This window comes from Aurantibacter sp. UH7 (assembly GCF_056839165.1).
The window spans coordinates 1,211,102-1,268,772 of sequence record NZ_CM166388.1 but is presented as its reverse complement, the minus strand read 5'-3'; the positions used below and the strand labels follow the sequence as shown (position 1 = coordinate 1,268,772).

58 protein-coding genes (1 of these 58 cut by a window edge) are annotated in these 57,671 nt (G+C 33.5%); 36 read left to right on the top strand and 22 right to left on the bottom strand.

The genetic code is table 11. The annotated features are described in order from the left end of the window. Positions 1-27 precede the first annotated feature (27 nt). Positions 28-363, top strand: a complete 336-nt coding sequence (locus UH7x_RS05525) for a hypothetical protein (protein ID WP_482362723.1) — start codon at positions 28-30, stop codon at positions 361-363. Between the two features lie 311 nt (positions 364-674). Beyond that, positions 675-2,042, top strand: a complete 1,368-nt coding sequence (locus tag UH7x_RS05520; protein ID WP_482362722.1) for a sigma-54-dependent transcriptional regulator — start codon at positions 675-677, stop codon at positions 2,040-2,042. On the opposite strand, the gene UH7x_RS05515 is transcribed toward UH7x_RS05520, so the two are convergent. After that, entirely contained in the window at positions 2,017-4,497 is a 2,481-nt protein-coding gene (locus UH7x_RS05515) for a hybrid sensor histidine kinase/response regulator (RefSeq protein WP_482362721.1), read from the bottom strand. The two genes, UH7x_RS05520 and UH7x_RS05515, sit on opposite strands and share 26 nt — an antisense overlap. Positions 4,498-4,802: 305 nt before the next feature. Between UH7x_RS05515 and UH7x_RS05510 the strand changes: the two genes are divergently transcribed. The 3 genes from UH7x_RS05510 to UH7x_RS05500 all read left to right on the top strand — a co-directional run bounded on the left by UH7x_RS05510 (position 4,803) and on the right by UH7x_RS05500 (position 11,511). After that, positions 4,803-6,974 carry a TonB-dependent receptor gene (locus UH7x_RS05510; protein ID WP_482362720.1) on the top strand — a complete coding sequence of 724 codons (2,172 nt, stop codon included), beginning with the start codon at positions 4,803-4,805 and terminating at the stop codon, positions 6,972-6,974. Positions 6,975-7,086: 112 nt separating this feature from the next. Further along, positions 7,087-10,506: a HEAT repeat domain-containing protein gene (locus UH7x_RS05505; protein ID WP_482362719.1), complete on the top strand. Its 3,420-nt coding sequence runs from the start codon at positions 7,087-7,089 to the stop codon at positions 10,504-10,506. A gap of 21 nt (positions 10,507-10,527) precedes the next feature. Further along, positions 10,528-11,511, top strand: a complete 984-nt coding sequence (locus tag UH7x_RS05500) for a Gfo/Idh/MocA family protein (protein WP_482362718.1) — start codon at positions 10,528-10,530, stop codon at positions 11,509-11,511. Here the strand turns inward: UH7x_RS05500 and UH7x_RS05495 are convergent. Then, entirely contained in the window at positions 11,508-11,945 is a 438-nt protein-coding gene (locus UH7x_RS05495) for a Rieske (2Fe-2S) protein (protein ID WP_482362717.1), read from the bottom strand. The two genes, UH7x_RS05500 and UH7x_RS05495, sit on opposite strands and share 4 nt — an antisense overlap. Positions 11,946-12,128: 183 nt before the next feature. Here UH7x_RS05495 and greA point away from each other — a divergent pair, with 183 nt between their 5' ends. Then, on the top strand, positions 12,129-12,605 hold the full coding sequence (gene greA, locus UH7x_RS05490; protein ID WP_482362716.1) for a transcription elongation factor GreA: 477 nt from the start codon (positions 12,129-12,131) through the stop codon (positions 12,603-12,605). A gap of 10 nt (positions 12,606-12,615) precedes the next feature. After that, a complete protein-coding gene (locus UH7x_RS05485) occupies positions 12,616-13,008 on the top strand; it encodes an HIT family protein (protein WP_482362715.1) in 393 nt (130 codons plus the stop codon). Here the strand turns inward: UH7x_RS05485 and UH7x_RS05480 are convergent. Next, positions 12,995-13,351: a hypothetical protein gene (locus tag UH7x_RS05480; protein ID WP_482362714.1), complete on the bottom strand. Its 357-nt coding sequence runs from the start codon at positions 13,349-13,351 to the stop codon at positions 12,995-12,997. The two genes, UH7x_RS05485 and UH7x_RS05480, sit on opposite strands and share 14 nt — an antisense overlap. Before the next feature lie 8 nt (positions 13,352-13,359). Beyond that, positions 13,360-14,511, bottom strand: a complete 1,152-nt coding sequence (locus UH7x_RS05475) for a sensor histidine kinase (protein WP_482362713.1) — start codon at positions 14,509-14,511, stop codon at positions 13,360-13,362. A 440-nt stretch (positions 14,512-14,951) separates the two neighbouring features. Here UH7x_RS05475 and UH7x_RS05470 point away from each other — a divergent pair, with 440 nt between their 5' ends. Together UH7x_RS05470 and aat are read left to right on the top strand one after the other, a co-directional pair. Further along, a complete protein-coding gene (locus tag UH7x_RS05470) occupies positions 14,952-15,332 on the top strand; it encodes a DUF3127 domain-containing protein (RefSeq protein WP_482362712.1) in 381 nt (126 codons plus the stop codon). A gap of 121 nt (positions 15,333-15,453) precedes the next feature. Further along, positions 15,454-16,116, top strand: coding sequence for a leucyl/phenylalanyl-tRNA--protein transferase (gene aat, locus UH7x_RS05465; RefSeq protein WP_482362711.1), 663 nt, complete (start codon positions 15,454-15,456; stop codon positions 16,114-16,116). A gap of 4 nt (positions 16,117-16,120) precedes the next feature. Here the strand turns inward: aat and UH7x_RS05460 are convergent, their stop codons facing one another. After that, on the bottom strand, positions 16,121-17,008 hold the full coding sequence (locus UH7x_RS05460) for a MerR family transcriptional regulator (RefSeq protein ID WP_482362710.1): 888 nt from the start codon (positions 17,006-17,008) through the stop codon (positions 16,121-16,123). A gap of 279 nt (positions 17,009-17,287) precedes the next feature. Between UH7x_RS05460 and UH7x_RS05455 the strand changes: the two genes are divergently transcribed. Genes UH7x_RS05455 through UH7x_RS05440 form a run of 4 tightly spaced genes read left to right on the top strand, consistent with a single transcriptional unit; the run spans position 17,288 to position 20,788 of the window. Then, entirely contained in the window at positions 17,288-18,754 is a 1,467-nt protein-coding gene (locus tag UH7x_RS05455; RefSeq protein WP_482362709.1) for a phytoene desaturase family protein, read from the top strand. Further along, positions 18,751-19,587, top strand: a complete 837-nt coding sequence (locus UH7x_RS05450) for a phytoene/squalene synthase family protein (protein ID WP_482362708.1) — start codon at positions 18,751-18,753, stop codon at positions 19,585-19,587. Before UH7x_RS05455 ends, UH7x_RS05450 begins: the two co-directional genes overlap by 4 nt. Before the next feature lie 54 nt (positions 19,588-19,641). Further along, complete coding sequence (locus UH7x_RS05445) at positions 19,642-20,097, top strand: sterol desaturase family protein (protein ID WP_482362707.1); 456 nt, start codon at positions 19,642-19,644, stop codon at positions 20,095-20,097. Between the two features lies 1 nt (position 20,098). Continuing rightward, entirely contained in the window at positions 20,099-20,788 is a 690-nt protein-coding gene (locus tag UH7x_RS05440; RefSeq protein ID WP_482362706.1) for a lycopene cyclase domain-containing protein, read from the top strand. Here UH7x_RS05440 and UH7x_RS05435 read toward each other — a convergent pair. The 3 genes from UH7x_RS05435 to UH7x_RS05425 are packed head-to-tail and all read right to left on the bottom strand — an operon-like array spanning position 20,777 to position 22,591. Further along, positions 20,777-21,448, bottom strand: a complete 672-nt coding sequence (locus UH7x_RS05435) for a DNA alkylation repair protein (protein ID WP_482362705.1) — start codon at positions 21,446-21,448, stop codon at positions 20,777-20,779. The two genes, UH7x_RS05440 and UH7x_RS05435, sit on opposite strands and share 12 nt — an antisense overlap. 2 nt (positions 21,449-21,450) lie before the next feature. After that, positions 21,451-22,041 (bottom strand): hypothetical protein, encoded by a 591-nt coding sequence (locus tag UH7x_RS05430; RefSeq protein WP_482362704.1) that lies wholly within the window; start codon positions 22,039-22,041, stop codon positions 21,451-21,453. Further along, positions 22,028-22,591 carry a DNA-3-methyladenine glycosylase I gene (locus tag UH7x_RS05425; protein ID WP_482362703.1) on the bottom strand — a complete coding sequence of 188 codons (564 nt, stop codon included), beginning with the start codon at positions 22,589-22,591 and terminating at the stop codon, positions 22,028-22,030. The genes UH7x_RS05430 and UH7x_RS05425 overlap by 14 nt, the downstream gene beginning before the upstream one ends. A gap of 231 nt (positions 22,592-22,822) precedes the next feature. On the opposite strand from UH7x_RS05425, the gene UH7x_RS05420 reads away from it, so the two are divergent. From UH7x_RS05420 to UH7x_RS05400, 5 genes are all read left to right on the top strand, one after another. After that, a complete protein-coding gene (locus UH7x_RS05420) occupies positions 22,823-23,497 on the top strand; it encodes a TetR/AcrR family transcriptional regulator (RefSeq protein ID WP_482362702.1) in 675 nt (224 codons plus the stop codon). Positions 23,498-23,501: 4 nt separating this feature from the next. Beyond that, entirely contained in the window at positions 23,502-25,169 is a 1,668-nt protein-coding gene (locus UH7x_RS05415; protein WP_482362701.1) for a peptidase domain-containing ABC transporter, read from the top strand. A gap of 6 nt (positions 25,170-25,175) precedes the next feature. Then, complete coding sequence (locus UH7x_RS05410; protein WP_482362700.1) at positions 25,176-26,528, top strand: HlyD family secretion protein; 1,353 nt, start codon at positions 25,176-25,178, stop codon at positions 26,526-26,528. Between the two features lies 1 nt (position 26,529). After that, a complete protein-coding gene (locus tag UH7x_RS05405; RefSeq protein WP_482362699.1) occupies positions 26,530-27,933 on the top strand; it encodes a TolC family protein in 1,404 nt (467 codons plus the stop codon). Between the two features lie 86 nt (positions 27,934-28,019). Then, positions 28,020-28,646, top strand: coding sequence for a thioredoxin family protein (locus tag UH7x_RS05400; protein ID WP_482362698.1), 627 nt, complete (start codon positions 28,020-28,022; stop codon positions 28,644-28,646). Here UH7x_RS05400 and UH7x_RS05395 read toward each other — a convergent pair. The 5 genes from UH7x_RS05395 to UH7x_RS05375 all read right to left on the bottom strand — a co-directional run bounded on the left by UH7x_RS05395 (position 28,643) and on the right by UH7x_RS05375 (position 32,292). Further along, positions 28,643-29,326, bottom strand: coding sequence for an energy transducer TonB (locus UH7x_RS05395; protein ID WP_482362697.1), 684 nt, complete (start codon positions 29,324-29,326; stop codon positions 28,643-28,645). The genes UH7x_RS05400 and UH7x_RS05395 overlap by 4 nt on opposite strands. Positions 29,327-29,446: 120 nt before the next feature. After that, positions 29,447-30,151 carry a tRNA pseudouridine(55) synthase TruB gene (gene truB, locus UH7x_RS05390; RefSeq protein WP_482362696.1) on the bottom strand — a complete coding sequence of 235 codons (705 nt, stop codon included), beginning with the start codon at positions 30,149-30,151 and terminating at the stop codon, positions 29,447-29,449. Between the two features lie 90 nt (positions 30,152-30,241). Continuing rightward, positions 30,242-31,036 carry an undecaprenyl-diphosphate phosphatase gene (locus UH7x_RS05385; protein WP_482362695.1) on the bottom strand — a complete coding sequence of 265 codons (795 nt, stop codon included), beginning with the start codon at positions 31,034-31,036 and terminating at the stop codon, positions 30,242-30,244. A gap of 2 nt (positions 31,037-31,038) precedes the next feature. Further along, positions 31,039-31,305 (bottom strand): DUF3098 domain-containing protein, encoded by a 267-nt coding sequence (locus UH7x_RS05380; protein WP_482362694.1) that lies wholly within the window; start codon positions 31,303-31,305, stop codon positions 31,039-31,041. A 108-nt stretch (positions 31,306-31,413) separates the two neighbouring features. Continuing rightward, the gene (locus UH7x_RS05375; protein WP_482362693.1) at positions 31,414-32,292 is read right to left on the bottom strand and encodes a cell division protein FtsX; all 879 of its coding nucleotides are present in this window, start codon (positions 32,290-32,292) and stop codon (positions 31,414-31,416) included. A 125-nt stretch (positions 32,293-32,417) separates the two neighbouring features. Between UH7x_RS05375 and UH7x_RS05370 the strand changes: the two genes are divergently transcribed. From UH7x_RS05370 to UH7x_RS05355, 4 genes are all read left to right on the top strand, one after another. After that, positions 32,418-33,272, top strand: coding sequence for a UbiA family prenyltransferase (locus UH7x_RS05370; protein WP_482363582.1), 855 nt, complete (start codon positions 32,418-32,420; stop codon positions 33,270-33,272). A 73-nt stretch (positions 33,273-33,345) separates the two neighbouring features. Then, on the top strand, positions 33,346-36,378 hold the full coding sequence (locus UH7x_RS05365; RefSeq protein WP_482362692.1) for a leucine--tRNA ligase: 3,033 nt from the start codon (positions 33,346-33,348) through the stop codon (positions 36,376-36,378). A gap of 11 nt (positions 36,379-36,389) precedes the next feature. Next, a complete protein-coding gene (locus UH7x_RS05360; protein ID WP_482362691.1) occupies positions 36,390-36,644 on the top strand; it encodes a SemiSWEET family sugar transporter in 255 nt (84 codons plus the stop codon). Positions 36,645-36,729: 85 nt separating this feature from the next. Next, positions 36,730-37,434, top strand: coding sequence for a zinc metallopeptidase (locus UH7x_RS05355; RefSeq protein WP_482362690.1), 705 nt, complete (start codon positions 36,730-36,732; stop codon positions 37,432-37,434). A gap of 76 nt (positions 37,435-37,510) precedes the next feature. On the opposite strand, the gene UH7x_RS05350 is transcribed toward UH7x_RS05355, so the two are convergent. Then, positions 37,511-37,981: an Lrp/AsnC ligand binding domain-containing protein gene (locus UH7x_RS05350; protein ID WP_348148087.1), complete on the bottom strand. Its 471-nt coding sequence runs from the start codon at positions 37,979-37,981 to the stop codon at positions 37,511-37,513. Between the two features lie 150 nt (positions 37,982-38,131). Beyond that, the gene (locus tag UH7x_RS05345) at positions 38,132-39,505 is read right to left on the bottom strand and encodes a saccharopine dehydrogenase family protein (RefSeq protein WP_482363581.1); all 1,374 of its coding nucleotides are present in this window, start codon (positions 39,503-39,505) and stop codon (positions 38,132-38,134) included. A 78-nt stretch (positions 39,506-39,583) separates the two neighbouring features. On the opposite strand from UH7x_RS05345, the gene UH7x_RS05340 reads away from it, so the two are divergent. Together UH7x_RS05340 and pckA are read left to right on the top strand one after the other, a co-directional pair. Further along, positions 39,584-39,970, top strand: coding sequence for a DUF423 domain-containing protein (locus UH7x_RS05340; RefSeq protein ID WP_482362689.1), 387 nt, complete (start codon positions 39,584-39,586; stop codon positions 39,968-39,970). Positions 39,971-40,055: 85 nt separating this feature from the next. After that, positions 40,056-41,654, top strand: a complete 1,599-nt coding sequence (gene pckA, locus UH7x_RS05335) for a phosphoenolpyruvate carboxykinase (ATP) (protein ID WP_482362688.1) — start codon at positions 40,056-40,058, stop codon at positions 41,652-41,654. Positions 41,655-41,755: 101 nt separating this feature from the next. Here pckA and UH7x_RS05330 read toward each other — a convergent pair whose 3' ends face one another. From UH7x_RS05330 to UH7x_RS05320, 3 genes are read right to left on the bottom strand one after another with little or no spacing between them, the layout of a single operon-like run. Further along, entirely contained in the window at positions 41,756-42,502 is a 747-nt protein-coding gene (locus UH7x_RS05330) for a uroporphyrinogen-III synthase (RefSeq protein ID WP_482362687.1), read from the bottom strand. 3 nt (positions 42,503-42,505) lie between these two features. After that, positions 42,506-43,162: a DUF4271 domain-containing protein gene (locus UH7x_RS05325; RefSeq protein WP_482362686.1), complete on the bottom strand. Its 657-nt coding sequence runs from the start codon at positions 43,160-43,162 to the stop codon at positions 42,506-42,508. Next, positions 43,162-44,826 (bottom strand): ArnT family glycosyltransferase, encoded by a 1,665-nt coding sequence (locus UH7x_RS05320; protein ID WP_482362685.1) that lies wholly within the window; start codon positions 44,824-44,826, stop codon positions 43,162-43,164. The genes UH7x_RS05325 and UH7x_RS05320 overlap by 1 nt, the downstream gene beginning before the upstream one ends. A 140-nt stretch (positions 44,827-44,966) precedes the next feature. Here UH7x_RS05320 and UH7x_RS05315 point away from each other — a divergent pair, with 140 nt between their 5' ends. From UH7x_RS05315 to UH7x_RS05305, 3 genes are read left to right on the top strand one after another with little or no spacing between them, the layout of a single operon-like run. After that, complete coding sequence (locus UH7x_RS05315; protein WP_482362684.1) at positions 44,967-45,695, top strand: polyprenol monophosphomannose synthase; 729 nt, start codon at positions 44,967-44,969, stop codon at positions 45,693-45,695. Between the two features lie 9 nt (positions 45,696-45,704). Beyond that, positions 45,705-47,039, top strand: coding sequence for a dihydroorotase (locus tag UH7x_RS05310; protein ID WP_482362683.1), 1,335 nt, complete (start codon positions 45,705-45,707; stop codon positions 47,037-47,039). A gap of 1 nt (position 47,040) precedes the next feature. Beyond that, positions 47,041-47,445: a DUF4296 domain-containing protein gene (locus UH7x_RS05305; protein WP_482362682.1), complete on the top strand. Its 405-nt coding sequence runs from the start codon at positions 47,041-47,043 to the stop codon at positions 47,443-47,445. Between the two features lie 3 nt (positions 47,446-47,448). Here the strand turns inward: UH7x_RS05305 and UH7x_RS05300 are convergent, their stop codons facing one another. Further along, positions 47,449-48,453 (bottom strand): NAD-dependent epimerase/dehydratase family protein, encoded by a 1,005-nt coding sequence (locus UH7x_RS05300; RefSeq protein ID WP_482362681.1) that lies wholly within the window; start codon positions 48,451-48,453, stop codon positions 47,449-47,451. A 100-nt stretch (positions 48,454-48,553) separates the two neighbouring features. Here UH7x_RS05300 and tyrS point away from each other — a divergent pair, with 100 nt between their 5' ends. Together tyrS and UH7x_RS05290 are read left to right on the top strand one after the other, a co-directional pair. After that, positions 48,554-49,852: a tyrosine--tRNA ligase gene (tyrS, locus tag UH7x_RS05295; protein ID WP_482362680.1), complete on the top strand. Its 1,299-nt coding sequence runs from the start codon at positions 48,554-48,556 to the stop codon at positions 49,850-49,852. Positions 49,853-49,975: 123 nt separating this feature from the next. Then, positions 49,976-50,503 (top strand): hypothetical protein, encoded by a 528-nt coding sequence (locus tag UH7x_RS05290; protein ID WP_482362679.1) that lies wholly within the window; start codon positions 49,976-49,978, stop codon positions 50,501-50,503. Between the two features lie 5 nt (positions 50,504-50,508). Here the strand turns inward: UH7x_RS05290 and UH7x_RS05285 are convergent, their stop codons facing one another. The 3 genes from UH7x_RS05285 to UH7x_RS05275 all read right to left on the bottom strand — a co-directional run bounded on the left by UH7x_RS05285 (position 50,509) and on the right by UH7x_RS05275 (position 52,391). Then, a complete protein-coding gene (locus tag UH7x_RS05285) occupies positions 50,509-51,492 on the bottom strand; it encodes a LuxE/PaaK family acyltransferase (protein WP_482362678.1) in 984 nt (327 codons plus the stop codon). Between the two features lie 96 nt (positions 51,493-51,588). Continuing rightward, positions 51,589-51,912, bottom strand: coding sequence for a T9SS type A sorting domain-containing protein (locus UH7x_RS05280; protein ID WP_482362677.1), 324 nt, complete (start codon positions 51,910-51,912; stop codon positions 51,589-51,591). 170 nt (positions 51,913-52,082) lie between these two features. Then, a complete protein-coding gene (locus tag UH7x_RS05275; protein WP_482362676.1) occupies positions 52,083-52,391 on the bottom strand; it encodes a T9SS type A sorting domain-containing protein in 309 nt (102 codons plus the stop codon). 330 nt (positions 52,392-52,721) lie between these two features. Here UH7x_RS05275 and UH7x_RS05270 point away from each other — a divergent pair, with 330 nt between their 5' ends. From UH7x_RS05270 to UH7x_RS05240, 7 genes are all read left to right on the top strand, one after another. Further along, positions 52,722-53,408, top strand: coding sequence for a response regulator transcription factor (locus tag UH7x_RS05270; protein WP_482362675.1), 687 nt, complete (start codon positions 52,722-52,724; stop codon positions 53,406-53,408). 324 nt (positions 53,409-53,732) lie between these two features. Next, positions 53,733-54,677 carry a sensor histidine kinase gene (locus UH7x_RS05265; RefSeq protein ID WP_482363580.1) on the top strand — a complete coding sequence of 315 codons (945 nt, stop codon included), beginning with the start codon at positions 53,733-53,735 and terminating at the stop codon, positions 54,675-54,677. Positions 54,678-54,759: 82 nt separating this feature from the next. Further along, entirely contained in the window at positions 54,760-55,437 is a 678-nt protein-coding gene (gene trmB, locus UH7x_RS05260; RefSeq protein WP_482362674.1) for a tRNA (guanosine(46)-N7)-methyltransferase TrmB, read from the top strand. After that, positions 55,437-56,063: a LysE family translocator gene (locus tag UH7x_RS05255; RefSeq protein ID WP_482362673.1), complete on the top strand. Its 627-nt coding sequence runs from the start codon at positions 55,437-55,439 to the stop codon at positions 56,061-56,063. The genes trmB and UH7x_RS05255 overlap by 1 nt, the downstream gene beginning before the upstream one ends. Positions 56,064-56,066: 3 nt before the next feature. Further along, a complete protein-coding gene (locus UH7x_RS05250; protein WP_482362672.1) occupies positions 56,067-56,420 on the top strand; it encodes an MGMT family protein in 354 nt (117 codons plus the stop codon). A 120-nt stretch (positions 56,421-56,540) separates the two neighbouring features. Further along, on the top strand, positions 56,541-56,930 hold the full coding sequence (locus tag UH7x_RS05245; protein WP_482362671.1) for a hypothetical protein: 390 nt from the start codon (positions 56,541-56,543) through the stop codon (positions 56,928-56,930). Between the two features lie 90 nt (positions 56,931-57,020). Continuing rightward, on the top strand, positions 57,021-57,671 hold the 5' portion of the coding sequence (locus UH7x_RS05240) for an Mrp/NBP35 family ATP-binding protein (RefSeq protein WP_482362670.1). It continues 489 nt past the right edge of the window; only the first 651 of its 1,140 coding nucleotides appear in the window; it begins with the start codon at positions 57,021-57,023; its stop codon lies beyond the right edge, outside the window.

The following is a 57,671-nucleotide window of genomic DNA, read 5'->3' as shown; positions in this document are numbered from 1 at the left end:
AGAGTATAATTATAAAATTAAAGAATCATGAAAAAAATAATTTTTGTTTTAGCATTGAGTATGGGAACTATGACAGCTTTCGCTCAAGACGAAGTAACTGAGCAAGCAACAGAAACTGCTGTTGAGGCTACTGAGGCTATTGATGAATCAGATGTAGTTGCTACACAAGACAATTTCTCTGAAATCGCTGCTGAAGAATTACCAGAAGCTGTTACTGAGGCTGTATCAAAAAACTACCCTACTGCTAGCATAGATAAGGCTTATATAAATGAGTCTAAGCAATACAAATTAGAAGTATCTCTAGAAGATGGTACTGCTGGTACTTTGTATGCTGATGATAATGGAAACTGGATTGAAATGTAATAACTTGAGTTATTTGTTTTGTATCAAGTTGGTTTGGTCAGAAAGGGGTTGCAACAGCAACCCCTTTCTATATTTAATAGTGTTATCATTTTTGCCATAAACATCTTATGGAATCATATGTTCTAAGAAAAGGATAAATTGAAATTAATTTTACTTTGTATTTCAACATTTCTGCTTATTTAAGGTCTTCATAATGAGTATTTAAGCCTTTTTTGTTTTTAATCGATTATTACTACTTTTTAGTATTATTTTAAGTACATGACAGCTTTCTTGGGTTATATTTACGTACATAAGTAAACCTAAGAAGTTTTATGCCAAACATCTTGATAATTGAAGACGACACTGCCTTCTGCCAAATGCTTCAAAAGTTTTTGACTAGAAAAGGGTATGATGTGGATACTAGTTACACCGCACCCGATGCTAAATCGAAAATTGAAGAAACTAATTTTGATGTTATTCTTACTGATTTACGACTTCCCGATTATGATGGAATTCAGTTATTAACTGAAATAAAAGCTAAAAACAATAGGGCACAGGTTGTTTTAATGACTGGTTATGCTGAGGTAGGAACTGCTGTAAAGGCTATGAAACAAGGAGCTTACGATTATATATCTAAACCCTTTACCCCAGATGATATTTTAAAAGTTGTAGAATCGGCATTAAAAGTTAATATACAGGAACAAGATTCTTTAAATACTACCTCTAACAAAGCTGTTGAATCTGAGGTTAAAAGGAAGATTACTTCTAATAATGGTGCTGTGGTTTCAGGAGTTAGTGAAGCTTCTAAAACTTTAGAAGAATATATTAAGCTAGTAGCTCCAACTAATATGTCCGTGCTAATTACTGGTGAAAGTGGTACTGGAAAAGAAGTTACAGCAAAAGCTATACATGATAATAGTGCACGAAGTAATTTTAAATTTATAGCTGTAGATTGTGGTGCTATACCTAAAGAATTGGCGGCTAGTGAATTTTTTGGACATATAAAGGGTAGTTTTACAGGAGCTATTTCCGATAAGATTGGAAATTTTGAAGCTGCTAATGGAGGGACTCTTTTCTTAGATGAAGTAGGAAACCTTTCTTATGATAATCAAGTGCATTTACTTAGAGCTTTACAAGAGCGAAAAATAAAAAAAGTAGGTAGTACTAATGAAGTTGCTGTAGATGTAAGAATAATTACAGCCACTAATGAAGATTTAAATGATGCAGTTGATAATGGAACTTTTCGTGAAGATTTATACCATAGATTAAATGAATTTTCAATTCAAATCCCTTCTTTAGAAGAACGTTTTGAAGACCTCATGTTGTTTGCCGATCGTTTTTTAGGGGAAGCAAATGAAAATTTAAATAAAAATGTTCATGGCTTTTCAACCGAAGTGTGGGATGCTTTTCAAAATTATCAGTGGCCTGGAAATTTAAGAGAACTCAAAAACGTTGTAAAACGAGCGGTATTATTAACTACTGGAGATGAAATTTTGCTAAGTGCTTTGCCTAAAGAAGTCGTGAATCCTGCTGCTAAAGATTCCGTCGTTGAAAATTTCTCGAAAGCTGAGTTTGAAAAGGACCGGATATTAAAGGCATTGAAAAAAACAAATTTTAATAAATCAAAAGCTGCTAAGTTATTGCAGGTTACTCGTAAAACTCTATATAATAAAATTAACCACTATAAGCTTGATCTTTAAACAAGCGTCGTTTTAACGCTTTAGCAAGAATGCCAACATTTTCTTTTAAAGTCTTCAAATCTTTCTGAAGTGTATAACTATTAGTCGATGATTCCTTTAAAAGCTCAAGTCTTTCTAAAATAGGAATAACAGAATTTACTTTTAACTGTCTAAACATTGGTAGCATACGATGTGCTACATGGTTTATTTGTTTTTGATCTAAGCTATTTATAGTTTCTTCTAACAGGCGCATATTGGTTTCTGTGTCCATTAAAAAGGTGACCAAAACTTCATTAATTGCATCTTCGTTTTCTCCTAAAAAAGAGTATATGAAATCTAGACTATAGGGTTCTTTAATAGTGCTATCGGAATTAGCAGTTGATTCTATTGGCTTTTTATCTTCTGATGATTGGGTCTCAATACCCATTAATTTTAGAACCGTAATTAATTCTTGTTTAGAAAATGGTTTTTTAATTACTTCTGCAAAACCAATTGAAGTATAAGCATCCTTTTCTAAATCTCTACGACCTGTCATGGCAATGATAGGTTGTTTACTGTAGTGTTTGTAATCACCAGATTTTAATTTGTGAAGTACCTCAAAACCGGTAATTTGAGGCATTTGAATATCTGTTAATACTATGTCATAAGCTAAATGAGAATCTTTCTCAATTTGTAAAAAGTTAGTAAAAGTATGGGCTGTTATTTTCATGCTTTCGGCCAATTCCTTTAGCATGTGAAGTAACGCAGTGTCATCATCAATAATTAGCATACGTAACTTCGGAGCTAAGTATGGTGTCTCTCTAGTAGACTTTTTGAGCTCATTCGTTAATTCTAAAGGCAGTTCCAATTTAAATGTACTTCCTTTATTAACGGTACTTTCTAGACCTAATGACCCTTCTAGTAATTCAGCTAATTTTTTCGATATTGTTAAGCCTAGTCCATGCCCACCATATTTTTTATCGGTATTGGACTCCGCTTGAGAAAACTCCTTGAATATTAATTCTTGTTTTTCTTTAGGGATGCCAATTCCTGTATCAGTCACTTCAATTTGTAAGGTCTTGTTTTTTCCTTTTTTCGAAACTGTTTTGGCATTAATCTCAATAAAACCTTCTTCGGTAAACTTGTACGCATTTCCAATTAAATTTGTTAGAATCTGACGTATCCTAAAAGGATCACCTAAATATGTTTTTTGTAGATTTTCATCAAGAATTAAATTTAATTTTAAATTTTTATTCTTATATATTTCTTGAAGGTTTTCAGCTGTTTCTTGAATTAAATGAGCTGCTATAAAAGGTACTTTTTCAATATTGAGCTTTCCAGCTTCTAGTTTGGAAAAATCTAAAAGATCATTGACTAGGTTGTCTACATATGCCGATGCAGATTTTACATTTTTGATGTACTCACTTTGCTTAGAAGTTAAGTCGGTATTATCCATTAAATCTGCATAGCCACTTATAGTATTTAAGGGCGTACGTAAATCATGACTTACAGTAGATATTAATTGTTCTCTACTACGTAAAAGAGATTCGGAATACTTTTTCTCTTTTTCTAATTGACGCTGGTAGGTTTGTATTTTCCAAAAATCCCTATTAATTAAAAACGAAAATATTCCTACTATAATAAATGCAAGAATAGCGGCCATTCCTGCCCAACGTATACTACGTCGTAAAGCTGCTTTTTTTGCGAGACTTTCTGAATAGGAATCTATTATGATGTCCTGTTCGAAATTCGAAATAATTTCTTGCAATTGCTGGGTAATTTCTTGATCGTTTCTAGTTATCTGTATTTCTTTTTGTGCTAACGAGCGTTGTGTCTTAGTACTTTCTTTAAGCGCTTTCTCTAGAATAAGTTTAGACTCCTTTAGGATAGAATCTATATATGCTGCATTTTCACTACCATCGGTATTTGTAGGCGAGTTTTTACTTAATAGTGCAGCATATTCTCGAAGCGATTTTTGCAAATTAGGAGAAAACTGATCAAATTTTGAAAATAGATTTTCAGCAGAAAATTTTCCATAAGATTCTTCAATCTTATCTATTTCTTTTAAGGCGGTTTCAATGGAATTATTACCATTGTTTTTTGAACTCAATATTATTAGCTCATTGTTGTTTGCTACTTTTTGTTCTAGTAGCGTAATAACACTATCAAGCTTAAGTTTTTGTTCTTCGTTATTGGTAAACGATTTTAAAGTGTCTATTTCGCTGTATATGGAATCAATTTTTTGCGCATAGGCATCAAAATTCTCAGTAGATTTTGTTTGTAAAGCTAACTTGGATAGACTTTCTGCTTCGTAAAGTTTAGTTACCAATACTCCCGTTTTTAAGAGCTTATGGTCGTTTTTACTTACGGTATCTTCAGCTAAGAAAACTTGAACTTCGGAATAAATAAAGTACCCGGCAACGATTGCTAGTACCCCTAGTACGAGATAACTAAAAACAATCTTTGGATTAAACTTATTATTTATTTCATTACTCATACGTTGCTTACTTCTCTAAGTCTTAAAGATATACGAATATAAGGGTGCGAGAGTTTATATGCATGTTAAAATTATTATACAATTTGTTTATGAAAACTAAATATTGCGACTTACATTTGCCGCATCTCAAAGGGGTGCTGTAAAAAGCTGAGATTATACCCAATGAACCTGGGCAGGTAATGCTGCCAAGGAATGCGTAGTTTATCGCGCTGTTTGGAATTTTTTTATCGTTCTTAATTGAACAAACAATCATTATTAATTTAGAATAATAGCCCCTTTTATTCGTCACTATAAATGTAGTACGAATGAAAACTATTGTCACAACGTTAGCCTTAGTTGGCTTAACAATGGCCTCACAGGCCCAAGAACAACCTGCCGATTCTTTAGTAGGAAAAAAAATTGCACTAGACGAAGTCTTTGTCTCCGCAATTAGAGCCACTTCAGAATCTCCGGTAACTTTTACCAATTTTACAAAAGAGCAAATCGCTCCGCGAAACTTAGGGCAAGATATCCCTATTTTAATGAACTTTTTGCCTTCTGTAGTTACCACCTCAGATGCTGGTGCTGGAGTAGGTTATACCGGTATTCGAGTTAGAGGTAGTGATGCCACTCGGGTAAATGTCACTATTAATGGGATTCCTTATAATGATTCTGAGTCGCATGGTACATTTTGGGTAAATATGCCCGATTTTGCGTCATCAACTGAAAACTTGCAATTACAACGAGGGGTTGGTACATCAACAAATGGAGCGGGGGCCTTTGGTGCTAGTCTAAACATTTTAACAGATGCAACTTCTGAAGATGCTTTTGGACAGATTTCATCATCAATAGGTAGTTTCAATACGCTTAGAAATAGTCTTAAATTTAGCACAGGTTTACTGAATGAGCATATTGAAATTTCGGGCCGTTTGTCTCGTATAACTTCAGATGGTTATGTTGATCGTGCTTCATCAAAATTAGATTCTTATTTCTTACAAGGTACTTTTAAAGATGATAAAAATCTTTTTAAAGCCTTACTTTTTGGAGGACATGAAATTACTTATCAGTCTTGGAATGGTATTGATGCTGAAACTTTACTAACAGATAGAACCTTCAATTCTGCCGGAATTTATACCGATGAAAATGGTAATACACAATATCATAATAACGAAGTGGATGACTATAAACAGAACCATGCTCAATTATTATACAATAGAAAATTAACTGAAAATTGGAATACAAATATTGCTTTGCATTACACGCGTGGACGTGGTTTTTTTGAACAATATAAAGAAGATGACGATTTTTCAACTTATGGTATTCAACCTATAAATGCTGATGCTCAAGAAATTAATACAACCGATTTAATTCGAAGACGTTGGCTTAATAATCATTTTTATGGCACTGTTTTTTCAGCTAATTACAAGAATGAGAAGCTAGATTTTGTTTTAGGTGGTGGATGGAATAAGTATGAAGGCGATCACTACGGTGAAATTATTTGGGCTAGATTTTCTAACAATCGCAACTATTTGGATCGTTATTACGATGATAGTTCTGTGAAAACCGACTTTAATATTTTTGCGAAAGCTAATTATCAACTAAATAATAAATGGAACGTGTATGGTGATTTGCAATACAGAACGGTTGGGTATACGGCTAATGGAGAAGATACCGGTATTGTAGATGATACTTTTAATTTTTTCAATCCAAAGGCCGGGGTAACCTTTGATGTAAATACAAATAGTAATTTATATTTCTCATATGCCGTTGCTAATAGAGAGCCGAATAGAAATGATTATGAAAGCGGTAGTCCTAAACCTGAAAAATTAGATGATTTTGAACTTGGTTGGCGCTATATTACATCAGATGTGAAGCTTAGTACAAATGTTTATTATATGAAGTACGTTGATCAATTAGTGCTTACTGGTGAGCTAAATGATGTTGGAGCACCATTAAGAGCTAATGTGGGCGATAGTTACAGAATTGGTTTAGAAATAGATGCTAGTATTGCGCTAGGAAAATATGTTAAATGGCAACCGAATTTAGCTCTAAGTACAAATAAGAACAAAGATTTTTATTTTGAGCGCGATGGAGTGTTACAAAATCTTGGAAATACCAATATTTCCTTTTCACCAAATGTAATTGTTGGTAATCAGATTTCATATTCTCCAACAAATGAATTGCAATTGTCGTTTTTAACTAAATATGTTGGTAAGCAGTATATGGGTAATATCGATGCAGAATCGTCGACTTTAAGCGCCTATTCACAATCGGATATCAATGTTAGTTATGAAATTCCAATGAATTCGTTCGCTAAAAGTATTGTGTTATCTGGTTTGATAAATAATATATTCAATGCTGAATATGAATCGAATGGATATTTCTATACCTACGATGATGATTTTTCAGTACCGGGTACGATAACCACTATTGAAGGAGCAGGTTATTATCCCCAAGCAGGTATAAACTTTTTGTTGGGTGCGAGCATCCTTTTTTAAGGGTATATCATAATTGAATAGTTAAGGGGCAATCTTATTTATAGATTGCCCCTTTATCATTCAAATATTCTGTTATTTTTGTTAAGCTCAGCAATTTTGAAAAACCAACTTAATGAAAACCTTACCTATTTTTCGTGTATTTGTTTTAACGACGGCATTTTTGTCTACAATTATTTCATGTGATACTAAACCACAAAAACCAAAAGAAGTTCCCATAACTATTATTGAAGACTCAGTTTTAGGAATTGAAAATGCAAAGAAAGTTCGAGAAATTACACCAGCTGTAGTTGCAGACGGATTAGAACTTACGCTATGGGCTTCCGATTCTTTAGCTCCAGATCCAGTAGCAATGTCTGTAGATGATAAGGGTGCTATTTATTTGACGCGGACCAATCGGCAGAAAAATTCAGAATTTGATATTCGTGGATATCGCGATTGGATGACACCATCAATAAGCTTTGAAACTGTAGCGGATAGACGCGCTTTTTTGCATAAAACTTTTGCTCCCGAAAAGAGTGAGGAAAACTCATGGCTTAAAGATTTAAATAATGATACCATTCATGACTGGCATGATCTTGCTGTTGAAAAAGATGAAATATGGAAACTCGAAGATGTTAATGGAAATGGAATTGCAGATGTTTCCACTAGAATACTAGAAGATTTTAATGAAGAAATTACTGATGTTGCGGGTGCATTATTAGTGCGAGAAAATGATGTTTTTGTAGGGGTTGGGCCAGATATGTGGCGCTTAACAGATACAAATGACGATCAAATACTTGATGAAAAAGTGTCTATTGCGCATGGCTTTGCAATTCATATAGGGTTTGGAGGTCATGGTATGTCCGGAGTAATTGAAGGTCCAGATGGTAAAATCTATTGGGGAATTGGCGATATCGGAATGAACCTTACGACAGATGAAGGTGTGCATCATAAATATCCGAACCAAGGTGTAATTGTACGATCAAATCCTGATGGTTCAGATTTTGAGGTTTTTGCGGCTGGACTAAGAAATACGCATGAGTTTGTTTTTGATGAATATGGAAATATTATAACTGCTGATAATGATGGTGACCATCGTGGTGAAAGTGAGCGCCTAGTATATATTGTTGAAGGACATGATGCCGGATGGAGAGCTAACTGGCAATATGGAAAATATACGGATCCTAAAAACAATGGTTATAATGTTTGGATGGACGAAAAAATGTACATGCCTCGCTGGGAAGGACAAGCTGCATATTTTTTGCCTCCGATTCAGAATTTTCATAATGGCCCAACAGGAATGGTGTATAATCCTGGAACTGCTTTGGGAAAAGAATGGCAGAATAAGTTTTTCTTGACCGAATTTGTTGGAAATCCGGGTCGTTCTCATATATGGGCATTTGATTTAGAACCGAGCGGTGCTTCTTTTGAATTAAAATCTGAACAAGATGTTGTAAGCGGCATTTTACCAACAGGAATTCGTTTTGGACCAGATGGTGCTCTTTATGTTGCAGATTGGATTAATGGTTGGAACACAAAAGATTATGGTCGTGTTTGGAAAATGGATGTTGCTAAAACTAAAAATGACTTAAAAGCGGAACGTGAGAAGACTAAAGAATTAATGACACTAGATTATGCTTCGCAATCTGAAGAGGAACTTAAAAACCTTCTAAATTATGGTGATATGCGAATTCGTCAGAAAGCACAATTCGAGCTAGTTGTTCGTGGTGATAAAGGAGTTAACGTGTTTCAAGAAAGTGTTTCTCAGAAAGAAAATCAATTAGCAAGAGTTCATGGGATATGGGGATTAGGACAATTGGGATGGAAAGATGTAGAGGTCACAGAACCACTTTTTGAACTACTAAAAGATTCGGATATAGAAATAGTAGCGCAAGCCGCTAAAATTTTGGGTGATGTTAAAAATGAAAAAGCTGGTGAATTATTAATTCCATTGTTAAAAAGTGAAAGTGCTAGAGTTCAGTTTTTTGCTGCTCAGGCCTTAGGTAGAATAAAATATTCCAAAGCTGTACAACCAATTTTGGATATGTTAAGGTCCAATGCTGATGAAGACAATTATTTGCGTCATGCAGGTGTTTTGGCCTTAAGTAGAATAGGGGATGTAGATTCAATTACTGCACTAATTCAAAATGAAAATAGAAGTTTAAGAATTGCTGCTGTTTTGGTATTACGTAGATTGCAAAGTCCAAAAGTTGCAGAATTTTTGAATGATAAGGATGAATATATTGTTGCAGAAGCAGCAAGAGCTATAAATGATGATTGGTCTATTGAAACTGCAATGCCGGCTTTGGCGGAAACTTTAGTTAATGTTGATTTTACATCAGAACCTTTGCTTCGAAGAGCTATAAATGCAGCGCTAAGAGTTGGACGTGAGAGCGATTTAGATAATTTAATTTCCTTTACGCAACGAAAAAATGTTTCAAGTATACTTAGAGGGGAAGCCTTGGCTGCGATTTCAAATTGGACCAAGCCTTCAGTCTTAGATAGAGTGGATGGTCGTAGACGTGCTGATATTTCTAGAGAGGCTGCCATTGTTCAGCAGAAAGTTGAAGCGGTTATTCCTGAATTTCTTAAAAGCAAAGATCCCGAGATTCTTGTATCGACTGCAAAAATATTAGGGGCTATTAATATAAGTTCTTTTAATAATGAATTGAAGGCATTGTTGAAAAACAATAAATCATCAAAGGTGCGAGTTGCTGCATTACAAGCATTAGGTAGCCTTAACGCTGATAACATTAAAGATGTAATGGCGCAAGGTATGAAAGATAAAAGCACGGAAGTACGTGTTGTAGCAGTAGATATGTTGTCTAAAATTGATGTGCCTCCTAATGATATACCTGGTATTGTAAAACCAATTTTTAAAAATGGATCTGCTAGAGAACAACAGAGTATGTTAGGTGTTTTGGCTGAGATGCCAATTGCTAAAAGTGAACCCGTTTTAAGCGCTATGATTGATCAAGCTGTAAATAAAAGTATTTCACCTAATGTAATTCTTGATTTAATGGAGGCTGTGGAATCAACTAAATCAGAAACTCTAATTGCTCAGCTCGATAAATTAAAAGCTGCAGGCTATAGTGTTGATGCTTATCAGGAAACTCTTTATGGTGGTAACTGGCGTGCGGGTAATAGGTATTTTAATAATAGCCTTTCTGGACAATGTGTACGTTGTCACTCGTTAGAGGGTCAAGGTGGTCAAGTAGGACCACCATTAGATGGCATTGCCGATATTTTAAGTCGCGAGCAAATTTTAGAAGCATTGATTAATCCAAGTGCACGACTCTCCCCAGGATATGGTAATGTAACTTTAACTTTAAAAGATGGTCAGCAAGTGACGGGACTTTTGGAAGAAGAAACACATGATGAATTAATACTTAGAACTTCTGATGCAGAACCATTAGAAGTAGCAATATCAAGAATAGCTAAGCGTGAGAATATGACATCAAGTATGCCTGCTATGGGTAGAATAATGTCCAAAAGGGAACTTCGCGATCTTATTGAATTTTTATCTAGTTTAAAAAATAGGCCTTCGAGCTAATCAAAATATAAATTGTAAATAATGAAAAATACTTCTAAAACTATTCGTTGGGGGATAATTGGTTGTGGCGATGTTACTGAAGTAAAAAGTGGTCCTGCTTACCAAAAAACAGAGGGGTTTGAAATAGTTGCGGTGATGCGTAGGGATGCTGAAAAGGCTGCCGATTATGCTAAAAGGCATGGTATAGCTAAATATTATTCTAATGCTGATGAGCTTATTGCCGATAAAGAAGTTGATGCTGTTTATATAGCTACACCACCTGACTCGCATAGAGAATATGCATTAAAAGTTGCTGCTAGTGGAAAGCCTTGTTGTGTTGAAAAACCAATGGCGCCTAGTTATGCAGAAAGCCTTGAAGTTTATGAAGCCTTTAAGAAAAAAAAACTACCTCTTTTTGTTGCTTATTACCGCCGTTCATTACCACGCTTTCTTGCCGTAAAACAATGGTTGGTTGATAAAAAAATTGGTGATGTAAGACACATTCGATGGATGCTCACAAAAGACCCATCGGAGGTTGATTTAAGTGGTGCGTATAATTGGCGTACAGATGCTAAAGTAGCACCAGGTGGTTATTTTGATGATTTAGCTTCGCATGGCTTAGATCTTTTTATTTATTATTTAGGTGATGTTTCAAAAGCCAACGGTATTTCATTAAACCAACAAGGTTTGTACACTGCAAAAGATGCTATTACGGGAACTTGGTTGCATGAAAATGGAATAACCGGAGAAGCTACATGGAATTTTGGATGCGACCGTAGAGAAGATTTAGTTGAGATTTATGGTAGTAAAGGAAAGATTTCCTTTTCAGTTTTTGGAGATGATGATATTGTTTTAGAAAATGAAAATGGCATTCAAAAAGAATTTATTGAACACCCAAAACATGTACAGCAATTTCATGTTGAAAATTTAGCAAAAGACTTATTTGAAAACATAAAACATCCGTCTACAGGTAAAACTGCGTTGCACGGAAGTTGGGTAATGGATTCTATTTTAGGGAATATTTAATTACTAATAATAACAGAATTTCCGCTTTGTACTGCACGATATTCTAATAAGTTATAGTAGCGATTACCATCATCGGGTACTAAAAATTGTTGCCCAGTAAATAAACTGTATTCATAATCATCACATGCACAAATTGCGTTTTGACCATCAATCTCCATTTTAGAACAACTGTTCGGTGGGTGATTTGGGCAAGTTGCTTCGAATGCTCGAAACTGATCAAAACCTGCATTAATAACAAATACACCTCTATTGCCTACACCTTGTAATCCAACATAAACGGGACTTCCAGGATTGGTTAATGGACTATATAATGGCAAGCTTAGATTAAGATCGAAGCGAAAACCTATTTCTTGTATGTACGGATTTCGTTCTGTTCGGTCACTATCACAGGATAGTACTAGAAATAGTAAGAAAAGACCAATAATTCGTTTCATAAGTTGTTCTTCGTTTAGGAATTCATGGACAAATTTGAGTAAAAAATACGTATATTCGCTATATATCCTCTCTAAAAAACCAAGGAAGGCCTTGGGGAAATAGGGGGTTTTGCTTTTTAGAACTTCTTGAATCAAAATTAGAATTAAATTCAAGAAGTTATACACTATATAAACGAAGAACTTATGAGCAACGTATCTTACTATACTGCTGAGGGACTTAAAAAATTAAAAGAAGAGCTGCGTCAATTGAAAGATATTGAACGTCCAAAGGCTTCACAAGCGATAGCAGAAGCCCGCGATAAAGGTGATTTATCTGAAAATGCGGAATATGATGCTGCTAAAGAAGCACAAGGTCTTTTAGAATTAAAAATATCTAAACTTGAAGACGTACATGCTAATGCAAGACTTATTGATGAATCGCAACTAGATACTTCTAAAGTACTTGTGCTGTCTACTGTAAAATTGAAAAATCAAACCAACGGTATGGAAATGAAATATACTTTGGTTGCGGAAAGTGAAGCTGATTTAAAAACAGGTAAAATTTCTGTTAATTCTCCGATTGGTAAAGGTTTGCTAGGTAAAAAGGTTGGTGATACCGCTGAAATTACAGTGCCAAACGGAACCCTTAAATTCGATATCTTAGAAATTACTAGATCCTAATTATATTCAAATGCCTAGTCTTTTTACTAAAATAATAAATGGAGAAATTCCCTGCTATAAGATAGCAGAAGACGATAATTTCTTTGCCTTTTTAGATATTAATCCAAATGCGAAAGGGCATACCCTTTGCATACCTAAAAAGGAAGTAGATAGACTATTAGATTTAGATGAGGAAACTTATATGGGGCTAATGGCTTTTTCAAGAAAAATTGGTCTCGCAATTGAAGCTGCGGTACCCTGCCAACGTGTAGGTATGACTGTAATTGGTTTAGAGGTGCCCCATGTACATGTGCACTTAATTCCGCTTACCACAATGGCAAATGCTACTTTTCAGAAGAAAGTAAGTTTATCTAAAGAAGAGTTTGAGGAAGTTGCAATGGCTATTCGGGCTAAAATTCAATAATGCCTTGTGTGAAAATATAAATCACACCAGCCACCAAGGCAATCAAAAAAAGAATTAGTCCATAAAAAAGACCAGTATATTTTACTGAGGCTTTTTCAGGCGTCACCATTTTTCGTTTATAATCGAAAATACGTTCAATGTCTGGTGTCCAATCTACAGGGTAAATAAATGAATCACATGTTTTACATTGTACTTGGTGCGTTACCTCATTAGTTACTTTATGAAATAATTTGCTATACCGGTGTTTCTGATAGAATGTTAGTTTCATATCTTGATTAAAACACTGTGGGCAATTATTAGTAATAACCGATTCTTGTATAACCTCTAGTCTTTCTTGTGCCATAACGCTAGCTATACATTTGCTATTTTAAATGAAATCTGCATAATTGTTCCCTCTTTATTAGACGAAAGTACTTTAATTTTTCCTTTGTGGTATTCTTCTATTATTCTTTTTACTAGGGAGAGACCTAGTCCCCAACCTCTTTTTTTGGTCGTAAAACCTGGATTAAATATACTTTGGTAATCACTTTTGGAAATCCCCGAACCCGAATCTGCTACATGTATTTTAACATAATTATTATCAACTACAATTTCAATTGCAATATTTCCTTTACCACGCATGGCATCAATTCCATTTTTAACGAGGTTTTCTATAGTCCAGTTATATAGTGATGGGTTCATCAGTACAGGCACATCATTAACCTTTGAAGTAAAAGAAAAATTAATCAATTTCGAACTCCTTAACTTAAGATAGTCATAGGCGTTTTTAGTCTCTTCAACAATATTATATTCTTCAAGTTTTGGGGTAGATCCTATTTTGGAAAAGCGTTCCGTTATAGTTTCGAGTCTAGTAATATCTTTTTCAATTTCTTTGGTAATATCCTGATTTATATTTTCGGCTTTGAGTAGTTCATTCCAACCTAAAAGTGAAGATAGCGGTGTTCCTATTTGATGGGCCGTTTCTTTGGCCATACCAGCCCATAATTTATTTTGTTCTGAAGCTTTGTTGGTTTTGAAAAAGAAAAATATCATGGCGCCAAACAAACAAATAATTAATAATAAGGCAATTGGATAATATTTTAATTTATTTAAAACCTCTGAATTTCCATAGTATAAAGTAGCCAACTGTTCTACATTATCGCCAATGGCAATTGGGGTATTTTGACCTTCGAATTCTATTATTTTTTGCTGAATATATAACGAATCATTTTCGTGTTCTTCTGGAAAATTATTAACCTTTATAGACCCGTCTTTATTAATTAAAATCATCGGAGTAGACGTGTTCTTTTGAAAAACAAAAATTGGAAGATTACCAATTTCTGCATCAGCTGGCATCGACTGTAGTTCGTACTGCGCAGCGGCCCAAATTTCCATTTTAAAGCGCTCTTCTTCTTTAAATTTTTTAAAGAAACTGTTCGTATTCCAGAGAATTAAACTAACTATAACGAAAGCCGTTATTAGTAAGATTATATTAGTGGTTTTCTTTTCTGGAGTGAAATTCATCAACGCAATTTAGTGCTTGTTAAAGATAGCGCATTTTATACAAATTTGATTTTGCCTCTTGTTGAAGTATATTTCTTTTGATGCTAGGTTAGAGTGTATTTTAATTCGGCTTTATTCATTTTTTGCAAAATATATTCGAGCTAATTTTAAGAAGAAAAAGGTGGCATTATTGTATCGAATAAGTTCTTAACTTGATTTTAACCCAAAAGTTAGTTGTATACTTAAAGATTTAACGCAAATAAAAAATAAATTATTCAATCATAATTGATAGAAATAGATTGTGATATTAGGTAGAATAATAAGAATTTAGGTGCTTTTCTTATCGGCTTGCTAAATAGTTAGTTAATCTTAATAACTTAATGTGTTTATATTAGGTCGATTTCTACATAACTGGTATTTTTAAAAACTTTTTTAATTCGAATTCAGAATAATATTACGACATGGAAATTCAAGGCAAAATAAAATTAGTAGGTGAAACGCAAACTTTTGGAAATAATGGTTTTCGTAAAAGAGAGATTGTTATAACTACAGAAGAGCAATATCCTCAGCATATTATGGTAGAGTTTGTTCAAGATAAAACAGATCTTTTAAATGCATATCAAGCTGGTCAAGCAGTAAAGATTAGTATTAATCTTAGAGGTAGAGAATGGACTAACCCACAAGGAGAGGTAAAGTATTTTAACTCTATACAAGGATGGAGAATAGAAAACCTTCAAGCAGAACAAGCGAGTGGTTCTACGCCTCCACCAGCACCACCTATAGAAGCTTTTGAGCCAGCTAATGATTTAAACGAAGAAGAGCACGATGATCTTCCTTTTTAATTAGGAGATTAAAAGAATTATAATTTAGAAGTGATAACTTCAGAATAAAATTATAACCTTAATAAAGGCTGTAAAGCCCCGCCACAAAGCGGGGTTTTTGGTTTTGTATTATATTGTTATTATGTTTCGTTTAGCTCAGTTAACAGAAGAATTAATATTTCCGCCATTAGAGCGTGCTACCGACGATGGTTTGTTAGCCTATGGAGGTGATTTATCAGCCGAACGTTTGTTACTTGCCTATCGTAATGGAATTTTTCCTTGGTACGATAATAACTCACCGATTCTGTGGTGGAGTCCTGACCCTAGAATGGTTCTTTTTCCTAAGAAATTAAAGGTTTCGAAGAGTATGCGCAAAGTAATGGCTAGCAACACTTTTCAATTAACTAAGAATGTTTGTTTTGAAAAAGTAATTGAGCAATGCGCAACGGTAAAACGCGATGGACAGCAAGGCACATGGATAACTAAAGAGATGAAATCTGCATATATGAAACTCAATGCATTAGGGCATGCAATTTCTTATGAAGTATGGAGTGAAGATAAGCTTGTTGGTGGATTATATGGTATTGATTTAGGGCATGTGTTTTGTGGCGAGAGTATGTTTAGTTTAAAAAGTAATGCTTCTAAATTTGCTTTTATAAGCCTAGTTAAAGAACTTGATGCAAAAAATTATAAATTAATAGATTGTCAGGTATATACAAAACACTTAGAAACTTTAGGGGCTGAAGAAATAACTCGAGATAATTTTATGGCAATTGTAATTGGTAATTCTATAATTCAAAAATAGCCTTTTAAACCTTTAATTTTTTTCCATTGGCAGCCAAAAATTCCATCATCTCTTTTGGATTCTTAAGATAGTTTACTTGTTTTGAAACAGGTAATTCTTTAAAATTATCTTGATTTCCTGATATTGCTAAAGGTACTTTTGTTTTACTTTTTAAGATGTCGAGTTTAGAATTAACCCATTGTGGTCTTTTTAGTATAAAAAGCGAAAGTAAAAGTTGAGGTTCGGCAATTTCTATTACTTTTTCAATATTTTCTAGTGGAACTTTGGTGCCCAAATAATATACCCTCCAACCTAATTCTCTAGCAATATAATTAGCTAATAATAATCCTATTTCATGATCTTCATCTTCAAGTAAAAAAAGGATAATCTTGGGAGCTTCAGCCTTCGCTAATGGTAACTTTTCAATCGCAGCAAATATTTTTTGTCGAATTAAATTAGAAATAAAATGTTCTTGAGCTGGCATTGCTCTATGGGTTGTCCATAAAATGCCAATCTGATTTAAAAAGGGGTAAATAATCTCAGTTACCGTAGCCAAAAGACCTTTGTTTTTAATTACTCTGTCAATTGTTTTGTCGAAAGCGAGTTCATCCAATTCAATCATACTTATAATTAAAGCATTTATCTCATCAGACTGGTTTGAATCTATTAATATGGATGTTACCTTCTCATTAATTTCAATTTCGGTCATCTTATCAATTTTTGATATCCGATTTCCATTTCTAATTAAAATGCTAATGTTTAATAATTTTCGAAGTTGCGAATCCGTGTAGTATCTTATGTTTGTATCTGTTCTTTTAGGAATAATAAAATCATATCTGGTTTCCCATTTGCGTAATGTATGTGCATTTATGCCAGTTAAAGTGACAATCTCTGCCATTGAATATGATGCCATTTAGTTTCTTGTTTTATTAACGTTTGCGGCTTAAAACCTTTAATTATGGTTGTTTCCGTTTGTTTAATGGGTCTAAATATACAATTTTGTCTAAAAAATATATTAATAAATTAGACAAACATAAAATATCGTTTATATTTGTCTAACTATTTAAACGTTTTTATTAGACAAAATATTAATAAATTTATTGGTTATGAACCTTTCTTTAGATAAAGTGTTCATTTTCAATATTTTTAAACAAAAAAATTTATTGGAAGTATCTTCTTATATTTATTACAAATGGTAAATAATAAAGTAATAATTATTGGTTCTGGTTTCTCTTCGTTATCTGCTAGTTGTTATTTAGCTAATGCCGGATATGATGTGTCAGTTTATGAGAAGAATGCAACCGTAGGTGGGCGAGCTCGACAGTTAAAAAAACAAGGTTTTACTTTTGATATGGGACCAAGTTGGTATTGGATGCCTGATATATTTGATAAATTTTTTGCTCATTTCGACAAGAAAACTTCTGATTATTACGCCTTAGATAAATTGAGTCCAGCATATCAGATATTCTTTGCCGATGATGTTATTACCATTGGTGATTCTCTAGAAAAAATTTGTATCGAATTTGACCGTATCGAAACAGGGAGTTCAAAATACCTTCGAAAGTTTATTGCTGAAGCACAAGAAAATTACTCTATTGCTATAGATAAAGTCGTTTTGAAACCTGGTATTTCTCCTTTTGAATTAGTGACAAAAGATACCGTATTAAAAGTGGATCAGTTTTTTAAAACAATAAGTGGGGTAGTTCGCAAGAAATTTGGGAATCCTAAATTAGTTTCTACTCTTGAATTTCCTGTGCTTTTTCTGGGAGCAAAACCCAATAATACTCCTTCGTTTTATAGTTTTATGAATTTTGCCGATTTTGGCTTAGGCACATGGCATCCAAAAGGAGGTATGTTTGAGGTAGTAAAAGCTATGAACAATCTTGCTCTTGAATTAGGTGTAAAGATTTATACTGACCACCAAGTTGAAAAAATTGTTGTTAAAAATAAAAGGGCAGTGGGGATTAAATGTGGGGGAGTTGAATTTACGAGTGATTACATCATTAGTGGTGCTGATTATCATCATTCAGAATTATTGTTAGATGCTAATTTAAGGCAATATTCCGAGTCTTATTGGGATAAAAAAACGTTCGCACCTTCATCTTTACTTTTCTATATCGGATTTGATAAAAAGCTTGAAAATGTAGAGCACCATAATCTATTTTTTGATACGGATTTTGAGCTACATGCTGAAGAGATTTATGATAATCCCAAATGGCCATCAGATCCTTTGTTTTATGCTAATTTTCCCTCGGTAACCGATAGTAGTATGGCTCCGGAAGGGTGTGAAACTGCCTTTTTCTTGGTGCCCATAGCACCAGGATTAGAAGACAATGATCAACTTAGAGCACAGTATTTCGATTTAATAATGGAGCGCTTTCAACAAAGAACAAATCAACAAGTTTTAGAAAATATAATTTTTTGCGAATCTTTCTGTGTGAATGATTTTATTGAAGAATATAATTCGTACAAAGGTAATGCATATGGTATGGCGAACACCCTTTCACAAACTGCATTTTTAAGGCCAAAATTGCAAAGTAAGAAAGTTGAAAACTTGTTTTTCACAGGTCAATTAACTGTTCCAGGACCTGGAGTACCGCCAGCATTAATTTCCGGTAAACTTGTAAGTGATTTGATTATAAAGCAAAATGAACTATGAAAAAACTGTTTGATAATTCGAGTTATGATTGTAGTAAGTTGGTTACTAAGACATATAGTACTTCATTTTCAATGGGGATTAAATTATTCTCCCCTAAAATTAGACCCGCCATTTACGCCATTTATGGTTTTGTAAGATATGCCGATGAAATAGTAGATACCTTTCACGATTATGAACAAAAAACTCTATTTGATGAATTCGAACAAGAGTATTATAAAGCTGTTGAACGTAAAATTAGTCTGAATCCTATTTTAAATGCCTTTCAAGAAATAGTGCATAAATACGATTTAAAGGTTTATGTTCAAGATTTTATGGACCGAATGCGCATGGATCTAGACAAAAAAGAATATACTTCTAAAGAAGAATATGAGAATTATATTTACGGGTCTGCAGATGTGGTAGGTTTAATGTGCCTCAGAGTGTTTGTTAATAATGATGAGAAGAAATATAATGAACTAAAAGGGTATGCTATGCGTTTGGGTTCTGCTTTTCAAAAGGTTAACTTTTTACGTGATATTAGACAAGACAATGAAGATTTAGGTCGCTCATACTTTCCTAATTTGGTAAATGGAGAGTTAACTGAACAATCTAAAGCAGAAATTCTTTTGGATATAGAAAGTGATTTTGCCGAAGCCTATAAAGGTATAGTCTTGCTTCCTCTTGAAGGCAAATTAGGGGTGTATCTGGCGTACAGGTATTACTTGCGTTTGCTACAAAAGATAAAAAGAGCGGATTGTAATAAGATTATGAATGGTCGAATTCGTATTTCTAATTCATTAAAGTTGGTATTATTGACCAAAGCTGTAGTTCGTTATAGATTAAATGTTATATAACGATTTTTAATGAAAGTATTATTTAAGTTTATATTCATTTAAAGAGCTGTTTTAATGGTTGTTTTGAGTTACATATCTTTAACTATAGTGGTGTTCTTACTAATGGAAGTGGTGACTTGGTGTACGCATAAATATGTAATGCATGGTTTTTTGTGGGTACTACATGAGGATCATCACCAACCAAAATATCAAGGCGTTTTTGAAAAAAATGATGCTTTTTTTGTCATTGGAGCTATTCCTAGTATTCTGCTTTTTTATTTTGGCACTTATCCAAGTTTTAATTATTTGTTTTTTATAGGATTAGGAGTTTTTCTCTATGGTCTCAGTTATTTTTTAGTTCATGATGTAATCATACACAGAAGGTTTAGCTGGTTCGATAATGTACGAAGTCCGTATTTAAAAGCTTTGCGAAAAGCACATAAAGTACATCATAAACATCTAGGTAAAGAAGATGGAGAATGCTTTGGTATGTTATATGTACCAATAAAATATTTTAAACAGTTTCTTTAAAATGCAATCTTACACGTATTTAATAATAGATTTGAGTTGTATTTCTATTCCTTTTATAGCAAGTTTTTATCCTAAACATGCTTTTTATAAGGAGTGGAAGTCATTTTTTTTGGCCAATATTATTGTTGGATTTTTCTTTTTAGTATGGGATGTTGATTTTACCTTAAATGGAATTTGGGGTTTTAATCCTGATTATGTAATCGGACTTAATATTTTCAACTTACCAATTGAAGAGGTTCTATTTTTTGTAAGTATACCATATGCTTGTGTTTTTACCTATTTTTCTTTGAAATATTTAGTAGAGAATAATCCTTTGGTCTCGTTTCAAAAAGTGATTTCAATACTACTAATTATAATCTTACTTCTAATTGGTTTAATGTCTTTAGATAAATGGTATACCAGTATTACTTTTCTCTTAACTGCTTCGTATTTAATTTTTCAGGTAATTAGAAAGCGAGACCTATCCTATCAATACCTATCTTATTTAATAGTTTTGCCATTTTTCTTTGTTAGCAATGGTATTCTCACTGGTAGTTTTTTAGAGTCACCAATAGTTTGGTATAATGATGCTGAAAATTTGGGTATACGTTTATTTACCATTCCTGCTGAAGATGTTTTTTACGGAATGTTGTTGATCTTCTTGAACATTGACTTATATGAATATTTTAAGTCGAAATTTTTAACCAACTAATTTCAGGGCTTCCCTTTTACTTAGCGAATGTAAATTGGTAGTAGCTACAAATTCAATAACCCAAGTGGCGTTTGTTCTACTATATTGCCGAAGAATCCAACCTATAGCTTTATTAATAAAAAACTCGTTTGACCCAAGTAGAGCATTGATAGTTTTTTCTAAAAACATTGTATCAATTTTGTCTTTCCATTTTAATTGAAATAGTAAACAACATCTTTGTAACCAAATATTTTCTGAAGCCATCCATTTTTTAGTAACCGCATCTCGTTGCTCGGGAAATTTCTTGAAATAATCGGAAATTAAATTCGTAGCAATGAAATCTACAGTATCCCACCAAGAATTATTAACCACCATATATTCAAACAAAAGAATATCTTTTAGTTCAAGTTGCTTGGTGTATTTATGTGCTAACTCTTGTGCGAAATAATGAAACTCTCTTTGTGGTTTTTGCCAAAGCGTTCGAACAAGTTGATTTAAATTATCTTTAGATGGTAAATATTGTTTTACTAAAAATGGCTTTTGGGCAGTTCTTCGAACCGGACTTTTCATGCCATAGAACGTAAACTGATTGCGTAAGTATGCTTTTTGGACAGCAGCAATGTCAGAGCTTCCAACAGCCTCAAATTCTTGTGCGAGTGCTTTTATGTAATCGCTATCCATTCTTAATATAGTACACGATCATAATTAGGAGGTAGTAACTCTTTTTGACTTATAAAGTTTCCATTTGAATCAAAGAAAATTTCTATGTCGGTTTTTCTTTTATTCAATTTACCACGAACTAATAATTTGTAATTCATATCAGATATCATTAAATTTTGAAAGGAATTTTTAATAGTTTTTTCAACATTTTGTTCAGCATTTTTAGAATACAATTGTAGCATTTTTCGAACCTTAACATTTTCGAAATTCTGGGCCAAGTAATTCGATATCTTTTGAAAACTATCTTCAGGTATATCTACTTGTTTTATTAATAACGATGCAGCCTTAAATCCACCATTTTTGTCAAAATCCATTTCATAAAATAGACGTGATTTTTTAAATTTTGCTGTGTAAGTTTTTTGACTGCTATCAATTTCTTGATAATACTTTAATCGCTTTATACCCGTACTATTATTAGTTAACGTTTCAATAGCTTCAACTGGGAATTGTGATTTTTTTATACGATGCTGTCTTTCAATTCTGTCTTGTGCTAAACTATTAGTGCATATTGCAGTTGTAAAAATTAAAAGAAGGATGTTTTTAAACTTCGTCATATCTAAAACATTTTGTTTCGTGATCATTTATCATTCCAATGGCCTGCATAAAAGCATAGACTACCGTACTGCCGACAAATTTAAAACCTCTTTTCTTAAGGTCTTTACTAATGGTATCGGAGAGGGGAGTATTACCCGGTGCATCTTTGTAGTTGGTAACTTTATTTTTAATCGGAGTATGATTTACAAACGACCATATATAGGTGCTAAAACTACCAAATTCTTGCTGTATTTGCATAAAAAGTTGTGCATTGGTAACCGTTGAATTAACTTTTAATTTGTTTCTGATGATACCGGCATCTTGTAAAAGTATATCCTTTTTCGATTGGTCGTACTGCGCTATTTTCTTATAGTCAAACTGGTCAAATGCTTTTCTAAAATTTTCTCGTTTTCTAAGAATGGTAATCCAACTTAAGCCAGCTTGAAAAGTCTCTAGAATTAAAAATTCAAAAAGTGTATCGTCGTCTTTAACGGGTGTACCCCATTCTTTGTCATGATATTCTTCATATAAATCATCACCAAGACACCAACCGCATCGATGTTTTTCCATCCAAATACTTTTTATATAAAGATAACTTAATTAGTAAGTATGCTACATTTTATTAGTTATGTTTTGCCTATAAAATCGATTAATGTAAGTGAGTAATCTGTTGTTTAATGGTGGAAGTAATTATAAAAACCATACAATACAATAGTAATACTTTCGTTTTTAAATTGTAAAACTATTAGATATTAATAGTAATACTATTATATTTGTATTTTAACATATAGAATTAGTCATATGGAGCAGTTATTAAAGTCATTAAAAATTGGAATGAATGATAAAATTTATGTAAAAGACCCCGAATCTTCAGATTTGGGTAAACGTATTGTTCAGGAAAGTATCTTACTGATTAATGAAATAGGATTTGAGTCTTTTACTTTTAAAAAATTAGGAAGTAAGATTGGATCTAATGAAAGTTCTGTATATCGCTATTTTGAAAATAAACATAAGCTACTACTGTATCTGACTTCATGGTATTGGGGTTGGATAGAATATAAATTGGTGTTTGCTACTCATAGTATTCCCCCTAGTATAGAAAAGTTAACCAAGGCTATAGAGATTGTAACAAAAGAGACTATTGAAGACTCTTCTTTTTCACATGTTAATGAAGTGGTATTAAATCGAATAGTTATCAATGAATATTCTAAATCGTATTTGACTAAAGTAGTGGATGCTGAAAATAAGGAGGGTTATTTTGCTATTTATAAAAGATTAGTAAACCGCATTAGTGATATAATAAGAGAAGTTGATTCTACCTATAAATTTCCATTAAGTATGGCTAGTACTATACTTGAGGGTTCTTTACATCAACATTTTCTCAAAGAACATTTTAGCTCTTTAACAGATTGTAATGATAAAAATGACCCAACAAAGTATTTTTTAAATCTAGTATTCAGTTCTTTAAATACATAAAATAATGGCGAAAAATACCATGACTGCTTGGCAGAGACTAATGGGTCTTTTAAAACTGGATAAAAGAGATGTTTTGCAGGCTTTTTATTATGCCATATTTGCTGGACTAGTTAACCTGTCGCTTCCTTTGGGAATTCAAGCTATTATTAATTTAATTCAAGGTGCTGAGATAAGTACTTCTTGGATTGTTCTTATTGTCCTAGTTACTGGCGGAGTGGCTTTTGGAGGGATACTACAGTTGATGCAAATACGGATTATTGAAAATGTTCAACAAAAGATTTTTACAAGAGCATCTTTTGAGTTTACATACCGATTTCCAAAAATAAAAATGAGTGAGCTTCGCGATTATTATCCACCTGAGCTGGCTAATCGTTTTTTTGATACGTTAAATGTACAAAAGGGACTAGCAAAGATTCTTGTTGATTTTCCAGCAGCTATTTTACAGATAGTTTTCGGCTTATTACTACTGTCTTTTTATCATGCATTTTTTATTATTTATGGTCTTTTGCTAATCCTATTAATTTATGTTGTTTTCAAATTTACTGCTCAAAAAGGCCTTGAGACAAGCTTAAACGAATCCAAACAAAAATATAAAGTAGCACATTGGATTCAAGAAGTAGCAAGATCTTTGGTGAGCTTTAAATTGTCTGGTACAACTAGTCTTGCGGTTGATAAAAATGACATGTTGGTAAGTCAATATCTAGAGGCTAGAGAGAGTCACTTTAGAGTTTTAGTGCTTCAGTTTATTCAAATGATTGGTTTTAAAGTACTAGTTACAGCAGGCTTATTGTTAATAGGCGGTTTGCTTGTTTTAAATCAAGAAATGAATATTGGGCAGTTTGTTGCCGCTGAGATAATTATTTTATTGGTCATATCATCAGTTGAGAAATTGATTCGTGGCTTGGAGACCATCTATGATTTATTGACATCCCTAGAAAAATTAGGGCAAGTTGTAGATAAGGATTTGGAAAATCAAGAGGGACAAATGACTTTGAAAGATTCGGGTGAAATCACTGTTGAATTCGATAGTGTCTCAATTAGTGTTCCTGGTAATGGGAAAAAGATTCTGGATGAAATTTCGTTTAAAATTGAACCTAAGAGTAAAACACTAATTAATGGTGCTAATGGCTCAGGTAAATCTACCTTACTTAGAATTATCGCAGGCCTTTTAGAGCCTGATGAAGGAAGTATTTATATTAATAATGTATCACTAAAAGGAATTAATCCAAACCATTATCGTTCTTTTCTTGGGCAGTCATTAACAGAAGAAAGTCCTTTTGAAGGCACTATTTTGGATAATATAACTTTTGGAGATAAATCAATTACGCAAAAAGATTTGTATTGGGCGATAGAGGGTGTTGGTTTGTTACAATTTATAAAAGAACAGCCAGATGGTTTAAATACTATCATATACCCTGAAGGAAAACAGATTCCATTTACGGTTTCAAAAAAGATTGTTTTGGCGCGGAGTATTGTTCGAAAGCCCAAATTATTGATACTTCAAGATCCTTTGTACCAGTTTGAGCAACTAGAAGCAGCACAGTTAATAGATTTTCTAACGAATGAAAGTAACCCCTGGTCCCTCGTAATAGTTAGCCAAGATGAGAAATGGCTAACTAAATGTGACCATGTTTTTAATTTGGAAAATGGAAAAATTATTTATAATAAATAGGAATATATGCTGAACATTTCAAATAATCCTGTAAATAAAACGGTTCATTTGCGGGGATTTAAATCCACTGAAAGAGTATTTCACAAACGACACTATAAACACTTTAATCGTTTTTTGTTCGGCTCTGCAATTTTTGTTGGGATAGTTCTTTTTTTGCCATGGACACAAAATATTCGTTCCAAAGGTTATTTAACAACGCTTAAACCTAATCAGAGACCACAAACAATTCAATCGCCAATACCTGGTAGAATAGAAAATTGGTATGTTCAAGAAGGTGATTATGTAAAAAAGGGAGATACCATTTTATTCATTTCAGAAGTAAAAGGGGAATATTTTGACCCGCAATTGGTGGAGCGAACAGGTAAACAGATTAGTGCTAAATCGGCTTCAGTTAAATCGTATGAAGGCAAAGTGAAAGCGCTACAAAATCAAATTGCTGCGCTGCAAAATGAACAACAATTGAAATTTGAGCAGGCTAAGAACAAATTAATACAATCAAAATTGAAAGTTAAGAGTGACAGTATCGATTTTGAGGCTTCTAAAACAAACATTAGTATCGCAGAACGTCAGTTTAATCGAGTAATGCAATTGGAGTCAGAAGGACTTAAATCACTTACTGATGTGGAAGAAAAGAAGCTAAAGCTACAAGAGACACAAGCAAAATTGATTTCACAAGAGAATAAATTGTTAGCTGCAAAGAATGAAGTGTTAAATGCCGGTGTAGAAATTAATAGGATAAAAGCAGAATATACCGATAAGATATCAAAGGCAAGAAGTGATATGTTTACAGCACAATCGAGCCAATTTGATTCTGAAGCGCAGGTTACAAAATTGGAAAATCAATATACGAATTACGAGATGCGGAATGAGATGTACTACATTCGTGCTCCACAAAATGGATACATTAATAAAGTGATTCAAGCAGGAATTGGTGAAACCTTTAAAGAAGGTGATCGTTTGGTAGGTATCATGCCTGCAAATATAGATTTAGCTGTAGAGACCTTTGTAAAACCAATTGATCTCCCTTTAATACATCTCGGTGAAAAAGTTCGAATTCAGTTCGATGGGTGGCCTGCTATATTTTTTAGTGGATGGCCTAATGCATCTTATGGAACTTATGGGGGCGAAATAGTGGCGGTAGATACTTTTATTAGTGAGAATGGAATGTATAGAATATTGCTAGCTCCGGATTCCGCTGATGTGCCTTGGCCATCTGGTATACGGGTAGGTTCTGGTGCAAATACGATTGCGCTTTTAGAAGATGTGTCTATTTGGTATGAATTATGGAGGCAATTAAATGGATTTCCAGCTAATTATTATCAACCAGAAAGTGCTAAATCCGAAACTGTAAAAAAATAATATGCAGAAGTATTTATCATATTTATTGCTGTTGTTAACTTTTTCACTTCATGGACAAGTTAATGACTCTTTAGTGCTTGGTTTTAATGAGTATTTGGGGTATGTGAAAAAATACCATCCAATAGCTAAGCAAGCTGAGTTAACAATCGGAATTGGTCAAGCTAACTTAATGAAATCTCGTGGTGCATTTGATCCGAAAATAGAGGTAAATTATGACCGAAAAGAGTTTAAGAGTAGCACTTATTTTAATCGACTAAATGCCGCCTTCAAAATACCCACTTGGTATGGTGTTGAACTTAAAGGAGGTTTTGAGCAGAATGATGGAGATTATTTGAACCCATCTGAATCAGTACCAGAAAATGGATTGTATAGCGCTGGTGTTTCAATGTCTCTTGGACAAGGGCTATGGATAAATGAGCGAATGGCAACCTTAAAGCAAGCTAAATATTTTAAAGAGCAAAGTAAGGCGGATAGAGATTTGTTGATTAATCAAATTCTCTATGAAGCTGCATTGGCATATTTTAATTGGTTACAAGCTTATAATAAAGTAGAAACTTATAAGAGCTTTTTAATTAATGCCGATGTTCGTTTTAAAGGAATTAAAAAGAGGTCAGAATCAGGTGATTTGGCTGTAATTGATACCGTAGAAGCGAAAATTGCGATTCAAAATAGAATGCTAAGCCTTGAACAAGTTAAGGTAGAACTAATGAAAAGTAACCTAGAACTTTCTAATTTTTTATGGATTAATAATAATGTACCTATGGAGTTGCAATCGAATGTGATTCCGGACACAGACATACAAGGTGAAGTTGATGCGACTTTAGAGATTATGGGAAAGCCATTAGATAGTTTTAGAATAGAGAATCATCCGAAGTTGAAATCATTAGGTTATAAGATAGAAGGCCTTAGAGTAAATAGAAATTTGAAAGCTAATAAGCTATTGCCTAAAATAAACTTAGAATATAATTTTCTCACAGAAACTCCAGAGTATATTAACTCACTGCAAACCTTCGATTATAAAGGAGGAGTTAGTCTAAACCTTCCATTATTTCTAAGAAAAGAAAGAGGTGACCTTAAATTGGCAAAATTTAAATTACAAGATGCGCAATTTGATTTGGACAATGCTGAAATAGAACTTAAAAATAAGATTGTCAGCATTTACAGTGAACTAGATTCATATGAGACCCAGATGGCATTAATAAATAACATAGTCTCAAATTATAATACGCTGTTAGCTGCCGAAGAAAGAAAATTTAGCTTTGGTGAGAGCTCATTATTTTTAATAAACTCTCGCGAAGGCAAACTTATTGATGCTGAACTAAAACAGATAGCACTTCAGAATAAATTTTTCACCACTAAAGCAAGATTGTTTAACAGTTTGGTAGTGAACCCTAAAAGCTTGTAAGCTTATTCAATTCTTAGCGACCAAAGGTGACTTAAATCATATTTTTATGATTAACTGAATTTTAATTTTGCTTAAAATTTAATAAAATGGCTGAAACCCAAATCGACAAGAAAAGTACTGCAGTACTTATTAAAGAGGGCCTCCGAAAGGCAATTTCATATCAAGATTATAGAGCATTAGTGGCGCAGTTGTCTGAAGATGGTAAGTCTACAGGGCCAGAACAATCGGAGGCTTTGGCTAATTATACGCAATTGAATAATAGACGTATGAAACGATGGGATAAAACCTTGAAATTCAATGAAGAAGCTATTGCTGAAATAAAGCAGAAAAATACTAAAACAACTTGGTTGGTTTTAACTGAAAGCTGGTGCGGCGATGCCTCACCTGCATTACCAGTTGTAAATAAGATTGCGGAGTTGAACTCGAACATAACGCTTAAAATTATTCTACGCGATGAGAATGTCGATTTAATGAATCGATTTCTAACTAATGGTGGAATGTCTATCCCTAAATTAATTAGTATTGATGAAAGTACTCAAGAAGTTATTGGAGAATGGGGACCAAGATCAAAAGCTGCAACCAAACTAGTAGAAGATCACAAATTAGTAAATGGTGGAATTCTACCAGAATTTAAAGAGGAAATACAAGTTTGGTATAATAAAGATAAAGGGCAGAGTATTCTAATAGACTTATTAGAGGTAATGGATATTTAACGTGCCTTCTCTTGGAATATGTAGGTGATAGTGCCTTTCTGTGTTGATCTTTCGGCAGTATTAAACTTAGCTTTTAAAGCATAGGTTATAGCATTGTCTACTAAACAACCATTAGAGGTTCCTGAACTTTTAGCATTGAAATCGGCATGAGAAACATTGCCTAAAGCATCTACAGTAATATTAACAACTACTTTTCCACCTTCAATACAAGTGTAGATAGGAGGTGGTAATCTGTAATTATTTCTGTTTACTAATGAGTAGGAAACAGAAGTTCTTCTTTTAGCTAAGTTATTTGTGAATTCTTTTTTCTCAGCCTCTTTTTCTCCTAAGAGTTGTTTCTTTTCTTCTCGTTTTCTAGCCAATTCTTTTACGCGTTCTGCATATTCAGAATCTACATTAGGTCCATCTAAAGGATTATCTGTTGAAGCTTCTTTTTCAGCCATCAACTCTTCTAATGTTTTTAAAGGTTCTGGGTCACCATAACTTGGCTTGGCAGTTTCATTATAAGCTAAGTGGCTTTTTATTGGGTCGGCATTAGCTAAATCTTCTAGAGCTTTTTTTTCTTCTAGCAATTCTTCAATATCTTCTTCAGCTAACATCATCTCTACGATGTACTCATCTTCTTCAGCATCCGCTTTACCTAAATTTAGGTTGTAAAGCCCTAATACCATTATACCCATCGAAAAGATAGTTATTAGTAATGATAATTGTTTGCGGTTCAGGTTCATAAGAGCTATAACCTCGTTTTAAGAAAATTATTTAAATTATTCGATGAACGGAAAAAATGCTGGATATTTTCGTTATACGGCATCCTCTCCGAGTAATTCTTTCTCAAAATCGTGAGGATCTTGAGCATTATTTACGTGATAGACCCCTATTTTGGTTCTTCGTAATTCTGATAAATGGCCCCCACACTTTAATATTACCCCCAAATCGTGTGCCAAAGACCGAATATAAGTGCCTTTGCTGCAAACAATTCTAAATTTAACATGCGGAAGCTTTATTTCTGTAATCTCATATTCTGAAACAGTGACTTTTCGCTTCTTAATTTCAATTGCTATTCCTTCTCTAGCGTACTCATAAAGTCGTTTACCGTCTTTTTTTAATGCAGAAAAAATTGGTGGTGTTTGTTCTATTTCACCAATAAATCCTTGAACTGCACTTTGTATTAATTCTTCTGTAATATGTTCAATAGAAAAAGTTTTGTCAACTTCGGTTTCTAAATCGTAAGATGGAGTAGTGCTACCTAGAGTAATTGTGCCGGTGTATTCCTTTTCTTGCCCTTGTAACTCGTTTATTCTTTTTGTGAATTTCCCCGTGCAGATTATAAGAAGTCCGGTGGCAAGTGGATCCAAGGTGCCTGCATGACCTATTTTAATCTTTTTTAAATCGAATTTCTTTCGAATCGACCACTTTAGTTTGTTTACAGCTTGAAATGATGACCAACCCAAAGGCTTGTCTATAAGTAATAATTGGCCCGCTAAAAATTCTTCTTTAGTTTTCAAAACTGAACTTTCGATTTATGTATATCAGAAATAAACCTATGTGGTCTTTATTTAAAAAGGAAAATTACGGACTTTTTAAGTGATTTGAAATTATCCCATGAAACTATATGCAATGGCAATAGCGCCAACAATAAGACAATAGATGGCAAAATAGGATAGTTTACTCTTTTTCACCAACTGTATCATCCATGTACATGCTGCAAGACCTGCTACAAAAGCGGCAATAAAACCAGCGCCCATGGCTACATTGTTGTCACCATCAAAAGTAAGTTCGCCACTCATTAAATCTTTAGCAATCTTACCGAAAATTAAGGGTACTACCATTAAGAATGAAAAACGAGCAGCTTTTGTTTTGTCTACTCCTAATAATACAGATGTCGATATTGTTGCTCCACTACGAGAAATACCTGGTAACATAGCAATAGCTTGCGATACCCCAACAATAAAGGCGTTCTTGAAACTTACTTTTTTATCAGTATCCTTGGCTTTATCAGCGAAGTACAATAAAACTGCAGTAATCAAAAGCATAAAACCTACAAAACGTATATTACCGCCAAAAAATGCTTCTAATTCTTCTTCGAAAAAGAGTCCCACTAGTACTGCGGGAATCATTGAAATAATTATCTTGACTGAGAACTGTGTTTCTTCATTCCATTTAAAACTTAAAAGACCTCGAAGTATCTCCCATACATCTTTTCTGAAAATAACTATGGTGCTTAATGCAGTTGCAAAATGAAGAATTACAGTGAATAAAAGGCTTTCTTCTGGAACAGAATTATCGCCTAAAATGGCTTTTCCTAATTCTAAATGACCACTAGATGATACAGGTAAAAATTCTGTTAAACCTTGAATTATGCCTAAGATAATTGCGTCAATTATATCCAAAATTATTTGGTCTTATGTGGATTCAACAATATGGCATAAATTTCAATTCCTAATCCAATTAACACTAGGGTAGGTGCAAGACGTATTCTTCGAAAATTATAAATTTCAGGATTGAAAACATTAGGGTCGTCACTACCCCCGCCACTCATTAATATAAAGCCTAAAGTAATGCATGCTAGGCCTATAAACATAAACAAGTAATTCTTCTTTTGAAAGATGAATTCTTTTTTCGTTTGTTGATCTGCGCTATTATAATCTTTTTTGCCCATGCTGCAAATTTAGTCTTTTCCTTCAACGGTTAAAAATGAATTTTCTTGTTCGTAGAATTGCTTAAACTCCTTGTTTTTATACGCTTTATGATAATCTACAAAAAGTACTTAGTAATAAAGATCATCTGTTCTAAGATTTAAGAAACGTTGTGCGGCAAAATAGGTGCTTAGAAATGCGATTAAAATACCAAGAACAAAAACACCAATAAATAGAATCCCTAACAACGTGTAATCGCCTAAAACAGTTAATTCTGGAAATGATTTTTCGGCATAAAATAATGTGCCAATTAAAGCAATACTGGCAACTAAGGCACCAATCATCCCTAATTTTACGTTGGTCCAAATAAATGGCCTGCGAATAAATGTTTTGGTAGCTCCAACCATTTGCATGGTTTTTATTATAAATCGTTTTGAGTAGATAGAAAGTCGAATAGAACTATTTATTAATAGAACAGCTATAAATGTGAATATTGCGCACGCTACCAAAACCCAAATGCTAATTTTTCTAATATTATCGCTTAATAAACCTACCAGTGGTTTATCATAGGTTATGCTGTCGATATATTTTTTTGTAGAAAGTTCGGCTACAATCTCTTCCATTTGTTCGGGAGTTACAAATTCTGATTTTAAAGTAATATCAATGGAATTTTTAAGAGGATTGTATCCTAAAAATTCTTCAAAATCTTCACCTATTTCTTCCGCATGTTTCTTAGCAGCTTCTTCTTTTGAAACATAAATTGCAGAATTTGTATAATCAGCCGATGTTAAGCTTTTTTCTAACTGGTTTATTTCTACTTCCTTGGCAGAATCTTTAAAAAATATAGATACAGAAATCTGTTCTTTAAAATGGTCTGCCATTTTTTTGGCATTTAACACCATTAATCCCAATACTCCCAATAAGAATAGGACTAAAGCAATACTTAATACCACAGAAAAATAAGAGGATATTAATTTGCGTTTTTGATAGCTTTCAAAAGATTGTGCCATTTATGAAAATGTTGAAAGAGTAAAGTTAGCAAAGTAAATTTGAAATATATTAAAACAACTAACATTACGTTCATTAGATGAATGAGTGTGTATGAATTAATGCTCTAAAACAATAAAAAGTTGTTATTCTATTAGATTTAAAAATATCAAGACCTGGACTTTGGTTTCCTACAATTTGGATTTACCTGGTGCCTTTTAGTAATCAAGATAGTTTTTGGAACTCTTGGTTGTTTTGGTTGGGATTTATTTTTGTCACCTTCCCTTTAAATTATTTAGTCTATGGCTTAAATGATTATAATGATGAAGAAGCTGATGCCGTTAATAAAAGAAAAGGGAATTTTTTATTTGGAGCAAAGGCGCCAAGAGCGCATTTAGATGGTTTATTGAAAAAAATCACTTTGGTGATTTTGCCGTTTATAGTGATTTTTACATATCTATCTGGGTTTAAGATGTTTTTGCTTTTAGTATTTATGGTGATAGTGAATATTGCCTATAATTTTAAGCCTTTACGTATTAAAGAACGCCCGCCATTTGAAATTTTTATTCAAATTGGATATGTTACTACCGCTTTCTTTGCAACAGTACTGAACAATCTAGAAATGTTGCCCTGGCAAACCTTAATTTACCTTTCTCTTTTTGCTTTTCAAGCGCATATTGCAGGAGAGATTATGGATATTGAACCAGATATAGCAGCTAATAAGAATACAACTGCAACATTGCTGGGTCGTAAAAACACAAAATTGTTGATGTTATTTATACTGCTAATAGAATCATTTCTAGTTTGGTATTGGTTTAAAGATTTTGTTTTGAGTCTCTTTTTATTAACGTTTTCAATGTGGTTAATTTTAGACGTGTTCTTTTTGTTTAAGGGTAAACCATATTCGCTATCTCAAATGAAGATGTTCGGTTATGCCATTAATATATCTGCATTATTGTCGATGTTATGGGTGCTTTATAGCGGTAAATTATTAATGGTCTAAAACGGCATAGTACAGTGCTTTCCTTTCGCCTTTCCCTTATTAAACTTATTTTTGCCGAGCAAGAAAATAGACCATGAGCTACGATTTTAATAGTATTGAAGATAAATGGCAGAAGTATTGGGCAGCCAACCAAACTTTTAAAGCCGAAAACCCAGGAAGTCCTGGGGCTGAAAAGCCTAAATTTTATGTCTTAGACATGTTTCCGTATCCTTCGGGCGCTGGTTTGCATGTAGGCCACCCTTTAGGGTATATAGCGAGTGATATCTATGCGCGCTATAAAAGGCACAAAGGTTTTAATGTGTTGCACCCACAAGGATACGATTCGTTTGGCTTGCCGGCTGAACAATATGCAATACAAACAGGGCAGCACCCCGCAATTACCACCGAAGCAAATATTAAAACGTATAGAAGGCAATTAGATCAATTGGGTTTTTCTTTTGATTGGAGTCGCGAGGTACGTACCTCAGACCCGAAATATTATAAATGGACGCAGTGGATTTTTATTCAACTATTTAATTCGTGGTATAATATTGATTCTGATAAAGCAGAAGATATTTCAACATTGATTACTGTTTTTTCTTCGGATGGAAATTCCAACGTAAATGCGGTTTGTGATGAGGATATTATAGCATTCTCTGCAGCTGAATGGAATGGCTTTTCTACTAAAAGACAACAAGAAATATTATTGCAATACCGATTAACATATTTGGCGGAAACCGAAGTAAATTGGTGTCCGGCATTGGGTACTGTGCTTGCTAATGATGAAATAGTTAACGGAGTTTCTGAGCGTGGTGGTCATCCTGTTATTCGAAAAAAGATGACGCAATGGAGTATGCGAATTAGTGCTTATGCACAACGTTTGCTCGATGGATTAAATACTATAGATTGGCCGCAACCACTAAAAGATTCGCAAACCAACTGGATTGGAAGATCACAAGGGGCTGCTGTTACATTCTATACCACAGACGAAAATAAGCACCCGATAGCAGTGTTTACAACACGACCAGATACTATTTTTGGTGTTAGTTTTATGACACTAGCTCCTGAACATGATTTAGTTGCAGAAATTACAACAGCTGAACAAAAGGGGGAAGTTGAAGCTTATATCGAAGCCACTGCAAAAAGATCGGAACGTGATCGTATGGCTGATGTGAAAACTATTTCAGGAGCTTTTACTGGTGCTTATGCCGAACACCCTTTTACCAAAGAGCCAATTCCTATTTGGATTGGCGATTACGTGTTAGCTGGCTATGGAACCGGTGCAGTAATGTCTGTGCCATGTGGAGACCAACGCGATTACGATTTTGCAAAGCATTTTAATGTTCCGATTCCTAATATTTTTGAAGGAATTGACATCTCTGAAGAAGCTTTTGCCGATAAGGAGAAAACAATAATTGCAAATTCTGATTTTCTAAATGGACTTCCGTATAAAAAAGCAGTAAAAACGGCTATCTACGAACTAGAGAAATTAGGACAGGGTAAAGGAAAAATTAATTATCGTTTGCGCGATGCTGTTTTTAGTAGACAGCGGTACTGGGGAGAACCTTTTCCTGTGTATTATGTAGATGGAATGCCGCAAATGATTGCTACTGAACATCTACCAATTACTTTACCGGAAGTTGAAAAATATTTACCTACTGAAACTGGCGAACCACCATTAGGTAATGCTACTAAATGGGCTTGGGATACAGTTGCAAATAAAGTTGTAGATAATACCGAGATCAATAATGAAACAGTTTGGCCTTTAGAATTAAACACCATGCCAGGTTGGGCAGGTAGTTCACAATATTTTAATAGGTATATGGACCCTGAGAATGATGATGCTATTTTCTCAGAAGAAGCAATTAATTATTGGCAAGATGTTGATTTATACATTGGTGGTAGTGAACATGCTACCGGGCATTTGTTATACAGCCGTTTTTGGCAAAAATTCATGTTTGATAAAGGTTTGGTTCCTAAAGATGAGTTTGCTAAAAAGCTGATTAACCAAGGAATGATTACGGGTACGAGTGCTTTTGTGTATCAAGTAGTTGTTGGGGCGATAGCTACTGACAACTCGGCTTTTCTTGGTAAGCCGATTAAAGGGAAATCAAATTTATTCATCTCATGTGATAAAGTGCATCTAATAGGATATGAGCCAAATTACCTTGGCTATATGGAGACGGAGAAATCAAAAGAAATTTTTGATTTTGTAAGACAATATATTTCCGAACCGAAGAAGTACTATTTTTCCGAAGATGGTACTGATTTTGAATTGGGACTAAAAGTATTAAGAAGACGAATTGATGTTAATACCGTACTAGGCACTAACGAATGGGATGTAAACTGGGTGGCAAATAGTGAGGGAAGCCGACTGAAGGATGACGTTGATTTTTATTTGAATGAAGATGGTAAATATGTAGTCGAGCGCGAAGTCGAGAAAATGTCGAAGTCCAAGTACAATGTTGTAAATCCAGATGCCATTTGCGAAGAATATGGCGCTGATAGTTTACGACTGTATGAAATGTTCTTAGGGCCATTAGAGCAATCTAAACCGTGGAATACAGCTGGTATAACGGGTGTTCATTCATTCTTAAAGAAACTTTGGAAATTATATTCGCCAGTGATAGAAGGGTTGCAAGATGCTGTTGATACCAAGCCATCACCTGAAAGTTTAAAAACTTTACATAAAACAATTAAAAAGGTGGAAGAAGATATTGAGAATTTCTCCTTCAATACTTCAGTATCTACTTTTATGATTTGTGTAAATGAGTTAACTGCACAGAAATGTACAAGTCGTGATATTTTAGAGCCTTTAGCTATTTTGGTATCCCCTTATGCGCCACATATTGCCGAAGAATTATGGTCAAAATTAGGTCATAATGAGTCTATTTCAACCGTAGCATTTCCGAAATTTGAACCCTCTTATTTAGTAGAAAGCAGTAAGAAGTACCCAATTTCATTTAATGGTAAAATGAAATTTACTATGGAACTTTCTTTAGATCTATCCAAAGACGAAATTGAAGCAGCGGTAATGGCCCATGAAAAAACACAACAACAATTGCAAGGTCGTGAACCAAAAAAGGTAATAGTTGTGCCTGGTAAAATTGTGAACATTGTTGGTTAAATTAGGTCACTATGAATGCTATTGAAATCTTAGGACTTGTTGCGGCAGTAGTTACGACTTCATGTTTTATACCACAGGTTTATAAGATTACCAAAGAAAAGTCTACGAAAGATATTTCGCTATTAATGTATTTAATTATGGCATTGGGATTATCACTTTGGTTAATTTATGGTATCGCAATAAACAGTCTTCCTGTAATGCTAGCTAATGGTATAACGCTAATACTAGTTTTATGGATAATTATTCTCAAATTAAAATATAAGTAAAACGACATTTTGGCGTCTTTTAATTTTGGCTAGATATTTGCTCTTTATATTGTAATTTTAAAGTTCACTAACTAAAAATAAATATATGTTTGGATTTGATATGGGCTACATGATTATAGCTGGAGTGTTTTCACTCATAAGCATGTGGGTAGGTAGCAAACTGAAAAGTAAGTTTGCGAAGTATTCTAAAGTTCAATTACGTAACGGAATGAGTGGTGCTGAAATCGCAGAAAAAATGTTGGCAGATAATGGTATTAGAGATGTGAAAGTTATTTCTACTCCGGGTATGTTGACAGATCATTATAACCCCGCTAATAAAACGGTAAACTTAAGTGAAGGTGTATATAACCAGCGAAACGCAGCGGCAGCGGCAGTAGCGGCTCATGAATGTGGGCATGCTGTTCAACATGCAACAGCTTATAGTTGGTTGCAAATGCGATCTAAGATGGTACCCATTTTGAATATTACCAATAAGTTTTCTATGTGGGTTATTTTTGGAGGATTAATGCTTATGGGTACTACTGCAATAGGTGGTACTATTGCTTGGGTTGGAATTGCACTTTATGGTATTGGAACGCTCTTTAGTGTTGTTACTTTGCCTGTTGAATATGATGCTAGTAATAGGGCCTTAGCTTGGTTAAAGAATAAGAATATGCTTGCTCCGGATGAATATGATGGTGCTGAAGATGCTTTAAAATGGGCTGCTCGTACATATTTGGCTGCCGCAATAGGTGCAATTGCAACATTGCTGTATTTTGCAATGAAAGTTGCAGGTGGTAGTAGAGATTAATAAGTAATAGATAAATGAAAGCCTTCTTAGAAAATTTTCTAAGCAGGCTTTTTTATTGCTTATATATTAGAAAAAGTTAGATTGAAATCTGTCGATCTATTTGCTGATTCAAAGAGATAAAAGTTTCAGTTCTAGACACTCCTTCTATTTGCTGTATTTTCTTATTTAATACTTGCATTAAATGTTCATTGTCTTTGCAAAGAACTTTTATTAATATCGACCAGTTGCCGGTAGTATAGTGACATTCTAAAACTTCTGGAATTTTCTCAAGCTCTTTTACGGTGCTTGGATTACTCATAGCCTTATCTAAAAATATTCCAATATAGGCCATAGTCGTATAGCCTAATATTTTCGGATTGACTATAAATTTAGAACCTGTCATTAAACCAGAGCTCTCTAGTTTTCTTAGTCGCTGGTGAATTGCTGCACCCGAAATTCCAATATTTCTTGCTATTTCTAAAATTGGAGTACGAGCATCGTTCATCAAAAATTTTAGTATTTTTTTGTCAATACCATCAATTTTGATGTTTTTGTTATTTGATTTCATGGTTTGGGTTTCAAATTGATGGTAAAATTAACAATTTGACTATAAATAAGAACAGCAATTTATCGACTTTCTAAGGAAATGGACTAAATAAATGCTTGTATTGAGTAATTTTTCTAACGAAAGTGAATCCTGATTTTTAATGAATTAAATTTAGCTCGCTACTGAATCAGGATTATATCCCAAATAAGGAACTTCATATTCATTAAATAGTATTCCATATTTTTCGAGCTCTTTTAAAATGGGTTCATAAACTTCTTTAGCCAAAGGAATTTGAACTCCAGGAGTTGTAATTTTTTTATTTAGTATTAATAATGCCGCAATAGCAACAGGTAGACCTACGGTTTTAGCCATCGCAGTATGCGTTTGGTTTTTGCCAATAACTACCATATTAGAATCTATCTGATGTTTCTTGCCATTTTGTTCAAAACCAAATTTATGGTACATCACAATCATATCCTTATCGTTCTGATTTAACGTCCAACTTTGTTCTAATATTTCCTGAAGAATTTGTGCTGGAGTTGCATTGGCTAATGTTATCCTTTTATTCGAATCAAATAAATTGAGCTCCAGTAATTTTTCCCACATAATATCATCTTGATCAATTTTTAAATAAAGACGAAGTTTTAATTCAACAGTGTCTGTAGGAGAGTAAGGTAGAAAGAGATTTACAAATTCCCGATACGACATACCTTTTGAATTGGCTATGGTAAAGCTGTCGTCAGTCATACCTAGTTGTACAAACATATTCCATGCACGTGAAAAACCAACTCTGCGCATAGTGCCCCTATATAGCGTAAGTATGTCTTTTAAACCATAGGCTTCTCTATATTTTAAAGAATCTCTATTTGCGTATCCTTCGAATTTCCCATATCCTTCAATCTCAAAGAATTCAGTTCTTCTAAATAGTTTATGATACGGAATGTATTTATCTGTACCTTCTTGAATAAATTTTGCTGTTCCACCTTGACCTGCAGTTACGACGTTTCTAGGATTCCAAGTAAATTTGTAGTTCCATAAGTTGTTGTCGCTTTCTGGGGCAACCAATCCCCCAGTAAAAGATTCAAATAATATTACTTTTCCACCTTTTTCTCGAATACCATCTAAAACTTTCATAGCACTCATATGATCAATACCAGGGTCTAGTCCAATTTCATTCATAAAAACCAGCCCTTTTTCTTTTACTTTGGAATCTAGTTTCTTTATTTCATCGCTTATATAGCTAGCTGTAACTAAATGTTTCTCTAGACTTAAACAATCTTCAGCAACTTTTATATGAAACCTTGCAGGAAGCATCGATATAACAATATCAGAATTGGCAATTGCTTTTCTTCGGGCATCATTATCAAAAACATCTAAATAAATCACCGTGCAAGCTTTGTGGTCTGAAACTCTTTTTGAAATATGCTCGGGATATAAATCTCCAATAGTTAAATGCAAATTTTCAGAAACTGACTGCTCTAGCAAATAATCTAATAAATGGGAAGTTGATTTCCCTGCACCAACAACAAGTATATTACGCATAATTCGAATTGTTTACCTTTGTTTAACGAAGCTCTAAGGTATCAAATTGTTATATTTATTCACTATTTCTTGATTTAGGTTATGAACAAAACAATATTTTTAACTGGAATTCTATTTGGTGTATTAGCAATTATCTTTGGGGCTTTCGGTGCTCACGGATTAGAAAATAAGATTACTCCAGAGGCCATTCAAACCTTTGAGACTGGAGTAAAATACCAAATGTATCATGCTTTGTTCTTACTTATTTTAGGAAGTCTTAATCAATTACCTGAAAAGAATAAAAAATGGATATTTTATCTTGTTGTCTTTGGGATATTTCTATTCTCTTTTTCTATTTATTTCTTAGCTACAAATGTTTTAACGGCCTTTGATTTTAAAACAATAGGTTTTGTTACACCTATTGGAGGTTTGCTTTTAATTATCGCTTGGTGTTTACTTGGCTTCGAATCTTTTAAGCGTTTCAACTAAAATATTCTCAATTTTGATGGTGTAAAATTATATTTATGATAATTTTGTATCAAAATTCAATGTCATTATTGAAAATATAATAAAAATGAAAAAAACAATTTCACTTTCAGAGTACGGAATTAAATCCGAAACTATTCATTATCAACTAAGCCCTACAGAACTTCATAACATCACTTTAGAGAAAGGAATGGGTAAAGAAGCTTCTTTAGGAGCCTTGGCGGTAAATACAGGTGAATTTACGGGACGGTCACCCAAAGATCGCTTTATTGTAAAAGATGCAATTACGGAAGAAAAAATCTGGTGGGGTGACATAAATATTCCTTTTGACCCCGCTAAATTTGATGCACTTTACGATAAAGTAATTTCCTATTTGAATGATAAAGAATTGTTCGTTCGGGATTGCTATGCTTGTGCAGATCATAATTATCGAATGGATATACGTGTAATAAATGAATATCCCTGGTCCAACCAGTTTGCATACAATATGTTTATTAGACCTACGGAAGAGGAACTAAAACATTTTGAACCTGAATGGACGGTAATTAATGCACCTGGTTTTATGGCTGATGCCTCTGTTGATGGTACAAGACAGCATAATTTTGCTATTTTGAACTTTACTAAAAAAATAGCCCTCATCGGTGGTACTGGTTACACAGGAGAAATTAAAAAAGGAATTTTTTCAGCACTTAATTTTATTCTTCCCGTTCAGAAGAACACTTTGCCTATGCATTGCTCTGCAAATGTGGGTAAAAACGGAGATACAGCAGTTTTCTTTGGTCTATCAGGTACTGGTAAAACTACATTGTCTACCGATGCCAATAGAAAGTTAATTGGTGATGATGAACATGGTTGGAACAATGAGAATGCTATTTTTAATTTTGAAGGAGGATGTTATGCTAAAGTAATTAATCTTTCTGGTGAAAATGAGCCTGAAATATTTGGTGCTATTAAAAAAGGAGCAATTCTTGAAAATGTGATTTTAGATGCTGATGGCAATGTTGATTTTGCCGATACTTCAATAACTCAAAATACAAGAGTTAGTTATCCTATTTACCATATACCTAATGTTCAGCGTCCGTCTATTGGTAAGAATCCAAAGAATATTTTCTTTTTGACAGCTGATGCTTTTGGTGTTTTACCTCCGATTTCAAAATTAACGCCAAGTCAGGCAGCGTATCATTTTATTTCGGGTTATACGGCAAAAGTTGCTGGTACAGAGGCAGGTGTCGTCAAACCTATCCCATCTTTTTCTGCTTGTTTTGGGGCTCCTTTTATGCCATTGCACCCTGCCGAATATGCCGAAATGCTTAGTAAAAAAATGAAAGAAGCTGGTGTAAATGTATGGTTGGTTAATACAGGTTGGACAGGTGGTCCATATGGTGTTGGTACACGAATGAAATTGAAATATACAAGAGCTATGATAAATGCAGTGCTAAATGGTGATTTAGGACTTTATAATTATGATGATTACCACATTCACTCTGTATTTGGTGTTGCGCAACCAAGAACCTGTCCTGGAGTGCCAACAGAAGTGCTAAGTCCGCGTACTACTTGGAACGATGATGAAGCTTATTATTCAACTGCTTTTAAACTTACGAATGCATTTCGCGAAAACTTTAAACAGTTTGAGGCTTACGCCAGTGAAGAGATTCGTAGGGGTGGCCCACAACGATATGCTTTTTAAATATTAAGCAGATGAGAAAACATAAAAAAATCCCTGAAACGTTAGTTTCAGGGATTTTCTATTATATGTAAAACCTAGACTTTAAATTCTACGCTTTGGCTTTATTTTTTGTTGGCAGCATTTATGTATTTCTGTAATGCCATTGTCATTGATGGTGTTTCAGGAGTTGGAGCTTGAATATCTATTCGTAGCCCTGCAGTAGTCGCTGCTTTCACAGTAGAATTTCCGAAAACAGCAATTCGCGTATCTTTTTGGTCAAAATCAGGGAAGTTTTTCAATAAAGATTCAATTCCAGAAGGACTAAAGAAAACAAGTACATCGTAGTATACATTTCTTAAATCAGACAAATCACTGATTACAGTTTTGTAGAAAATACCACGCGTCCAGTCAATACCAATTTTATCTAATGTTTCAGGTACTATAGATTTTAAAACATCAGATGAAGGCAATAAAAACTTTTCGTCTTTATACTTTTTAAATAATGCTGCTAAATCAGCAAAATTCATTTTACCCACGTAAATCTTACGCTTACGGTAAACAACATATTTTTGAAGGTAATAGGCTACTGCTTCTGATTGACAGAAATACTTCATAGTGTCTGGCACTTTAAAACGCATTTCTTCTGCAATCCTAAAATAGTGATCTACGGCATTTCTTGAGGTCAAGATAATTGCCGTATAATTTTTTAAATCAATCTTTTGTAAGCGTACTTCTTTTGCATCGACACCTTCAACATGAATAAAAGGTCTAAAATCTACTTTTACCCTTTCTTTGTCGATAAGCCGCGAATATGGAGAGTTTTCCATCTTCGGTTCTGGCTGCGATACCAAAATCGTTTTTACTTTCATGTATCAGTATTTAAGATAACTTCCGATAATTATTAGGGGAGCAATTTCAAGAGCGCAAAGGTACAAAATAAAATAGAAAAAATTATTAGCAAGAAACTTTTGATGATTTTGTAATGCAGTCGCCCATCCTATTGCGTTTATCAAGAAAACTAACGCTATTGTGGTGTATACAACTATTTCAGAATTTTTGAAAATATAGGCTAGAATTATGTTTGCAATAAGTAAAATGAAGCCGCTATAATTCAAATAGGACAATTTTTTAAAAATTAACTCACTTATAGTTTTTGTAGAACCAAATATAAAACCACTGCTCATTTGTACAAAAACCTTTAAAATTAAGAACAAGAATACAGAAGTTAGAATTATTGGGTAAAAGAAAGGTGAAGTTAATTGTTCTTGACTTCCTAATATTGACCAGGTAAAATAAGCAAAAATAGAAAAGTTAACAACCTGAAAAATAGAGAAAAAGACATGAAACCAATTCAATAATTTATCTTTCTTGTTGTACATAAAGATGTACTTATTATTGAATGGTAAAATAATGAAGTTTAGAAATCGACCGTAAAAAAGTGATTTAGCAATCCCCAGAAAAACTATACTAAGAAAAATTAGTATTGTAATCCAATCTAAGTTGTATGTCGCTCTTAATATTGGCTCCATTAATCGAGTTTTTGGGTCTCTCCATTTAATCCGTAAGGTAGTCCGTGCTCCGAAATCCCTAATCTTAAATAGGTAGGGTTAAATACCTTTTTGGGTAACTTAAACGTGAATTCTGTGTTTTCATTTGATTTGAGTAGCGTTTTTTCTTTTACTGGATGTGCATCTTTTAAATCATATATCTCAATAATTTTCTTGTATTTATCTAAATAGACCACCCCAAATCTGATTTTTTCTAGAGCAACATCAAACCCATATGGGTTAAAAACAGTAAAATTAATCTCTTTATTTGAGCCAGGAATTAGCTCCGCGTCTTCAATTGTACACTTCAGTTTCCTGAAAGTCTCAAAATCGTCATAATAGTTGCCCTGCAATACTTTGCCGTCACTTTGGGTATACTCTACATCACCTTTTTCTATATATTCCGATACGTATAAAACACGTTCGTGACGCACCATAGATTCGGACTGATCAAGACTATATTGGTTTTTACGATAAAAGAGGTTGTTAAGAGAATAGGTCTCTATGCCTGTATAGAAAGAATACATTGGTGCTCTTCTGTACGAATTCTCAAAAACTACCCGAGTATCACCAATTTTTTCATGTAATTCGCTGGTCCATTTTTTGTTGCCATGACTTTCATAGTGAATAGGAAAGAGGGGTTCAAATACAAGGCCGAGGCGTAGAAATAGTAAAATGGCAATATTTAGAAGCCCTAATTTAAATATCCAATTTCGTTCTTTTTCATTTTCCAATATAAAGTTGAAAACTAAAATCACCAAAGGAACGGAAATAACTACGAGCCATTGCGTTTGCACTAATCTTGTAAAACTAGAAACAAAAAAGAATAGTATTACGCCGTATGATAAATAGACCAATGCTTTTGTGAAAAGGTCTTTAATTTTTGTTTTATATAAGGCGTAATATATGAATGGAAAAGTGAAACCAAATAAGGCTAATAAATTCAAAAGGAATGCAAGCGTATTGTCGTTAAAATCATAACCATAACTTGGCCTTTCAAATAAATGATATTTTACGCCGACAAAATCGCTTTCGAAAAGCCAGAAAAAATGAGGAATATAAAAGAACAAAGCACAAGCTACTGCTGCCCATGCATATTTATTTATTATTAGTTTAGGATTCGAAGCTAGAATAGCAATAATTACTAGTACCGCATGGTATTTGCTATACATTAAACATGCCATTAATATACCCAAAACTAATGCTCTTGCTAATGAATTTTTTTCTAAAAATTTCTTATAAACCCACAGAAAAAGTGTGGTAAAGAAAATTAATGGGGTGTCTGGGAGTGTTAAAAACCCATAAGCATTCATTAGTGTCATTGAGAAAACTAAAACGAAAAAATGTAATGCATATTCGTTTTTTCTAGGGTGATTTATCATCATCCAAAGTAATAACATGGTACCAATAGAAAGTAAAGTGCTTACAAATCGAACACCCAATTCACCGTCGAAAAATAGTCCGCTTATAGCTGCAATCCATGCTACCATAGGTGGGTGATCAAAATACCCCCAAGCTAATTCTTTGGCAAACTGCCAATAATAAGCTTCGTCATAAATAAGTTCTGTAAAGTTTGCTTGAATCAAATTAAGTAGCAGTAAGCCACCAAGAAGATAAAGCAATAGTTTCGGAAATCTAGGGTTCATTTACCAATGTTATTCACGCAAAATTACGAAGAATGAACCTTTGACTGGCTGTAAGTGTATCTTAAAAAGATGATAAAAATATATTTCATCATCTTTAAAGTTATGTAAAACACTATTTTTGTTTAATTCAAACTAAACCGATGTCAGATAGCCTGGTCATTATACCAACCTACAATGAAATCGAGAACATTGAGGCTATAATCGATGCAGTTCTGCTGTTAAAGAAAGACTTTCATGTTCTTGTAGTAGATGATAATTCTCCAGACGGTACCGCTCAAAAGGTCCGAGAAAAAATGGTTGAATTTCCTGATACTGTATTTTTAGAAGTGCGTAAAGAGAAATCTGGATTAGGTACAGCCTATATTCATGGTTTTAAGTGGGCCATTGAAAGAAAGTATGATTGTATTTTTGAAATGGATGCCGATTTTTCTCATGACCCTAGAGACCTCCCTCGATTGTATCGGGCTTGCGTAAATGGTGCTGATGTTTCGGTTGGCTCTCGATATAAAAAGGGTGTTAATGTGGTTGATTGGCCCTTGTATAGGGTGCTTTTGTCTTATGGTGCTTCATTTTATGTAAAAGTAATTACCGGAATGCGCATTCATGATCCTACTGCAGGTTTTGTTTGTTATAAAAGAGAAGTTTTAGAGAATATTGATTTAAATTCTATTCGTTTTATTGGTTATGCTTTTCAGATTGAAATGAAATTTAGAGCATACCTTAAAAATTATAAGATAGAAGAAGTTTCAATTATTTTTAGAGATCGAGTAAGAGGTAAATCGAAGATGAGTTCTTCAATTATTAGCGAAGCTATTTGGGGAGTGTTTATGATGAAGATGCGAAGTATGTTTCAAAAAAGTAGATTTTAAATCAGTTCTATGAGTAAAATTCTAATTAAAAACGGCAAACTAGTAAATGAAGGAAAAGTATTTGAAAGTGATATTCTTCTTGAAGGCCAAATAATTAAAAGAATTGCTAAGGATATATCTGAGCCTAATGCTACTGTTATTGATGTAACAGGAAAATATATTGTGCCTGGTGTTATTGATGATCAAGTGCATTTTAGAGAGCCAGGACTAACGCATAAAGGAAATATAGCTTCGGAGAGTAGAGCAGCTATAGCGGGTGGTATCACTACTTTTATGGAGCAGCCAAATACTAACCCGCAGACAACAACAATAGAAAAGTTGGAAGAGAAATTTGCTATGGGAGCAACATCTGCTTTTGCTAATTATTCTTTTTTGTTTGGAGGGACTAACGATAATTTGGAAGAAATTAAGAGGCTAGATAGAAATGCCTGTTCAGGTGTGAAGCTTTTCTTAGGTTCTTCTACGGGTAATATGTTGGTTGACAATGAAGAGGTTATTGAAAAAATATTTAGTAATACCGAAATGGTTATTTCTGCGCATTGTGAGGATGAAGGTACTATTAGAAGAAATTTAGAAAGGTATAAAGCGCAATACGGAGATGATATTCCGGTAGAAAAGCATCCCGAAATTAGAAGTGTTGAAGCATGCTATCTTTCTTCGTCTAAAGCGATTGAATTAGCTAAAAAAATAGGTGCTCGCTTACATGTTTTTCATTTGTCAACCGGTAAAGAAACGAGCCTTTTTAGAAATGATATTCCGTTAAAAGATAAAAAGATAACAGCTGAAGTTTGTATTCATCACTTATGGTTTTCAGAAGAAGATTATAAAACTAAGGGTACCTTAATTAAATGGAACCCAGCTGTAAAATCTGCAGAAGATCGTGATCAATTATGGACAGCTCTATTGGATGATCGTTTAGATGTTATTGCTACAGATCACGCACCGCATTTATTGGAAGAAAAAAATAATGTGTATACTAAGGCTCCCTCTGGAGGTCCTTTAGTGCAACATGCCTTGGTAGCTATGTTAGAGAAATATCACCAAGGAGTTATTTCGTTGGAAAGAATTATTGAAAAAATGTGCCACAATCCTGCAATATTATTTGATATTGAAAAGCGGGGTTATATTAAAGAGGGGTATTTTGCTGATCTAGCAATTGTTGATTTAGATAATCCGCAATTAATCACAAAGAAGAGCATTGCTTATAAATGTGGATGGTCACCATTTGAAGGTGCCACCTTTAAATCGCGGGTTACACATACTATTGTAAATGGTCATTTGGCCTACGAAAATGGAAATTTCTCAAAACAGCGTAAAGCTATGCGTTTGACTTTCAATCGATAATATGAGACTGATAATATTTTTATTGACCTTCGTAATGATGGTATCATGTACAGAAAAGTTAATTGAACCCCCAGAAGGGTTGTTGTCTAAAGATAAAATGATTGAGGTTTTAAATGATATGGCTCTTTTGAATGCTGCAAAAACTGCGAACCCTACTAAGCTTCAAGAAAACGGAATAGAGGCAATGAGATTTGTATTTGATAAGCACAATATTGATAGTACTCAATTTGTATTGAGTGATCGTTATTATGCGTCTAGACCTGTGGAATACGAATCTATTTATTCTAAGGTAGCAACATTGATTGAAAATGAGGAGAAGCGAATAAAGGAATTTAAAAAGGTGACCGATAGTTTAAAGAAAATTGAAAAAGATTCTATTCAAAAATTGAATAAGCTAAAAAAATAAAACCTACTTCTCATTTAAAAAACATTTGGCTGTAAAGTCGATGGTTTCTTTTAAGTCTTCAAATTCAAAATTCAAAGCTTTCTTAACTTTTTTAGCATCAAAATATTGTCTATTCTTAAACGAATGAATTGAGTTTTTTGTGATTTTTCTTTGTTTGCCTGTTACCTTACTTCTAAAGAAATCTGCAAATCGTAATACTTTTAGTTGCCAAATTTTTAATTCTTTTTTCGGCGCTTTTTTTCCAAGAGCTGAGGTGATTTTTTTTAATATTTCTTTATAGCTCAAATTTTCGGCTACAACAATATAGCGTTCATTTTTTATTGAACCATTCATAAGTAAAATCATAATACGAATAACGTCGTGCACAGTTATAAAACCAGTTCCGCCAGGAGGATAGAAATTCATGGCTTTGTTGGCTGTGGTAAATAAACTACCAGAGCCTTGGTTCCATTTTGTTGGTCCAATTATCACTCCAGGATTAATTATCACAACATTTAAACCTTCTTGTGAACCTCGCCAAACTTCCATTTCAGCTTTATGTTTCATTAAGGCGTAAACATTAGCGTCCGTCTCTGACCATTCGGTTTCTTCAGTAGCCATTTTGTTGTTTATGCTTTTGCCAATTGTACCTATGGTACTAACATAAGATAGTTTTTGAATTGCATTAGCTAAACATAAGTTTACAATATTTGCGGTGCCGTACACATTGCACTTCTTTAATTTATGATGGTCTTTAGGGTCAAAAGAAATTAATGCAGCACAATGATAAACATGAGTGATTTCTCTAAAGGCATTTTCTAAAGCTGGTATGTCATTGATGTTGGCTTCGCACCATTCAATTTTATTAAAAAGAACTTGAGCTTGATCTGAATAATATGAGAATAACTTAAGTACCTGGTTTAGGTCACTGCTCTTGCGATGAATGGCTCTTACCGAATTACCATTGGTAATTAATTGTAGTAATAAGTGTGAACCAACTAAACCTGTACCGCCTGTAACCAATATCATGTTGCTAAAATAGTTATTTGAACCGGATTAATTTCTGAATACTAATTCAGTAACATTTGAATTAAATTATATTTGCACTCTAATTGTAAAGAGATTACCAATGGCCAAGAATTTTGTAGAAGAACTAGAATGGAGAGGCATGTTGCATGATGCAATGCCAGGCACTGCAGAGCATTTATCAAAAGGAGTGCAAGCCGCCTATGTAGGTATAGATCCTACAGCAGATTCTTTACATATTGGTCATTTAGTAGGCGTAATGATGTTGCGTCATTTTCAATTAGCTGGTCATAAGCCTATTGCTTTAGTTGGTGGAGCTACCGGTATGATTGGTGATCCCTCCGGTAAATCTGCTGAACGTAATTTATTGGATGAAGCAACCTTGCGTCATAATCAAGAGGCATTAAAAGGGCAATTGGCTCGCTTTTTAGATTTTGAATCAAATTCTGAAAATGCTGCGGAGTTAGTCAACAATTATGATTGGATGCAAAACTTCACATTTTTAGACTTTATTAGAGATGTTGGTAAACATATTACCGTGAACTATATGATGGCCAAGGATTCAGTAAAAAAGCGATTGGGAGCTGAATCTAAAGAAGGTATGTCGTTTACCGAATTCACATATCAATTAGTACAAGGGTATGATTTTTTACACCTGTATCAAAACCATAATTGTACGTTGCAAATGGGTGGTAGTGATCAATGGGGTAATATTGTAACAGGTACAGAGCTTATACGTAGAATAGGAGGGGGAAAGGGCTATGCATTAACATGTCCTTTAATTACAAAAGCTGATGGTACTAAGTTTGGTAAAACAGAATCTGGAAATATATGGTTGGATGCTGAACGAACATCTCCTTATAAGTTTTACCAGTATTGGTTAAATACCTCTGATGCAGATGCAGAAAAATATATTAAAATTTTCACCTTCTTAACTGAGGATGATATTAAAAACTTAATTGAAAAACATCAAGAAGCACCGCATCTTAGAGTTTTACAAAAACGTTTGGCTGAGGAAATTACAATTATGGTGCATTCACAAGATGATTTAGATAATGCTTTACAAGCCAGTGCTATTCTTTTTGGGAAATCAACTTCTGAAGATTTAAAAAAATTGGACGAGAAAACGTTCTTAGATGTTTTTGATGGTGTTCCTCAAGCTGAAATACAAAAAACTGATTTAAACGCCGGTCTAGATATGATTGGAGCTCTTGCAGCTAAAACAGGTTTTTTGGGTTCTAATGGAGAGGCAAGAAGGGAGCTAAAACAAAATTCAATTTCTGTAAATAAAGAAAAAGTTAAGGATGACTATCTTATTACAGCTTCAGATTTGATTAATAACAAGTTTGTACTGTTGCAAAGAGGTAAGAAGAATTATTTTGTTTTAGTTGTAAATAATTAGCAGCCAAAGACTTGAAACTAATAGTTCTAGTGTTTTTCTAAAGACTATTTTTATTTAAGATTCTCTAATAAATGAGGATACTTAACGTTAATTGATTACTGATAAGGTTAAATAAAAGTAATCATGGGTAGATTTAGCGTCTTTATTATTTTGGTATTTTTAGTTTGTGGATGTAGTAAACTAGATGAATTGACTAAATTTAATATTGACTATGATACCGAAGTAACTATACCTTCTTCTACAGGTATAAACTTACCATTTGATGTTATAACACCAGATACAGAAACAAATTCTGAATCTAAGTTTGAATCGAACGATACCCGTAAAGATTTAATTGAATCGATAAAGCTTACTAAACTACAATTAGATATTAAAGTGCCTGATGATGCCGATTTTAGTTTTTTGGAGTCTATTGAAGTTTATATTAATGCAGATGGCCTTGATGAAATACTTATTGCCTCTAAAGAAGAAGTTTCTCAAACAGTTTCAATATTAGATTTAGATGTTACGGATATTGAATTGAAAGAATATATTAAAAAAGACAATTATAGCTTAAGACTCAATACGATTACAGATGAGGTAATGAGTGAAGACCATGAAATTGATGTAAAATCTACCTTTTATGTAGATGCCAAAATTTTAGGATTATAACAAGTCTAAATTACCATTAAATTGCATCCGCGTACATCACTATTGTCAAAGCGTCCTAAAATTTCAAAATTTCCATTGGCATATACTTTTCCTAAGTCTTGAGTTGCTATAAACGAACAAGAATCTCTGTTTGCCAAATCAATAATATTTACACCACCCGATTTTTCGTTTTTTATAAAACTTAGTGGGTCTTCAGTATCTCTAATTATAACTTTCATCCATGGCGGAGTTTTAAAAACTCCGTTACCAGACGAATATGCTTGAGATAGTAACTCCGTCATACCATATTCCGAATGAATAGTTTTAACTCCGAAACCTGTGTTGAGTATGTTGTGTAATTCTTCACGTACTAATTCCTTTCTTCGTCCTTTCATTCCACCGGTTTCCATGATAATAGTATTCTTTAACTCAAAGCTATAGTTTTCAATTAAATCTAGTAGTGCAAAAGAAACTCCAATAAGTAGTGTTTTTTTGCCAGCCGAATTTAACTCTCTTAATTTGATTTGTAATTTATTAAGGTTGTTTAAATAGAACCCACTATCAGCGTGATTGCTCCTTTTAATTAAATCATCTACCATATAAATTAGGGAAGAACCTTCACGTTCTAAATATGCCGGTAGAAGGGCTAATATGCAATAATCTGAAACAGGACCGTAGAAGTAGTCGAACGCGGCTAAATAACTCTTTTTATATAATTCAATGTTTTGAACATGGTGCTTACTTGTCTCGGTGCCTGTTGTGCCGCTACTAGTGAAAGTGATTTGCGGTTTTAAATCTCCTGTGATTACTTGTTTCGATTTAAAAAATGAGATAGGTAGAAAAGGAATGTCTGATATGCTCTTGACAGAACTGTCATCGCGATTTAAATGATTGCAAAACCGATTATATACCGTGTTGTTCCGATACTGATATTTGAAAATATCAAAAGTTATATTTTCAAACTCAATGTCAGAGGTTATTCTAAATATGTCGTTTTCTTCTATTGGCATTCCAAGAAACAAAGATAACGATTCACGAAGTGTTATAAATAAAAAGTCCTGCTCTAAAATTAGAACAGGACACGAGTATTTAATGAGTATCAGGGTTTATTTTACAACCAGTTTTCTTGTTATTGTTTTATTTTTTTCAGTTACATTCATTACATAAACGCCAGGAGTTAAATGTGATATTGAAAGCGCCTTGCTGGTCATGCGATTTCTAAGTACCGCTTCTCCAAATACATCGTAAATAATAACTGTTTTTGGAGCGTTAAGACTCGTAGTTATATAAACTACATCGTCGAACGCGGGATTTGGGTATAATTTGAAATCGGCAATTTCATCTGTGGGAGTAGGCCTAACGCTTGATAGTTCTTGCGCAGACATAGAAAAGGAGAATGCCAAAAGCAGTGCTGTGTAAATTAGTTTCATAGGTTATTGATTTGGGATCAACACTATAAAGATAATGCAAGAGGTTACTTACAGGTAATAAATGTTGTGAAATTCGACCAAACGTAGGTAAATGGAAACACGTTAACCGTTAATCTAAGTTTTGTGTAGATAGTCGAGAAGGAAAATTGAAATAATCTGTTGGAAAGCAATTACTTAACTATCAATTTTCTGGTAGCCATGTTATTATTCTGATAAACTCGAAGAATATAAACACCTGCGTCAAGATCAGAAAGGTTTATTTCTCTTCCTAAAATTGTTGTTTGCAGAACCTGAGTTCCTAAAACATCAAAAATTAAAATTTTCTTTGGAGCAGTATCAGTTGTGCTAATAAATACCTTGCCGTTTGTAACAGGATTTGGGTAAAGTTTGAAACCATTGATATCGTTATTGGCTACAGAATCTTGTCCGTAGGCAAATGAGATACATAAGAAAGCAAATACAAGGTAAAGGTGCTTCATATACGGTTAGTTACAAAAAACATACCACAAATGTACAAAATGTTTATAAGCTTTCCTTATTTAAACCCAGTGTTTTTGGTTCGAAATCGACGAAATGCATTATAAAATGTTTAAGAACCAAACGTAAGAATGGTATTATTTATTTTCTTTAAATTCAAATAGTTTGTGAACACCTATATTTTGCTGCTTTTTAATTTTTGTAATATTAATGAAGTGTTTGCGAAACGTTACCGAAATGTTACCTTATTAGCTGTGGTTAATGCCTTTGTTGTAAGATGCCTTATATTTACATTATATTGATTTTACTTTAGTCTAAACAAACCTAACAACGTGAAAAAGAAAGATATAAAAATACTTTTAGTAGATGATGAGCCAGATATATTAGAGATTATTAGCTATAATCTTGAGGCAGAGGGTTATCAAGTGTTTACTTCTAAAAACGGTCAAGAAGGTGTTGCTAAGGCGAAGAAAAAGAAACCGCATCTTGTTATTTTAGATGTAATGATGCCAGAAATGGATGGTATTGAAGCATGTGAGCAAATGCGAAAAACTCCAAGCTTAGAGAATACCTTAATTACATTCTTAACTGCTAGGGGTGAAGATTATTCACAGGTAGCTGGATTTGATGCTGGTGCTGATGATTACATAACAAAACCTATTAAGCCTAAAGTATTAGTAAGTAAAGTTAAGGCACTTCTACGTCGTTTAAAGGAAGAGGCAAATGAAGCTGATGATATTTTCACAGTCGGTGATATTGTTATTAATAGAGAAGAGTACAAGGTTATTAAAAATGGAACTGAAATAATACTTCCAAGAAAAGAGTTTGAACTTTTAGCACTACTAACTTCTAAACCTAGTAAAGTTTTCAGAAGAGAAGTTATTCTTGATAAAGTTTGGGGTAATGAAGTTGTGGTTGGTGGCCGTACTATTGATGTACATATTAGAAAATTACGGGAAAAGATTGGTGAAGACCATTTTAAAACTGTAAAAGGAGTAGGATATAAGTTTGTGCTTTAACTAACGAATACTACTTTTTGTTCAATAGTAGGGAGTTGTTCAACTTGCTTATTTAACTTAATAAATTTCTTAACTATCTTTGTGCCTAATTTAATTGGGTGTCTTCTTTAAGATGACCTATTGATAATTCTAAGCTTAATTACTTATTTGGTCTATATAAGTTATGTAGGGTTTTCTTCAAATCATTCTAAAATATAATAAAAAATGGCCGCAATACTAAAAAGGTCATATCAATTTGCCTTAAGAGCATCTTTTTTGATAATGACTTTTTGTGCTTTCGTTTTCATTATTGAAATGTACTATGAAGGAGATTTTAATGCGTTAATGTTACTAGTTACCTTACCATTAATTTTTATTGGCAGTTTTATAATTATCCAAATTGGAATTGAGAGATATATCTACAGACGGATAAAACAAATCTATGATGATGTTTCACTGCTAGATGCTACGTCTTTTGCTACAGGTCCGGTTACTACCGATATGGAAACACTAACGGAAGAAATTGAAAGGTTTGCTGCAGATAAGCGTATAGAAATTGACACTTTAAAAATTAGAGAAGAGTATAGAAAAGATTTTTTAGGAAATGTTTCACACGAATTAAAGACACCATTATTTACCGTACAAGGGTATATTGAGACGCTTTTAGATGGTGCAATGGATGATAAAAATGTGCGCAAGAAATATTTACAAAGAGCTAATAAGGGTGTTGATCGTCTAATCTACATAGTAAAAGATCTAGATTTAATTACTAAATTGGAAGTAGGCGACTTAAATTTAGAAGTGGTTACTTTCGATATTGTAGAACTCATTCAAAGTGTTTTCGATTTACTTGAGATGAAAGCCGCTAAGAAAAAGATTGTGCTCACTTTTGATATGGCTTATAATGAACCCATTTATGTAAAAGGTGATCGAGAAAAAATTCAGCAAGTATTAATGAACTTATTAGTCAATTCGATTAAATACGGATTTAATAATGGTACCACTGAGGTTAGTGTTGAAAATTTAATAAAAAATAGGGTAATTATAAGGGTTACGGATAATGGTGAGGGTATTGCAGAACAATATTTACCACGATTATTTGAAAGGTTTTTCCGTGTTGATCAAAGTGGTAATAGAAAAGAAGGAGGTTCTGGTCTTGGACTTTCAATAGTTAAACATATAATTGAAGCCCATGGTGAAAAAATATATGTAGAAAGTGTACTTGGAGCGGGTTCTGAGTTTTCTTTTACACTGAAGAAAGTTGATGCGGTAGAACCCATTAAAGAGTAATTCCGTTCCTTCTGTAATAGAGATTTCATTTGCTAAAGATTTCCCATAGATTTGTTCAAAATTTTTAATTAAGTATTAAAGCGTGGGGAGTAAAAATAAATTAAGAAGATTTAAAGATAATGAGCAATTCGAAAACGTTTTTCAGCCAAATCGTGACGAAATTTCAAGTGGCGATTTTCGAATGAAAGGCAAATGGGCAAAGTATTTTAATAATGATAACCCCATAGTTTTAGAATTAGGTTGTGGCAAGGGAGAATATACAGTAGAGTTAGCAAAACGAAATGCCCATATAAATTATATTGGCGTAGATATAAAAGGTGCCAGATTGTGGCGTGGTGCTAAAACAGGGCTTGAAAAAAATTTAAATAATGTTGCCTTTTTAAGAACTCAAATTGAACTTATTGATGAGCTTTTTGCTCCTGGTGAAGTTTCTGAAATTTGGATAACTTTTCCTGATCCCCAAATAAAATACAAACGTACCAAACATCGCTTAACAAATAGCGAATTTCTAAATCGCTATAAACGTATCTTAAAAAAAGATGGACTAATTCACTTAAAAACCGATAGCGAATTTATGCACGGTTATACATTAGGGCTTTTGCATGGGTTAGGGGTTGAAGTTATTTATGCAAATCATGATGTTTACAAAAATGAAGGAAGCCCAAAAGAAGTGTTAGAAATTCAAACTTTCTACGAAAAACAGTACCTTGAAAAAAACAAACCAATAACGTATATTCAGTTTCGTATACCACCAAACTAATGACACATTTGTTAATTCTTTTTTTTGCTACTTTTTCTGCAGCATTCATGGCAACAGTACCTCCAGGTTTGTTAAATATGAATGCGGCTAAAGTTAGTGTCACGAAAGGAAAATTGAATGGAATAGTTTTTAGTTTAGGTATTTCCACAACAATCTTAATTCAGGCATTAATCGCAGTTTGGATTTCAAAATTTTTGCATAATAATCCTGAAGTATCAGAATGGCTTTTGAAAATTGCAGTAATTGTTTTTGCAGTTTTTGCAGTTTACTTTTTTATTGCTGCAAGAAAAAATAAGCAAGATGAAGTAAGAATAGTAAAAGTAAGCAAGCGAAATAGTTATTTCAAAGGTATGGGCCTTGCTGCTTTAAATTTATTGACAATACCATATTACAGCGGTTTGAATGTGATGTGGAATGCATCTGGTTGGATAAAGTTTCAGGTGTGGGATATTTTAATCTTTGTCTTAGCCGCGGGGTGTGGTACATTTACAGTGCTTTATATGTATACTATATATTTTAATAAATTAGAAAGTAAGAATCAACGATTTTCTAAAAACTCGAACTACATTTTAAGTGTTCTAATGATTGTATTATTGATTGTTACTTTAATTCGAATCTTCAGATAAATTTTGAAACCAGAAAACAAGAACTTTTTTCAGAAAGTATACGAAGTGGCAAGGCAGATACCTTATGGCCGTGTAACTTCGTATGGTGCAATAGCCACTTATTTGGGTGCGGCTAGAAGTGCTCGTATGGTTGGCTGGGCAATGAATGGCGTTAATTCTGCTAACGCTAAAAAAGAAACTTCAGATGTGCCTGCCCATAGGGTTGTAAACAGAAAAGGCCTTCTTACTGGAAAACATCATTTTGATGGAACAAACCTTACGCAACAACTTTTGGAAAGTGAAGGTGTAGTTGTAATAGAGAATCAAATTCAAAATTTGGAAACCTGTTTTTGGGACCCAGGTAAAGAATTAGAATAGTCTAATTCTTTCTGTATGAGTAGGGTATAAATGTTAAAAAAATAATTTATTGACTACTATCATTTTATTTTATTGATAAAAAGTAGTAATTTTCTTATAAAATTGTAATAATAAGTTATTATGGTGCTATCACCCATAGATGAAATCGAACTAGATTTCGCTAAAATATGTTTTTATGATACTTATGTTATCTGTAAGATTAATGAAGATACTATAGTAGATACAGCTAAAGTAATAGCATTGCATGAAGTTTACCGGGATTATTATGGAGAAAAAAAATATGGCTATATTTTTGACAGAACTTCAAATTATGCTATAAATATTATTGCTTACATGCACTGTCCTTTTTACTCCGATGTTACTTCCTTTGCTATGGTTGCCCCGAATGAAGAAACAAAAAAGACTATAAAGTATGAGGAAATATTTTCCCTTGCTCCTTTAAAAGTATTTGATACCATTCAAGAAGCGCAGCGATGGATGGAGTTTGAAAGTATAATTAGTTTGCCATAAATTACGCTATTCTCTTTGGCGTTTTTAATTCTAAATCTTTATCATCTCGTCTCTAAGACGTATCTTTGTTGTTTAGAATGATTTTATATAATGAAGATTGAAAAGAAAGCCGTTTTAAAGGCATTAGAGCAGATTACAGTACCAGGTGAAGGTCAGAATATGGTGGAAAGTGGCGCTGTAAAAAATATTCAGATTTTTGGTGATGAAGTTGAGGTTGACATTACTATAAACAACCCAAGTTTGCAGGCTCGTAAAAAGACCGAAGTAGAGATTTTAAAAATCATCCACAAAGAAGTTTACGAAAAAGCAAAAATAAAAATCAATATAAAAGTTGATGCCCCAGCAAAACCAAAAACTAACGAAATAAAAGGTAATCCTATACCTGGCATTAAAAACATTGTTGCGGTTGCTTCTGGTAAAGGTGGGGTAGGTAAATCTACGGTAACTGCAAACTTAGCAGTTACCTTAGCGAAAATGGGCTTTAAAGTAGGTTTGTTGGACGCTGATATTTACGGTCCGTCTATGCCAATTATGTTTGATGTTACGCAAGAAAAACCCTTGGCGGTCAATATCGATGGTAAATCTAAAATGAAACCAGTTGAAAGCTATGGTGTGAAATTACTTTCAATCGGATTCTTCACACAACCAAATCAAGCTGTAATTTGGCGTGGTCCCATGGCTTCAAAAGCATTAAATCAGATGATTTTTGACGCACATTGGGGTGAAATTGACTTCATGTTA

Excerpts from the sequence above, each read along its gene's own strand:
- UH7x_RS05470 (WP_482362712.1), top strand. The coding sequence starts at position 14,952 with ATGGAAATTCAAGGCAAAATAAAATTAGTAGGTGAAACGCAAACTTTT.
- UH7x_RS05280 (WP_482362677.1), bottom strand. The coding sequence starts at position 51,912 with ATGAAACTAATTTACACAGCACTGCTTTTGGCATTCTCCTTTTCTATG.
- UH7x_RS05425 (WP_482362703.1), bottom strand. The coding sequence starts at position 22,591 with ATGGAAAAACATCGATGCGGTTGGTGTCTTGGTGATGATTTATATGAA.
- UH7x_RS05400 (WP_482362698.1), top strand. The coding sequence starts at position 28,020 with ATGGCTGAAACCCAAATCGACAAGAAAAGTACTGCAGTACTTATTAAA.
- UH7x_RS05525 (WP_482362723.1), top strand. The coding sequence starts at position 28 with ATGAAAAAAATAATTTTTGTTTTAGCATTGAGTATGGGAACTATGACA.
- UH7x_RS05495 (WP_482362717.1), bottom strand. The coding sequence starts at position 11,945 with ATGAAACGAATTATTGGTCTTTTCTTACTATTTCTAGTACTATCCTGT.
- UH7x_RS05350 (WP_348148087.1), bottom strand. The coding sequence starts at position 37,981 with ATGAAATCAAATAACAAAAACATCAAAATTGATGGTATTGACAAAAAA.
- UH7x_RS05290 (WP_482362679.1), top strand. The coding sequence starts at position 49,976 with ATGGGTAGATTTAGCGTCTTTATTATTTTGGTATTTTTAGTTTGTGGA.
- UH7x_RS05315 (WP_482362684.1), top strand. The coding sequence starts at position 44,967 with ATGTCAGATAGCCTGGTCATTATACCAACCTACAATGAAATCGAGAAC.
- UH7x_RS05460 (WP_482362710.1), bottom strand. The coding sequence starts at position 17,008 with ATGGCATCATATTCAATGGCAGAGATTGTCACTTTAACTGGCATAAAT.
- UH7x_RS05365 (WP_482362692.1), top strand. The coding sequence starts at position 33,346 with ATGAGCTACGATTTTAATAGTATTGAAGATAAATGGCAGAAGTATTGG.
- UH7x_RS05330 (WP_482362687.1), bottom strand. The coding sequence starts at position 42,502 with ATGAAAGTAAAAACGATTTTGGTATCGCAGCCAGAACCGAAGATGGAA.
- UH7x_RS05375 (WP_482362693.1), bottom strand. The coding sequence starts at position 32,292 with ATGGCACAATCTTTTGAAAGCTATCAAAAACGCAAATTAATATCCTCT.
- UH7x_RS05505 (WP_482362719.1), top strand. The coding sequence starts at position 7,087 with ATGAAAACCTTACCTATTTTTCGTGTATTTGTTTTAACGACGGCATTT.
- UH7x_RS05430 (WP_482362704.1), bottom strand. The coding sequence starts at position 22,041 with ATGACGAAGTTTAAAAACATCCTTCTTTTAATTTTTACAACTGCAATA.
- UH7x_RS05325 (WP_482362686.1), bottom strand. The coding sequence starts at position 43,162 with ATGGAGCCAATATTAAGAGCGACATACAACTTAGATTGGATTACAATA.
- UH7x_RS05440 (WP_482362706.1), top strand. The coding sequence starts at position 20,099 with ATGCAATCTTACACGTATTTAATAATAGATTTGAGTTGTATTTCTATT.
- UH7x_RS05340 (WP_482362689.1), top strand. The coding sequence starts at position 39,584 with ATGAACAAAACAATATTTTTAACTGGAATTCTATTTGGTGTATTAGCA.
- aat (WP_482362711.1), top strand. The coding sequence starts at position 15,454 with ATGTTTCGTTTAGCTCAGTTAACAGAAGAATTAATATTTCCGCCATTA.
- UH7x_RS05445 (WP_482362707.1), top strand. The coding sequence starts at position 19,642 with ATGGTTGTTTTGAGTTACATATCTTTAACTATAGTGGTGTTCTTACTA.
- UH7x_RS05265 (WP_482363580.1), top strand. The coding sequence starts at position 53,733 with ATGTTACTAGTTACCTTACCATTAATTTTTATTGGCAGTTTTATAATT.
- UH7x_RS05500 (WP_482362718.1), top strand. The coding sequence starts at position 10,528 with ATGAAAAATACTTCTAAAACTATTCGTTGGGGGATAATTGGTTGTGGC.
- UH7x_RS05435 (WP_482362705.1), bottom strand. The coding sequence starts at position 21,448 with ATGGATAGCGATTACATAAAAGCACTCGCACAAGAATTTGAGGCTGTT.
- UH7x_RS05305 (WP_482362682.1), top strand. The coding sequence starts at position 47,041 with ATGAGACTGATAATATTTTTATTGACCTTCGTAATGATGGTATCATGT.
- UH7x_RS05450 (WP_482362708.1), top strand. The coding sequence starts at position 18,751 with ATGAAAAAACTGTTTGATAATTCGAGTTATGATTGTAGTAAGTTGGTT.
- UH7x_RS05520 (WP_482362722.1), top strand. The coding sequence starts at position 675 with ATGCCAAACATCTTGATAATTGAAGACGACACTGCCTTCTGCCAAATG.
- UH7x_RS05485 (WP_482362715.1), top strand. The coding sequence starts at position 12,616 with ATGCCTAGTCTTTTTACTAAAATAATAAATGGAGAAATTCCCTGCTAT.
- UH7x_RS05510 (WP_482362720.1), top strand. The coding sequence starts at position 4,803 with ATGAAAACTATTGTCACAACGTTAGCCTTAGTTGGCTTAACAATGGCC.
- UH7x_RS05255 (WP_482362673.1), top strand. The coding sequence starts at position 55,437 with ATGACACATTTGTTAATTCTTTTTTTTGCTACTTTTTCTGCAGCATTC.
- UH7x_RS05415 (WP_482362701.1), top strand. The coding sequence starts at position 23,502 with ATGGCGAAAAATACCATGACTGCTTGGCAGAGACTAATGGGTCTTTTA.
- UH7x_RS05275 (WP_482362676.1), bottom strand. The coding sequence starts at position 52,391 with ATGAAGCACCTTTACCTTGTATTTGCTTTCTTATGTATCTCATTTGCC.
- UH7x_RS05395 (WP_482362697.1), bottom strand. The coding sequence starts at position 29,326 with ATGGGTATAATGGTATTAGGGCTTTACAACCTAAATTTAGGTAAAGCG.
- UH7x_RS05455 (WP_482362709.1), top strand. The coding sequence starts at position 17,288 with ATGGTAAATAATAAAGTAATAATTATTGGTTCTGGTTTCTCTTCGTTA.
- pckA (WP_482362688.1), top strand. The coding sequence starts at position 40,056 with ATGAAAAAAACAATTTCACTTTCAGAGTACGGAATTAAATCCGAAACT.
- UH7x_RS05515 (WP_482362721.1), bottom strand. The coding sequence starts at position 4,497 with ATGAGTAATGAAATAAATAATAAGTTTAATCCAAAGATTGTTTTTAGT.
- UH7x_RS05380 (WP_482362694.1), bottom strand. The coding sequence starts at position 31,305 with ATGGGCAAAAAAGATTATAATAGCGCAGATCAACAAACGAAAAAAGAA.
- UH7x_RS05405 (WP_482362699.1), top strand. The coding sequence starts at position 26,530 with ATGCAGAAGTATTTATCATATTTATTGCTGTTGTTAACTTTTTCACTT.
- tyrS (WP_482362680.1), top strand. The coding sequence starts at position 48,554 with ATGGCCAAGAATTTTGTAGAAGAACTAGAATGGAGAGGCATGTTGCAT.
- UH7x_RS05480 (WP_482362714.1), bottom strand. The coding sequence starts at position 13,351 with ATGGCACAAGAAAGACTAGAGGTTATACAAGAATCGGTTATTACTAAT.
- UH7x_RS05410 (WP_482362700.1), top strand. The coding sequence starts at position 25,176 with ATGCTGAACATTTCAAATAATCCTGTAAATAAAACGGTTCATTTGCGG.
- UH7x_RS05320 (WP_482362685.1), bottom strand. The coding sequence starts at position 44,826 with ATGAACCCTAGATTTCCGAAACTATTGCTTTATCTTCTTGGTGGCTTA.
- UH7x_RS05285 (WP_482362678.1), bottom strand. The coding sequence starts at position 51,492 with ATGCCAATAGAAGAAAACGACATATTTAGAATAACCTCTGACATTGAG.
- UH7x_RS05355 (WP_482362690.1), top strand. The coding sequence starts at position 36,730 with ATGTTTGGATTTGATATGGGCTACATGATTATAGCTGGAGTGTTTTCA.
- UH7x_RS05310 (WP_482362683.1), top strand. The coding sequence starts at position 45,705 with ATGAGTAAAATTCTAATTAAAAACGGCAAACTAGTAAATGAAGGAAAA.
- greA (WP_482362716.1), top strand. The coding sequence starts at position 12,129 with ATGAGCAACGTATCTTACTATACTGCTGAGGGACTTAAAAAATTAAAA.
- UH7x_RS05420 (WP_482362702.1), top strand. The coding sequence starts at position 22,823 with ATGGAGCAGTTATTAAAGTCATTAAAAATTGGAATGAATGATAAAATT.
- UH7x_RS05245 (WP_482362671.1), top strand. The coding sequence starts at position 56,541 with ATGGTGCTATCACCCATAGATGAAATCGAACTAGATTTCGCTAAAATA.
- UH7x_RS05360 (WP_482362691.1), top strand. The coding sequence starts at position 36,390 with ATGAATGCTATTGAAATCTTAGGACTTGTTGCGGCAGTAGTTACGACT.
- UH7x_RS05300 (WP_482362681.1), bottom strand. The coding sequence starts at position 48,453 with ATGATATTGGTTACAGGCGGTACAGGTTTAGTTGGTTCACACTTATTA.
- UH7x_RS05475 (WP_482362713.1), bottom strand. The coding sequence starts at position 14,511 with ATGAATTTCACTCCAGAAAAGAAAACCACTAATATAATCTTACTAATA.